The sequence below is a fragment of the Acinetobacter sp. ANC_7503 genome (assembly GCF_056780035.1).
Genome location: NZ_JBWYJA010000001.1, coordinates 173,015 through 230,685 on the forward strand (window position 1 = coordinate 173,015; position 57,671 = coordinate 230,685).

Annotated in this window: 52 protein-coding genes and 1 riboswitch (2 of these 53 running past the window's edge); of the genes, 25 read left to right on the forward strand and 27 right to left on the reverse strand. The window is 37.9% G+C overall.

The genetic code is table 11. The annotated features are described in order from the left end of the window. The 8 genes from AC1M9M_RS00920 to rpiA all read right to left on the reverse strand — a co-directional run. On the reverse strand, positions 1–490 hold the beginning of the coding sequence (locus tag AC1M9M_RS00920) for an MFS transporter (RefSeq protein WP_092766357.1). The gene continues 803 nt to the left of window position 1, outside the view; 490 of the gene's 1,293 nt are visible here — the first part of the coding sequence; its start codon is at positions 488–490; its stop codon lies off the left edge, out of view. A gap of 215 nt (positions 491–705) precedes the next feature. Continuing rightward, entirely contained in the window at positions 706–1,059 is a 354-nt protein-coding gene (locus tag AC1M9M_RS00925; RefSeq protein WP_481591047.1) for a YnfA family protein, read from the reverse strand. A gap of 61 nt (positions 1,060–1,120) precedes the next feature. Beyond that, positions 1,121–3,397, reverse strand: a complete 2,277-nt coding sequence (gene clpA, locus AC1M9M_RS00930; protein WP_481588198.1) for an ATP-dependent Clp protease ATP-binding subunit ClpA — start codon at positions 3,395–3,397, stop codon at positions 1,121–1,123. A 9-nt stretch (positions 3,398–3,406) separates the two neighbouring features. Beyond that, positions 3,407–3,820: an ATP-dependent Clp protease adapter ClpS gene (gene clpS / locus AC1M9M_RS00935; RefSeq protein WP_035263688.1), complete on the reverse strand. Its 414-nt coding sequence runs from the start codon at positions 3,818–3,820 to the stop codon at positions 3,407–3,409. 16 nt (positions 3,821–3,836) lie between these two features. Beyond that, a complete protein-coding gene (locus AC1M9M_RS00940; protein WP_481595346.1) occupies positions 3,837–4,586 on the reverse strand; it encodes a DUF6776 family protein in 750 nt (249 codons plus the stop codon). 76 nt (positions 4,587–4,662) lie between these two features. Next, entirely contained in the window at positions 4,663–5,712 is a 1,050-nt protein-coding gene (argC, locus tag AC1M9M_RS00945) for an N-acetyl-gamma-glutamyl-phosphate reductase (RefSeq protein WP_481595347.1), read from the reverse strand. A gap of 646 nt (positions 5,713–6,358) precedes the next feature. Beyond that, on the reverse strand, positions 6,359–7,042 hold the full coding sequence (locus AC1M9M_RS00950) for a M48 family metallopeptidase (RefSeq protein WP_481595348.1): 684 nt from the start codon (positions 7,040–7,042) through the stop codon (positions 6,359–6,361). Positions 7,043–7,155: 113 nt separating this feature from the next. Beyond that, positions 7,156–7,827, reverse strand: coding sequence for a ribose-5-phosphate isomerase RpiA (rpiA, locus tag AC1M9M_RS00955; RefSeq protein ID WP_035263693.1), 672 nt, complete (start codon positions 7,825–7,827; stop codon positions 7,156–7,158). A gap of 104 nt (positions 7,828–7,931) precedes the next feature. On the opposite strand from rpiA, the gene ilvA reads away from it, so the two are divergent. The 4 genes from ilvA to AC1M9M_RS00975 all read left to right on the forward strand — a co-directional run bounded on the left by ilvA (position 7,932) and on the right by AC1M9M_RS00975 (position 12,045). Beyond that, entirely contained in the window at positions 7,932–9,470 is a 1,539-nt protein-coding gene (gene ilvA, locus AC1M9M_RS00960) for a threonine ammonia-lyase, biosynthetic (protein WP_481595349.1), read from the forward strand. Between the two features lie 114 nt (positions 9,471–9,584). After that, entirely contained in the window at positions 9,585–9,932 is a 348-nt protein-coding gene (locus AC1M9M_RS00965) for a hypothetical protein (protein WP_481587510.1), read from the forward strand. Positions 9,933–10,039: 107 nt separating this feature from the next. Beyond that, on the forward strand, positions 10,040–10,696 hold the full coding sequence (locus AC1M9M_RS00970; RefSeq protein ID WP_092766365.1) for a potassium channel family protein: 657 nt from the start codon (positions 10,040–10,042) through the stop codon (positions 10,694–10,696). Continuing rightward, positions 10,696–12,045 (forward strand): TrkH family potassium uptake protein, encoded by a 1,350-nt coding sequence (locus AC1M9M_RS00975; protein WP_035263851.1) that lies wholly within the window; start codon positions 10,696–10,698, stop codon positions 12,043–12,045. The genes AC1M9M_RS00970 and AC1M9M_RS00975 overlap by 1 nt, the downstream gene beginning before the upstream one ends. 241 nt (positions 12,046–12,286) lie before the next feature. On the opposite strand, the gene AC1M9M_RS00980 is transcribed toward AC1M9M_RS00975, so the two are convergent. Continuing rightward, entirely contained in the window at positions 12,287–12,610 is a 324-nt protein-coding gene (locus tag AC1M9M_RS00980) for a hypothetical protein (protein ID WP_481592687.1), read from the reverse strand. 186 nt (positions 12,611–12,796) lie between these two features. On the opposite strand from AC1M9M_RS00980, the gene AC1M9M_RS00985 reads away from it, so the two are divergent. The 5 genes from AC1M9M_RS00985 (at position 12,797) to AC1M9M_RS01005 (ending at position 16,429) form a co-directional block, all read left to right on the forward strand. Further along, entirely contained in the window at positions 12,797–13,696 is a 900-nt protein-coding gene (locus AC1M9M_RS00985) for a LysR substrate-binding domain-containing protein (RefSeq protein ID WP_035263702.1), read from the forward strand. An 85-nt stretch (positions 13,697–13,781) separates the two neighbouring features. Next, a complete protein-coding gene (gene trmA, locus AC1M9M_RS00990; protein WP_481595350.1) occupies positions 13,782–14,867 on the forward strand; it encodes a tRNA (uridine(54)-C5)-methyltransferase TrmA in 1,086 nt (361 codons plus the stop codon). 242 nt (positions 14,868–15,109) lie between these two features. Continuing rightward, the gene (locus AC1M9M_RS00995; RefSeq protein ID WP_035263705.1) at positions 15,110–15,343 is read left to right on the forward strand and encodes a hypothetical protein; all 234 of its coding nucleotides are present in this window, start codon (positions 15,110–15,112) and stop codon (positions 15,341–15,343) included. A 114-nt stretch (positions 15,344–15,457) separates the two neighbouring features. Next, the gene (locus tag AC1M9M_RS01000; RefSeq protein ID WP_092766368.1) at positions 15,458–15,694 is read left to right on the forward strand and encodes a hypothetical protein; all 237 of its coding nucleotides are present in this window, start codon (positions 15,458–15,460) and stop codon (positions 15,692–15,694) included. Positions 15,695–15,841: 147 nt separating this feature from the next. Then, a complete protein-coding gene (locus AC1M9M_RS01005) occupies positions 15,842–16,429 on the forward strand; it encodes a lecithin retinol acyltransferase family protein (protein WP_481595351.1) in 588 nt (195 codons plus the stop codon). Between the two features lie 218 nt (positions 16,430–16,647). Here the strand turns inward: AC1M9M_RS01005 and AC1M9M_RS01010 are convergent, their stop codons facing one another. After that, the gene (locus tag AC1M9M_RS01010; RefSeq protein ID WP_481595352.1) at positions 16,648–18,369 is read right to left on the reverse strand and encodes a glutamine--tRNA ligase/YqeY domain fusion protein; all 1,722 of its coding nucleotides are present in this window, start codon (positions 18,367–18,369) and stop codon (positions 16,648–16,650) included. 165 nt (positions 18,370–18,534) lie between these two features. Here AC1M9M_RS01010 and AC1M9M_RS01015 point away from each other — a divergent pair, with 165 nt between their 5' ends. The 4 genes from AC1M9M_RS01015 to nfsB all read left to right on the forward strand — a co-directional run bounded on the left by AC1M9M_RS01015 (position 18,535) and on the right by nfsB (position 21,215). Further along, entirely contained in the window at positions 18,535–19,044 is a 510-nt protein-coding gene (locus tag AC1M9M_RS01015; protein WP_481591059.1) for a peptidylprolyl isomerase, read from the forward strand. Between the two features lie 117 nt (positions 19,045–19,161). Further along, positions 19,162–19,893 (forward strand): UDP-2,3-diacylglucosamine diphosphatase, encoded by a 732-nt coding sequence (locus AC1M9M_RS01020; RefSeq protein WP_481592692.1) that lies wholly within the window; start codon positions 19,162–19,164, stop codon positions 19,891–19,893. Between the two features lie 135 nt (positions 19,894–20,028). After that, entirely contained in the window at positions 20,029–20,448 is a 420-nt protein-coding gene (locus tag AC1M9M_RS01025; protein WP_481595353.1) for a hypothetical protein, read from the forward strand. 113 nt (positions 20,449–20,561) lie between these two features. Further along, complete coding sequence (gene nfsB, locus AC1M9M_RS01030; protein WP_035263717.1) at positions 20,562–21,215, forward strand: oxygen-insensitive NAD(P)H nitroreductase; 654 nt, start codon at positions 20,562–20,564, stop codon at positions 21,213–21,215. 42 nt (positions 21,216–21,257) lie between these two features. On the opposite strand, the gene AC1M9M_RS01035 is transcribed toward nfsB, so the two are convergent. The 7 genes from AC1M9M_RS01035 to AC1M9M_RS01065 all read right to left on the reverse strand — a co-directional run bounded on the left by AC1M9M_RS01035 (position 21,258) and on the right by AC1M9M_RS01065 (position 29,559). Beyond that, entirely contained in the window at positions 21,258–22,502 is a 1,245-nt protein-coding gene (locus tag AC1M9M_RS01035) for a D-amino acid dehydrogenase (protein WP_481595354.1), read from the reverse strand. A 139-nt stretch (positions 22,503–22,641) separates the two neighbouring features. Beyond that, positions 22,642–22,730: riboswitch (glycine riboswitch) on the reverse strand. A 396-nt stretch (positions 22,731–23,126) separates the two neighbouring features. Beyond that, a complete protein-coding gene (gene rodA / locus AC1M9M_RS01040) occupies positions 23,127–24,263 on the reverse strand; it encodes a rod shape-determining protein RodA (protein ID WP_092766373.1) in 1,137 nt (378 codons plus the stop codon). 82 nt (positions 24,264–24,345) lie between these two features. Next, positions 24,346–25,071, reverse strand: a complete 726-nt coding sequence (gene ispD, locus AC1M9M_RS01045) for a 2-C-methyl-D-erythritol 4-phosphate cytidylyltransferase (protein ID WP_035263723.1) — start codon at positions 25,069–25,071, stop codon at positions 24,346–24,348. Continuing rightward, a complete protein-coding gene (gene ftsB / locus AC1M9M_RS01050) occupies positions 25,037–25,426 on the reverse strand; it encodes a cell division protein FtsB (protein ID WP_035263725.1) in 390 nt (129 codons plus the stop codon). The genes ispD and ftsB overlap by 35 nt, the downstream gene beginning before the upstream one ends. Before the next feature lie 266 nt (positions 25,427–25,692). Beyond that, complete coding sequence (gene eno, locus AC1M9M_RS01055; protein ID WP_180027787.1) at positions 25,693–26,982, reverse strand: phosphopyruvate hydratase; 1,290 nt, start codon at positions 26,980–26,982, stop codon at positions 25,693–25,695. 46 nt (positions 26,983–27,028) lie between these two features. Continuing rightward, a complete protein-coding gene (gene kdsA, locus AC1M9M_RS01060; protein WP_035263729.1) occupies positions 27,029–27,886 on the reverse strand; it encodes a 3-deoxy-8-phosphooctulonate synthase in 858 nt (285 codons plus the stop codon). Between the two features lie 32 nt (positions 27,887–27,918). Further along, on the reverse strand, positions 27,919–29,559 hold the full coding sequence (locus AC1M9M_RS01065; protein WP_035263731.1) for a CTP synthase: 1,641 nt from the start codon (positions 29,557–29,559) through the stop codon (positions 27,919–27,921). Positions 29,560–29,786: 227 nt separating this feature from the next. Between AC1M9M_RS01065 and AC1M9M_RS01070 the strand changes: the two genes are divergently transcribed. Continuing rightward, entirely contained in the window at positions 29,787–30,185 is a 399-nt protein-coding gene (locus tag AC1M9M_RS01070; protein WP_481587524.1) for an internalin, read from the forward strand. Positions 30,186–30,282: 97 nt separating this feature from the next. Here AC1M9M_RS01070 and AC1M9M_RS01075 read toward each other — a convergent pair whose 3' ends face one another. From AC1M9M_RS01075 to AC1M9M_RS01085, 3 genes are all read right to left on the reverse strand, one after another. After that, positions 30,283–31,383, reverse strand: coding sequence for a YheT family hydrolase (locus AC1M9M_RS01075; RefSeq protein WP_481595355.1), 1,101 nt, complete (start codon positions 31,381–31,383; stop codon positions 30,283–30,285). A gap of 51 nt (positions 31,384–31,434) precedes the next feature. Then, positions 31,435–31,842, reverse strand: coding sequence for a nuclear transport factor 2 family protein (locus AC1M9M_RS01080; RefSeq protein WP_035263736.1), 408 nt, complete (start codon positions 31,840–31,842; stop codon positions 31,435–31,437). Between the two features lie 146 nt (positions 31,843–31,988). Further along, on the reverse strand, positions 31,989–34,013 hold the full coding sequence (locus tag AC1M9M_RS01085) for a 2,4-dienoyl-CoA reductase FMN-binding domain-containing protein (RefSeq protein WP_481595356.1): 2,025 nt from the start codon (positions 34,011–34,013) through the stop codon (positions 31,989–31,991). A gap of 138 nt (positions 34,014–34,151) precedes the next feature. On the opposite strand from AC1M9M_RS01085, the gene AC1M9M_RS01090 reads away from it, so the two are divergent. From AC1M9M_RS01090 to AC1M9M_RS01100, 3 genes are all read left to right on the forward strand, one after another. Further along, positions 34,152–34,694, forward strand: a complete 543-nt coding sequence (locus AC1M9M_RS01090) for a PadR family transcriptional regulator (RefSeq protein ID WP_481595357.1) — start codon at positions 34,152–34,154, stop codon at positions 34,692–34,694. Between the two features lie 11 nt (positions 34,695–34,705). Then, positions 34,706–35,614, forward strand: a complete 909-nt coding sequence (locus AC1M9M_RS01095) for an alpha/beta fold hydrolase (RefSeq protein ID WP_481595358.1) — start codon at positions 34,706–34,708, stop codon at positions 35,612–35,614. 75 nt (positions 35,615–35,689) lie between these two features. Further along, a complete protein-coding gene (locus AC1M9M_RS01100; RefSeq protein ID WP_481591066.1) occupies positions 35,690–36,412 on the forward strand; it encodes an SIR2 family NAD-dependent protein deacylase in 723 nt (240 codons plus the stop codon). Between the two features lie 9 nt (positions 36,413–36,421). Here AC1M9M_RS01100 and AC1M9M_RS01105 read toward each other — a convergent pair whose 3' ends face one another. Together AC1M9M_RS01105 and AC1M9M_RS01110 are read right to left on the reverse strand one after the other, a co-directional pair. Next, a complete protein-coding gene (locus AC1M9M_RS01105; RefSeq protein WP_481595359.1) occupies positions 36,422–37,309 on the reverse strand; it encodes a DUF4349 domain-containing protein in 888 nt (295 codons plus the stop codon). Between the two features lie 168 nt (positions 37,310–37,477). Further along, the gene (locus AC1M9M_RS01110) at positions 37,478–38,935 is read right to left on the reverse strand and encodes an aspartate ammonia-lyase (protein WP_481595360.1); all 1,458 of its coding nucleotides are present in this window, start codon (positions 38,933–38,935) and stop codon (positions 37,478–37,480) included. 368 nt (positions 38,936–39,303) lie between these two features. Between AC1M9M_RS01110 and putP the strand changes: the two genes are divergently transcribed. Further along, the gene (gene putP, locus AC1M9M_RS01115) at positions 39,304–40,818 is read left to right on the forward strand and encodes a sodium/proline symporter PutP (protein ID WP_180027777.1); all 1,515 of its coding nucleotides are present in this window, start codon (positions 39,304–39,306) and stop codon (positions 40,816–40,818) included. Positions 40,819–40,863: 45 nt separating this feature from the next. On the opposite strand, the gene AC1M9M_RS01120 is transcribed toward putP, so the two are convergent. Further along, positions 40,864–41,355 carry an Lrp/AsnC ligand binding domain-containing protein gene (locus AC1M9M_RS01120; RefSeq protein WP_035263751.1) on the reverse strand — a complete coding sequence of 164 codons (492 nt, stop codon included), beginning with the start codon at positions 41,353–41,355 and terminating at the stop codon, positions 40,864–40,866. A 125-nt stretch (positions 41,356–41,480) separates the two neighbouring features. On the opposite strand from AC1M9M_RS01120, the gene putA reads away from it, so the two are divergent. Continuing rightward, positions 41,481–45,230 (forward strand): trifunctional transcriptional regulator/proline dehydrogenase/L-glutamate gamma-semialdehyde dehydrogenase, encoded by a 3,750-nt coding sequence (gene putA, locus AC1M9M_RS01125; RefSeq protein ID WP_481595361.1) that lies wholly within the window; start codon positions 41,481–41,483, stop codon positions 45,228–45,230. 51 nt (positions 45,231–45,281) lie between these two features. Here the strand turns inward: putA and pepN are convergent, their stop codons facing one another. Then, positions 45,282–47,891 (reverse strand): aminopeptidase N, encoded by a 2,610-nt coding sequence (gene pepN, locus AC1M9M_RS01130; RefSeq protein WP_481595362.1) that lies wholly within the window; start codon positions 47,889–47,891, stop codon positions 45,282–45,284. Positions 47,892–48,195: 304 nt separating this feature from the next. Here pepN and AC1M9M_RS01135 point away from each other — a divergent pair, with 304 nt between their 5' ends. The 3 genes from AC1M9M_RS01135 (at position 48,196) to thiM (ending at position 50,701) form a co-directional block, all read left to right on the forward strand. Further along, on the forward strand, positions 48,196–48,459 hold the full coding sequence (locus AC1M9M_RS01135; RefSeq protein ID WP_481595363.1) for a hypothetical protein: 264 nt from the start codon (positions 48,196–48,198) through the stop codon (positions 48,457–48,459). Positions 48,460–48,658: 199 nt separating this feature from the next. Next, positions 48,659–49,819: a hypothetical protein gene (locus AC1M9M_RS01140; protein ID WP_481595364.1), complete on the forward strand. Its 1,161-nt coding sequence runs from the start codon at positions 48,659–48,661 to the stop codon at positions 49,817–49,819. A gap of 9 nt (positions 49,820–49,828) precedes the next feature. Next, a complete protein-coding gene (thiM, locus tag AC1M9M_RS01145) occupies positions 49,829–50,701 on the forward strand; it encodes a hydroxyethylthiazole kinase (protein WP_481595365.1) in 873 nt (290 codons plus the stop codon). Positions 50,702–50,735: 34 nt separating this feature from the next. On the opposite strand, the gene AC1M9M_RS01150 is transcribed toward thiM, so the two are convergent. The 3 genes from AC1M9M_RS01150 to AC1M9M_RS01160 all read right to left on the reverse strand — a co-directional run bounded on the left by AC1M9M_RS01150 (position 50,736) and on the right by AC1M9M_RS01160 (position 55,010). Next, positions 50,736–51,104: a 5-carboxymethyl-2-hydroxymuconate Delta-isomerase gene (locus AC1M9M_RS01150; RefSeq protein WP_180027772.1), complete on the reverse strand. Its 369-nt coding sequence runs from the start codon at positions 51,102–51,104 to the stop codon at positions 50,736–50,738. 52 nt (positions 51,105–51,156) lie between these two features. Then, a complete protein-coding gene (locus tag AC1M9M_RS01155; protein WP_481595366.1) occupies positions 51,157–52,872 on the reverse strand; it encodes an AAA family ATPase in 1,716 nt (571 codons plus the stop codon). Between the two features lie 113 nt (positions 52,873–52,985). After that, positions 52,986–55,010, reverse strand: a complete 2,025-nt coding sequence (locus AC1M9M_RS01160; RefSeq protein WP_481595367.1) for a hypothetical protein — start codon at positions 55,008–55,010, stop codon at positions 52,986–52,988. 229 nt (positions 55,011–55,239) lie between these two features. Between AC1M9M_RS01160 and AC1M9M_RS01165 the strand changes: the two genes are divergently transcribed. The 3 genes from AC1M9M_RS01165 to mdh form a co-directional block, all read left to right on the forward strand. Beyond that, positions 55,240–56,070: an SDR family oxidoreductase gene (locus AC1M9M_RS01165; protein WP_481595368.1), complete on the forward strand. Its 831-nt coding sequence runs from the start codon at positions 55,240–55,242 to the stop codon at positions 56,068–56,070. A gap of 51 nt (positions 56,071–56,121) precedes the next feature. After that, positions 56,122–57,087, forward strand: coding sequence for an alpha/beta hydrolase (locus AC1M9M_RS01170; RefSeq protein ID WP_481595664.1), 966 nt, complete (start codon positions 56,122–56,124; stop codon positions 57,085–57,087). A gap of 305 nt (positions 57,088–57,392) precedes the next feature. Beyond that, positions 57,393–57,671 carry the 5' end (the start) of an iron-dependent methanol dehydrogenase gene (gene mdh, locus AC1M9M_RS01175; protein ID WP_481595369.1) on the forward strand. Its footprint extends 894 nt past the window's final position, so 279 of the gene's 1,173 nt are visible here — the first part of the coding sequence; the start codon lies at positions 57,393–57,395; its stop codon lies beyond the right edge, outside the window.

Below are 57,671 nucleotides of genomic sequence, written 5' to 3' on the forward strand. Positions count from 1 at the left end.
TGAGCGTTACGTATTGAAATGATGAAAAAAAGCCACGTTGACCTTTTAAACCCAATTCACTCATATAAGTCGCCACAGCACCATATTCACCACCAACGGATAAGCCTTGAAGCAATCGAACCATTAATAATAAAAACGGTGCAGCCATACCCACTTGCTCATACGTTGGTAACGCTGCAAACATGAAAGAACTTATAGCCATCAATATAATTGAGATGACCATTGATTTTTTTCGACCGTGTTTATCTGCAATTCGACCAAAAAGCCAACTACCGATAGGTCGCATAAAAAAGCTTGCTGCAAATACACCCCACACATAGATGGCTTGGGTAGAACTATCCATATCTGGCGCAGTTAAAGCTTGGGTAAAATATACAGCAAATACTGCATATATATAAAAATCAAACCATTCAACTAAATTACCAGAAGCTGCACCAATAATTCCTTTGATACGGCTGGTTTTTTCTTGCTTGGAATATGTTGTAGACAAATGAAAAATCCTTATTCTAATTACATTGTTTATTGTCGAATAATGATGAAACTCTGAAGTATTTCAAAATTATAGGCGGAAAATATATGCCTATTTCATGCCAATTTAAAAAGCCTTTATGTAAATTTTATTAAATAGGCTTCTAAATTTTTCTCAAAAATATTCAAGGTCGATTTATTATTAATTTAATTAAACAGACTTTCTCCTATAACAACTCACCGAATTAAGCCTTGTGGCTGTAAAATGATAATCAGCGCCCCGAAAATAACCACTCCGCCACCAATGATATCCCATTTAGTAAGATCCATTTGATCCACAAACTTTAACCACAACAATGCCGAACAAATATAAATACCTCCATATGCAGCATATATTCGACCTGATGCTGCTGGATGCAAAGTCAATAACCACACAAAAGCAGCGAGTGCGACAAAAGTGGGTAGCCACAACCAATGCGCACGCCCTTGATTTAGGATCAAATATGGAAAGTAACACCCTAATATTTCCATCAGTGCAGTCAGAAAAAATAAAGCTGTCGTAGATATTACTTTTGTAACTTGTATGTCCATACTTTCACCCAAAAATTAAAGCCCGTTTAAATAAACGGGCTTTAATACAATTAATAACTCACTATGCTGGTTCAGCTGCAGAATCTTCAAATACTTCCAACTTTAATCCAACAGCTTTGCCATCTTCTTTTTTAACTGTTACTGCTACATTACCGCCGTTTTCAGCCAGCTCACCAAATAAAATCATTTCAGCAAGCGGCTTTTTCAAATGCTCTTGAATCAAACGCTGCATTGGACGAGCACCCATCAGACGATCATAACCATTTTCACTTAACCAATCTCGTGCAGACTGATCTACTTCTAAAACAACTTTTTTGTCATCAAGTTGAGCTTGAAGTTCTGTAAGGAATTTATCTACTACAGAATCGATTACTGTCGTAGGTAGAGCTTTAAATTGAATAACCCCATCTAAGCGGTTTCTAAACTCTGGTGTAAATGCCTTCTTCATTGCTTCCTGATTATCACGACTATTATCTTGCTCTGTAAAACCAATACTTGTACGGGAAATACTTTCAGCGCCAATATTCGTTGTTAACACTATAATGACATTTCTGAAGTCTGACTTACGACCATTATTATCAGTTAATGAACCATGATCCATGACTTGCAGCAATAAATTAAACACATCAGGATGTGCCTTTTCAATCTCATCCAATAACAATACACAATGTGGATTTTTATGTATTGCGTCAGTCAGTAAGCCACCTTGATCAAAACCAACATAACCTGGAGGTGCACCAATTAAACGTGAAACCGCATGGCGTTCCATATATTCAGACATATCAAATCTGACTAGTTCAACACCGAGTAGTTTTGCAAGTTGTTTTGTTACCTCAGTTTTACCTACACCAGTAGGTCCTGCAAATACAAAACTACCAACTGGCTTATCTGGTGCTTTAAGCCCAGCTCGTGACAATTTAATTGCGGAGGATAATGCGGTAATCGCCTCATCTTGACCAAATACAACTCGTTTAAGATCACGCTCTAAGTGCTCAAGTACAGATTTATCATCTTTAGACACAGTTTTAGGTGGAATTCGTGCAATTTTCGAAACAATATCTTCAATATTTTCAACTGTAATCAAAGTGTTATCTTGATCAGCTCTCAAACGTCGTTGTGCCCCTGCTTCATCTATTACGTCAATCGCTTTATCTGGGAGGAAGCGATCATTGATAAATTTAGCCGATAACTCAACTGCAGAAACAAGAGCTGCATCATCATATTGAACTTTATGAAATTCTTCAAATTTAGACTTGAGTCCACGAAGAATATCAATTGTTTCATTAATTGATGGCTCATTAACATCAATTTTTTGGAAACGGCGTGATAATGCATGATCTTTTTCAAAAACTTGACGATATTCTTGAAACGTTGTTGAGCCAATGCAACGTAAAGTACCATTTGCCAATGCAGGTTTGATTAAATTCGATGCATCCATAGTGCTACCCATACTTGAGCCTGCACCAATGATCATATGAATTTCATCAATAAATAAAATTGCTTCGGGCTTCTTCTTTAGGGCATTTAACAATTGCTTTAATCGTTTCTCAAAGTCACCACGGTATTTTGTACCTGCAACAAGTGCACCGATATCTAAACTATAGATTTCCGCATTCAGCAGTGGCTTTGGTGCTTTATTGTTAACAATCAGCCAAGCCAAACCTTCTGCTATGGATGTTTTACCCACACCTGGATCACCCACCAAAAGCGGATTGTTTTTACGACGTCGACATAGAATTTGAGCTGCACGCTCAATTTCTTTTTCACGACCAATCAAAGGATCGGTTTTACCCTTTAAAGCTTCTGCATTGAGATTTAGGGTATAAAGTTCTAATGGACCTGCATTTGCTGAGGCTGAGTTTTCACCATCTAAGTCATCCGTTTCTTCTTCAGCTGGAACATCTTCCTTACGCGCACCGTGTGAAAGATATTGAGTTAAAGTAAGACGATTGATTTGGTGGCGTTTTAGCAAATAAACCGCAAATGAATCTCTTTCTGAGTACATTGCAACCAGTACATCTGCACCTTCAACTGTCCGATCTCCACCACTAGACTGAACATGGAAAATTGCACGTTGCAATATACGATCAAAGCTTTCTGTAGGATGAGGCGCTTGCTCAGCATTATCGCCTAATTTAGGCGTATGTTGCTCTACATACTCTTCAAGTTCTTTACGCAAACTGACAATTTCTGCACCGCAGGCTTTTAGTGCATTCACGGCAGAATCATTATCTAAAAGTGCGAGTAACAAATGTTCAACTGTAAGAAACTCATGTCTCTTTTGACGAGCCATGCTAACAGCCAAACGCAGTGATACTTCTAATTGACGACTGAGCATGTGATCCCCTTATTCTTGTGGCTCGATCTGGCAAAGCAATGGATGACTTTGAGAGCGCGCATAATTGTTGACTTGATTCGCCTTGGTTTCAGCAATGTCTCTAGGATAGACACCTGCGATACCTTTCCCTTGATAATGTACTGTTAGCATTACTTCGGTAGCTTGGTCAAGATTCAATGCAAAGTATTGTTGTAAAATTTCAATTACAAAATCCATTGGCGTGTAATCATCATTCAACAATACCACATTGTATAAGGGAGGTCGCTTAAATTGCGGTGGTGCTGTTGCTACAGCTAAATCGCCATCGGCTTCATCATTTTGTGCATCACTCAATCGTGGATTGAAGTGCCAATCCACCAATCCAGATTGTTGAAATGATAATTTAATGTCATTGAGACATTTATGACGTTTATTACTTCGCATAGCACTCTATAATCTATTATTGAGAATTTGCCGCAGCTTGCGGTACTTCAGCTGCAAATGCAGCAGTTGATTCGATTGCTTCACCACGTTGCCAACTAAAGCGCTTGGTTTGAGCACTTGAGCCTTTTACACGGATTTCAATAAATTGGGGCGTAAAGCCTTTTGGCATCGTCCAACGACCAGTTAATCGCTGATAATGGTCGAAATTGAATGATTTTTCTGAAATTGGAACAACCAAGACTTCCGTACCTTGAATTAATCTGATTTCAATTTCACCAGATGCTTTACGTTTATTCGGACTGACTTGAACTAAATCAACCTGATACTCATATACATTTTCTGGAAGCGACTTAACAGCTAAATTTTGCACTGTTAAACTCAATCCACCACGTTGTCTCAGCACTTCTCGGAAAATCGCACTCTGACCTTCAATTTGAAGTTTTTCAGCGTTGGCTTGATTTAATGCAGCATACATATCGTTTGAGTTAGTTACAGCAACATCACGTTCTTGAACTGAGGTATTTAATTTCTTATTCAGCTCAGATAATTCTTTTTTTTGTTTTTCGACAACTTCAACCAATTGTTCCGCGTCAGCATCATAACCAACTACAGTTAGACCTTGACGATGACCAATCGTATAGCCCAGAAGTAAACTGCCTGCACATAAGATGATCCCACCCGCCATAAGGGGTTTATTCGATTGAAAAAAACCGATATTTTTTTCATCTTTATGCTGTGACGTATTATTTGATTCTGAGTTTTGCATCGTCATCTCTAATTTATAAAATCAAAACACACATTTAACTGCAAAGTTAAATGTGTGTGAAGTCAAAAAAGGTTTTTTATGGTAATAAACCAATCACGTTAAGGCCTGCATTTTCCGCAAATCCAAACATTAAATTCATGTTTTGAACAGCTTGTCCTGCTGCACCTTTCACCAGGTTATCTTGGGCAACTAAAATGACTAACTTTGTTGGTTGTGGTTTATACAACGCAATACGTAAATCATTTGATCCACGAACAGAACGAGTTTCTGGTGAACTTCCTGCCGGCATAACATCAACAAACTGCTCGTTTTGGTAGAACTGTTCGTAAATTGCTTGAAAATCGGCTTGCTGACCTGCTTCTGTTAAATCGACATAAATTGTAGATAACATGCCGCGGATCATCGGCACCAAATGTGGAACAAAAAGGATATTGTCAAATACACCTTTCTGTCCTGATATATTTTCAAGCGCTTCAACAATTTCAGGATGATGACGATGCCCTGCAACACCGTAGGCTTTGAAGTTATCAGCATTTTCAGTATAGATCATGCCTAAACTTGCTTTGCGTCCAGCTCCAGATACACCAGATTTTGCATCAATAATAATACTTTCAGGTTTTACCAATACTTCTGAAGATCTCAGTACAGGCGCCAAACCAATTTGAACTGTCGTTGGATAACAACCAGGATTACCAATCACTTGAGCTTGTTTAATTTTTTCACGATTGAGCTCAGAAAGCCCATACACTGAATTTTTAAGTAGATCTGGACAAGCATGCTCCATACCGTACCATTTTTCAAATTGCGCTAAATTCTGCAAACGAAAGTCAGCGGCTAAATCGATTACTTTTGTATTCGCTGCTACTAATTCTTCAGCGTGTTTCATCGCTACACCATGTGGTGTCGCAAAAAAAACAACATCGCATGACTTTAATAAATCTAAGCTTAAATCTGAAAACTCTAGATCGGTATGACCACGTAAACTTGGAAACATATCATCGACACGACGACCAGCCTCAGTACGAGAAGTCAATGCTTTCACTTGAACATTTGGGTGTCGCAGCAAAAGACGCAAAAGTTCAACGCCTGTATATCCTGTACCACCAACAATACCAACTGAAATCACGATATCTACCTCTAAATGACTGTATTCGTTACAGGCAGTAGTATGACAGGAACTTATGACTTTCTGAACCCTTTCATATGGGAATGCTGTTATTTTGTAAGTTTAATAATTTAGATGGCTCTGTTAAGCATCTAATAAAGTCTATCATGTGACTTCATTGATTTTCTTGCCAACTCAAATAGCATAAATACAGTGCAAATATAAACCCTGGGAGAGCAACAAATACGATCGGATCCTGTTTCACAACAAAAGGAGTTACTCCCCATACCGAACATAACCCTCCACTCACGGAAAGCAATTTAGAAATCCTTTTTTGATTTATCCATAAAGTTGCCATGATCAATAATATCAACCACGCTATAGCCCCGCCAAAAAGCGATAAATAATTCGTCCAATGATAGTGAATAGGATTACTCGGGTTAAGTAGAATATATATGAGGATGCTATAAAGCATTAAAGCAGGTACAGACAAAATTAGAATCAAAAAACACACACCAATTCGTCTTATGAGCATACTAGAGACAAACTAACCAAACAGAGCAGTCATGATAGCCAAAATTTAGAATACCAGTCGCCAGATCAGACTAATTGACTAGCGCTAAACAATTGATTTTTTAATATCGATAAAGCAATCCCAGCATAATAATTAATTATGCATCCACCAATATGGCAACGGCGTTATTTTTAATTTTTTTCGGTTAAGTTTAAAATCTGGATCATACTTCGCCACTTCCGCCCAAAACTGAGCACTGTGATCAAAATGCTTTGTATGTGCTAATTCATGCACACAAACATAGCGTGTTATTTCCTGAGAAAAAAGCACCAAAGCACTATTCAACATAATGTCATGACGTGCAGTACAACTTCCCCACCGCGTTTTTGGCTGACGAATCTTACAGCCATGATAAGCTAAACCACACTGATCAGATACTTGAGCCAGATATACAGGCAGATGCTGTTTAGCATAATCAATAACAAAGGCTTTTAAATATTGTTCAGGCTGACGATCACTCACACACAGCTCATTCATCACTGAATCAAACTTATAGTTGAATTTCTGCTGAATATATTGAATTTGAATAGGATTTTCTAAATTAAATAACTGTAAAGATAAAGGTAAAACGCGATCAATTTGTTGAATTTTACTTTGTTGTGCCCGCCAAGTTTGAACAATCCAAGCTTCTGAATCTTGAACAAACTGTTGTATTTGTTTATGGGTACAAAACCATGGCGCAGTCACACGAATTGACGTTCCATCTATACGTAGACGTAGTCTTTTCGATCGAATACTTTTGGTGATTTCAATATCAGGAAGATCGGATAAAGTCATTGTTATTCTTTAATTATTAAATCCCCCTCAATCCCCCTTTAAGAAAGGGGGAAGAAAAGCCCTTCTATTTAAAAGAGGGATTTGGGGGACATTAGCTCGTCAAGGAGTTAAAATTAAACCGCTGTACGCTCTTCAATACCATTGTTGGTCGCAACGATCGCAATGTCTGCTTTATTCAAAGCAAAGATACCGTTGCATACCACACCAGGAATATCATTCAATGTTTTTTCAAGCTCAAGGGCATTTAAGATATTTAAGTTATGCACGTCTAAAATCACGTTACCATTGTCGGTCACTACACCTTCACGGTACGCTGGGTCGCCACCTAAAGAAACAATTTTACGAGCAACAGCAGAACGTGCCATTGGAATCACTTCAACAGGAAGTGGAAAATCACGCCCCAACTGATCTACCCATTTAGAATCATCTACGATACAGACGAATTTTTTTGCAATCGATGCCACGATTTTTTCACGTGTCAATGCGGCACCACCACCTTTGATCATGTGCATATGACGATCAATCTCATCTGCACCATCTACATATGCATCAAGACCACCCACTGAGTTCATATCTACCACTTCAATACCCAGCTTCTTCAAACGCTGCGCAGTCGCTTCCGAACTTGCAACTGCAGCTTCTAATTGAAGTTCAGGAAGTAAATCAATCAAAAAGTTAACAGTACTGCCTGTGCCTACGCCTAAAATGCCCCCTTTCGGTAAGTGTTTTAAAGCTGCTTGTGCTGCTGCTTGTTTTTTCTCATCTTGGGTTGCATATAGACTCATGACTTCACTCAACTAATTTGGACTTTTGCAGTTATTTTAAACCGCTAAGCCTTATGGTTTGTTACAATAAGCGCCTATTTTAAACTGTTAGATGGAAAATTAACATGCTGTCTCGTTTGGTTCGACAAATTTTACAAGCAACGGTATACGACGTTGCTATCGAAACCCCACTCGAAGCGGCACCACGAATTAGTGAACGTCTTAACAATAATATTCGTTTTAAACGTGAAGACCTACAACCCGTATTCTCCTTCAAACTCCGCGGTGCCTATAACAGAATCAGCCAACTTCCTAAAGCTCAACTAGAACGAGGTGTCATTACCGCTTCTGCTGGTAACCATGCTCAAGGTGTAGCACTCTCAGGAAAAAAATTAGGAATTCGCGCGATTATTGTGATGCCTAAGACAACACCAGACATTAAAGTCCAAGCTGTAAAGCGTTTGGGTGGTGAAGTCGTACTTCATGGTGATTCTTTTGACATCGCAAATAAATACGCAATTCAACGTGCGCAAGAAGAAGGAATGACTTTTATTCCGCCTTATGATGATGAACTCGTTATGGCTGGTCAAGGTACAATTGCCAATGAAATTTTACGTCAATGGCGAGATGTGGATTATGTATTTGTTGCCGTTGGTGGTGGAGGCTTGATTGCAGGTGTTGCTGCTTACCTTGGTGATGTAGCACCGCATGTCAAAGTTATTCCTGTGGAATATGACGAGTCAGCTTGTTTAAAAGCTGCTTTAGAAGCAAATGAACGTGTGATTCTGCCTTCAGTTGGTTTATTCGCCGATGGTACAGCCGTGGCGCAAATCGGTGAAAAACCTTTTGAAGTGATTCGTCTGCAAAAATCTGACAATTCAGGTCCAATCGTAGAACCAGAAGTTGTTCTTGTGAATACTGATGAAATATGCGCAGCAATTAAAGACACCTATGATGAATGCCGTAGTATTGTTGAGCCGTCAGGTGCGATGGCACTTGCAGGGATTAAAAAATATGTGGCTGAGCACGGCTTAGAAGGTAAAAACATCGTTTCAATTGTCTGCGGTGCAAATATGAACTTTGACCGTTTACGTTATATTGCAGAACGAACTGAATTAGGTGAACGTAAAGAAGCTATTTTTGCTGTCACGATTCCTGAACAAAAAGGTGCATTCCTCAATTTCTGTCGTGCCCTTCAAGGTCGAAATATTACTGAATTCAACTACCGTGCAAGTAGTGCGACTGCAGCGCAAGTATTTGTTGGAATTAGTTTAAAAAGCGGCGAAAAAGAACGTCAAGAAATATTCGAGACATTAAAGTTTCAGTATGATGTGGATGACTTATCTGACGATGAAGTTGCCAAATTACATATTCGCTACCTGATCGGTGGTCATGCTGATATTGAAAATGAACGTTTATTCCGCGTTGAATTTCCTGAACGTCCAGGTGCATTATTAACATTCTTGGAACGTCTTGGTCCAACGCATAACATTACCCTGTTCCATTATCGTAATCATGGTGCGGCTGAAGGTCGTGTATTGGTTGGACTCGAAGCTGAAGATGCACAACAAAACCCTGATGGTTTAGTTGAAACGTTAGAAAGTATCAATTATCCATACGAAGAAATTACCAATAATCTTGGTTATCAACGTTTCCTCAAATAAAATCAATACAGCCTGTCATTTTGACAGGCTTTTTTAATTCAATAATTGATATACAATTAAAATCGAAAGATAGAAAAAACGATCACTTTAAAATTTTAGATATTAAGATAAATCATGCAAATATGGTTCAGTTTTGTAGTAATTCCTTTTCTCATGTGGATCATCTTTTCCGCACTTCTGTTTATTTCGAAATATCTATATCCTGAAGTTACCACCTTAAGCAAATCCCTCGAAGTTTTTATTTTTTTAGGTTATGCAGCACTCCCCTATATCATGTTGGGATTAGCACCTATTTATCGTTATCGTATGACGTTGATATATATGATGGCAATTGTGCTCATGACAAGTTTCGTTCATGCTAACTTTATGATCGATCATATTCATTTAACTTATATTTACTTAGCACTTTCATGGACATTGATTTCAATTACGATTTACTATTTTTATAGTGATCATAAATAATCCTCAACAAATGAATTGAATCAACTCAGATCAACAAGATAAACTCACTCAAAGCGAAATTAAAATCAAATCATTACTTTCTGATCTTTAAAATTTTAGGATATTCAATGGCGCTATTTGCAGTAATTGGCTTAGGCAGCTTTGGTGGTACAGTTGCATTAGAACTCACTCAATTAAAACATGATGTGATTGGAATCGATACTGAAAAAAAATACGTTGAAAATATCTCTGATAACATCAGTCATGCTGTCATCGCCGATGCCACAGATGAACATGTACTTCGAGAACTGAATGTACAGAATTGCGATGCCGTCGTTGTCGCAATTGGAGAAGATATTGAGGCCAGTATTCTATGTGTCCTCAACCTTAAAAATTTAGGCGTAGAAAAAATCCTAGTAAAAGCAAAATCGAAAGCCCATCATATGATTTTGACGCATCTCGGTATTGGTCAAATTATTCATCCAGAAGAAGACATGGGTATTCGCGTTGCACAATCATTAAGCTACCCAATGGTTAGACGCTATATGGCGTTGAATGATGACCGTTATATTGTCAAAGTGGAAGTGAGTGAAAAACTACAAGGTGTAGAATTTAAAGATATCATGGAGCACAGCGACGGCGTACAAACATTACTATTACAACGTGGCACACATGTAATTTATGACATCGCACCTGGTACATTGCTGCAAAAAAATGACATTTTAATTGTTGAAGGTCCTGTCAATCTTCTACGTAAACTCTCATCGAGATTTATTTCGAAATGATGAAATTTTATGATCAATTGATCAATAAAAAAACGCAAAGTATTAATTTGAGTCCACCAAGTTTGCTTGCTTTGGGCTTTCTCAGTTTTATTATCATTGGAACATTACTGCTAAAACTTCCCTTTGCACACGAAGGAAATGTCTCTTGGCTAGAAGCCTTATTTACCGCCACGTCTGCTGTGACAATTACGGGACTTTCTGTGGTCAATATTGGCGAGGCATATACGACTTTTGGTCAATTCATCATTATGCTACTCATCCAATGTGGTGGCTTAGGATTCATGACTTTCGCAATTTTGGCTGCTTTGAGCCTTTCCACTAAACTTGGTTTAAAGCAACAAGTGATGGCTCAAGAAACAATTGGTCAAACCAGTTTAGCAAGGGCCTCGTTCACTGTTAAAGCCGTCTTATTGTATTCTCTATTTTTCGAAGGGATTGGAACATTCATCCTGACATTTACGTGGCTTCAATACTACGATTTTAGTGATGCCCTGTTTTATGCAGCCTTTTACAGTATCTCAGCATTTAATAATGGTGGTTTCTCTCTTTTTCCAGACAGTTTAATGAGTTTTTCAGGCCAATATGCTGTAACTCTGACCATCAGCATGTTGTATATCATTGGTGGAATAGGTTTTGTGGTACTTATGGATATCAAACGCGCTCATAAGTGGAAAAAACTCTCAACCAACAGCAAACTGATTCTTTCTACTATCGCGGGACTCAATCTATTTGCCTTTATTATGATTTGGTGTTTAGAAGCAAATAATCCATTGACCCTCGCCCCAATGTCAATTGGAGACCAAGCATTAAATGCTTGGTTTCATGCCACAGTACCACGATCCTCTGGATTTAATAGTATTGATATGGCCAGTATGAGTGATCCAGCAACCTTGGTGACTATGCTATTAATGTTTATTGGAGGCGGATCTTTAAGTACTGCTGGTGGTATTAAAGTAGGTACATTTATTATTGTTGTATTGAGTGTGATCACGTTTTTGAGACGAGCTGACGAAGTCACTGTTTTTAAACACTCGATTCCCGCAACGGTCACCTATAAAGCTCTTGCGGTCATTAGCATAACTGCTATGCTCATTTTCATTGGTTTCTTTACGCTATTAATTTTAGAGCCTAATAAACGTTTTCTAGATTTACTATTTGAAGCTGTTTCCGCGGCTTGTACAGTCGGATTATCTAGAGGTATTACTTCAGAATTACAACCTGCAAGTTTATATATGCTCATGATACTGATGTTTGCGGGTCGTCTCGGTCCTTTGACATTAGCATATTTAATTGCAACCCCTAAAAAAAGCAGGTTGAGTCATCCTAATGCTGAAATCCAAGTGGGTTAGATAGAATTCACTTGGATCTAAGGTGAAGTTGATCGATAAAACACGAACCAATCCAAAAGTAGATCAGATGTTTATAGCCATAAGTGCATTTTATAATAGCCGTGATTTCTTTATGCAAAGCATTGAACTTATCATGAATTAACACAAACTTAGAACTTTGCAATCAATATCAAAATACAATGAAATTAAAAGACTCAAGGTAACTCCAAGTCTTTTCACCATATGCGTGTGATTAAAAAAATTATGATTGGAAACCAATATAACGATTGAGGTTTTCGACACCCAATGCAACTTTATAAATTTTAAACTGAGCTAAATCAGAACGTGTAATCTCAGTAAACACATCCGAGTTTTCATCATCTGCATGAATTTCATCTACTGTGCGAGGCATAGTTGCTTCAAATTCATCTGAAATAAATTCAAATCCCAAGTCCATAGCAATAAACAATGTATGATCACAAGGTTGAATATATTGCTCTTCATTCCAGTCGATAACAGCGTGTTGACAATGCGGGCACTGTACATTTTCTTGAGGATCTTGAAGTTCAATTGTTGTATAAGCCATGTCAACCTTAAGTATTACGTGCTATAAAACATAAGTTTAACCATTGCTTTTAGATTTTTAAATAGCCCTCTTTATTCATTACTACATATAACAACCTTAGATTTTAGAGAAAACACAGCAACTCAATTGACTATTCAGAACAATAATGTATTTTTTAACAAAACGTCGCATATATGGAATGACTACATGCTTTCAGATTTAGATGATTTTTATTGCTTTGCCCTTGTTGTCGAACATGGTGGTTTTAGCGCTGCCGAGCGAGCAACTGACATTCCCAAATCAAAATTGAGTCGACGTGTTTATAATTTAGAAGAAAATCTCGGTGTAAGGCTTATTCAACGTAGTTCACGTCATTTTGCTGTCACTGATATTGGGATGAACATTTATCGCCATGCGCAAGTAATGATGAATGCTGCCCAATCTGCTCATGATTTGGTAGATCATTTAAGTGAACAACCAAGAGGCTTAATTCGTGTCAGTTTACCCGTATCAATTGCTCAGCATGAAATGACCAAAATACTGCCAAATTTCCTTAAGCAGTATCCTGAAATCAAAGTTCAATTGATGGTTACTAATCGACGTGTCGATATCATCAATGAAGGAATTGATTTAGCGCTTCGTGTTCGCTCAAGTTTGGATGATGACCCAAGTTTGGTCATTCGAAAATTTGAAAATATTGAACAACATCTTTTCGCCAGCCAGGCTTATCTCAATGAATTTGGATCTATCAAAAAACCTGAAGAACTCTCAAATCATCGAATATTAAGTATGGTTGATGAACATACTGATCAACAACTCGTACTACATGATTCAAACAACAAATCGATTAAAGTCAAAGTGAGTCCAGTCGTGATGGGCTCTGACTTACTTATGCTTGCACAACTTGCAAGTGACAATTGTGGGGTAGCATTACTCCCAGACAGTATTGTTGAAGATTATATTAAAGATGGGCGTCTTGTTAAGGTTCTGCCTAACTGGAATGCACCACACGGTATTTTTCATGTGGTTTACCCTTCTCGCCGTGGTTTATTACCAGCTGTACGTGTGTTCATCGACTACTTAGTTGAGCACCTCACCAAAAGATAGTCACAACAGCACAAAGATTTAGAAGAATGTTGGCTTATTATTTGCTACCATTCACTCTGCTTTGTGCTAGTTTTTTTAGATTTTTATGACTTCTATTTATCAACAACAACTTGATGCAAAAATTGAACGTATCCGCAATCAATTTGCTGAATATCAACCACCTGAACTAGAAGTTTTTTCATCTCCTGAAAAACATTTCCGTATGCGAGCTGAGTTCCGTATTTGGCATACAGAAGATGATATGTTTTATGCCATGTTTGAACGCGCGGAAGATGGTATTCAAAAGAAAGTTGTACGTGTTGATGAGTTTCCAATCGCGGATAAATCTATTAATGATTTAATGCCAGTTCTCCTGTCTGAACTAAAATCAAATGCAGTGCTCTCTAAGCGTCTGTTTGAAGTACATTTTCTTTCTACGTTGAACGGTGAAATGCTGGTTTCATTGATTTATCGTTGTCCGCTTGATCAAGACTGGGAACAACTAGCAAAAAATTTATCTTCAAAACTCAATATTAAGATTATTGGTCGCAGCCGTGGTCAAAAAATTGTATTGACGGATGAATATGTAGTTGAAGAATTAAAAGTATTTGACCGTAAATTCAAATATAAGCAAATTGAAAGTAGCTTCACGCAACCTAATGCGCAAGTTTGTCAAAAAATGCTGGAGTGGGCATGTAATGCAGCTCAAACCAGTGATAAAGATCTTTTAGAGCTTTATTGCGGTAATGGTAATTTTACCCTTCCATTATCGCTAAAGTTTAATCGCGTTCTAGCAACGGAACTGGCTAAATCATCAGTTTATGCAGCGCAATGGAATATTGAGCAAAATCAAATTAATAATATTCAAGTTGCTCGCCTTTCAGCTGAAGATTTTACCTTAGCATTCAATGCAGAACGTGAGTTTAGACGTTTACAAGAAGCCAATATTGATATTCAAAGTTATGACTTCGATACTGTATTTGTAGATCCACCTCGTGCAGGCATTGATGATGATACCTTGAAGCTGCTTCAACGCTTTAACCGTATTATTTATATTTCATGCAATCCAGATACTTTGCACGACAATTTAAAGATGTTATCGGAAACTCATAAAATCACTAAATTTGCGCTGTTCGATCAATTTCCTTATACCCACCATGTCGAGTCAGGCGTTCTTTTAGAGAAAATTTAAACAATTTATTTCTTACTAAATGGACAGTTCTTACACTGTCCATTTTTTATGCTTTTTGAATTTCACTTAAAAATCATATAAATAAAGTATAATTTAATTTTTCAATGTCATAATTTCGTTAAACTTTAGGTTTATCATCGAAATATTTATTTTAAAATGTGCCTTAAATCACGATTACAAACTTGCATTAAATTTTAAATCGACTATATTTCGACCTATCTTTGGTTGCAAATGAAGGCTCTATGAGTTTTTGGCAAAAGCTGTTTTCATCAGATTCGCAGCAGAACGAGCATAAAAATCAAATTGCTTGTGTTGAAAATGATTGTTCATGTAAGACTAACGATCAGTTGATCGAGGCTTTACAAAAGGCATCAGATGAAGATGTAATCCGCGGAATCAAAAAAGTTCTTATTTCGCGTGGCTATTCAAAAAAAGATCTTACTGATTTATTGAGTAACAAAATCACCCTTCAGTAAAGAAAAAAAGCACTGCATAGACAGTGCTTTTTTTATGATAAATTTTCTGTTCAATTTAAAAATGTTCAATTAAGATAAGCTCATAGGATAATTAAAAATACATTTGGGGATTCAATGAAAAATATTCTATTCATTATTTTAGGGGCGACTTTCATATCGCTTAGTGGTTGTAATAAGCTACCTTCAGCATGTGAGGAAGTTTGGGGCAACATTGAAAAATTAGCGAAAGAGAGCGGTATTCCTCAAACTGCCATAGATCGTCAAAAAATCGAGTTTGAAGAGCAAATTAAACAGCTTCCTAAAGAAGATGCAATTAAAAATTGTGAAGCACAAAATGCTTTCTTCTCATAACTTCATTTGAGTTGAATAAAAAATTTAGGCACCTTTTTTAGGGTGCTTATATTGTATTTATACCTCATTATTTATTTCCAATTCGGTTATACTGTGGACTCTCTTTCAATAAATGTACATCTGTAAAGTTATTGGAATATTTTATAAATGCGGCATAAACACGTCAAAACATTCCCTCTTGGTGCTCACTTAATTGTTAAGCATTTTGGTTATTCACATCATGGTATTTATGTGGGTAAGGGTCGTGTTATTCATTATTCAGGTTTTGCTCATCTCTTTAAAAAACATCCGATCGAAATTACATCTCTGCAAAAATTTGCACATGGCAAAAAAATTACGATTCGGCATTATAGCACCCCCAAATATTCAGGTCGTACTGTCGTAAGACGAATGCGCTCTCGAATGCATGAAAATAACTATCATCTCATTATTAATAATTGTGAACACTTATGTTCTTGGGCGATCACGGGCATCGAAAGTAGTCCACAAGTCATCAAAATGATGAATAGACTCACCACTATTGGTTATATCAGCTCACTCATGAGCTACTTAAATAGTCTTCTTTTAACTTTAGCAACCACCTGTTTTGCTTTGGTATTTTATATTAAGAAAAAGTTAAATGATCAGCGCAAACTGAAAGGCCCTGTGTATATCGCTTTACAGCAACATCAGAAACTAAATCAAAAAAAAGCCCCGCTTAAGCAGGGTTTCGAGGAAAACAAAGTTTCAAATTAACCTTTCGGTTGAATTAAATATGCGCTTGAAAATCCAAATAGTCAAATATATATTTGAAATATAATGTTATTTTAGTTTTTATTTATAACTTATTAAATTATTCTTAAATACTCACCTTTATCTAATCATGTGAATTTAATCACAAAAATTATTTATTAACCTAAATTTGAATAAAAAAAAGCCTGAATCAATCAGGCTTTTTTTGATATTACCAAACTTTATTTTGCAGGCTTAAAACTATCTTTTAAATCCAAAATACGGTTAAAGACAGGTTTTTCAACAGTATGATCAAATTGATCAGCGACAAAATAACCTTCACGCTCGAATTGGAATCGATCTTCAGGTTTCGCTTGAGCTAAAGCAGGCTCAATTACCGCTTGAACAATTTTTAGAGAATCTGGATTTAAATTCGCTAAGAAATCATCGTCCGCATCAGGTGCGGCTTCAGTAAATAGACGATCATAAATACGAACTTCAGCAGGAATCCCTTTATTTGCAGATACCCAATGAATAACACCTTTGACTTTACGACCTTCTGGATTCTTACCTAAAGTATGCGGATCGATAGAGCATTTAAGTTCAACAACTTCGCCATTTTCATCCTTAATCACTTCATCACATTTAATCACATAAGCATGACGTAAACGGACTTCACCACCAGGAATTAAGCGTTTAAACCCTTTAGGCGGCTCTTCCTCAAAATCTTTACGATCAATATACAATTCAGAAGTCAGTGGAATTACACGATCACCCATATCAACATTTGGATGGCGTGCGTGTGTTAAATCCATATCCTCTGGAAGGTTGGTCAATGTCACTTTAAGAGGATTCAATACCGCCATACCACGTGCAGCAGTATTTTCTAATGATTGTCGAATGCAGAATTCAAGCATTGCAACATCGACAATACCATCAGTTTTAGATACGCCCACACGCTTACAGAAATCACGTAAGCCTTCTGGAGTAAAGCCACGACGACGCATTCCCACGACTGTAGGCATACGTGGATCATTCCAACCATTGACGTAACCACCTTCGACCAGCTTACGTAATTTACGTTTTGAGGTGATGGTGTAATCAACATTCAAACGGCTTGATTCGTACTGGCGTGGAACTGCTGGAGAATTTACCTTAGCGATAACCCAATCATAGAACGGGCGATGGTCTTGGAATTCAAGCGTACATAACGAGTGCGTAATGCCTTCAATCGCATCAGACAAAGGATGAGCATAGTCATACATTGGATAGATTTTCCACGTATCGCCTGTTTGATGATGCTCAGAATGTAAAACACGGTAAAGAATTGGATCACGCATATGTACGTTCGGTGATGCCATATCAATCTTGGCACGAAGTACTGCTTGGCCTTCTCCAAGCTCACCATTACGCATTTGTTCAAAACGTGCTAAGTTTTCTTCAACCGTTGCATCACGTTGCGGAGAATTTTTACCTGGTTCTACAAAATTTCCACGATTCAGCTTAATTTCTTCAGGAGATTGCAAATCGACATATGCATCACCTTGTTTAATTAATTGAATCGCCCATTGATACAATTGATCAAAGTAACTTGATGCGTAGCGTGGTTCACCATTCCAGTCGAAACCGAGCCATTTAACATCGTTCGCAATACCATCTACATATTCTTGTTCTTCTGCATCTGGATTTGTATCGTCAAAACGAAGATTACATAAACCAGAAAATTCTTCTGCAATACCAAAATTCAGGCAAATCGCTTTAACATGTCCAATGTGTAAATAACCATTAGGCTCTGGTGGAAAGCGCGTCACGACTTTATCTGTACGCCCTGCTGCAAGATCTTCTGTAATTACTTGACGTACAAAGTCTAAGCCCGGTTGTTGTTCTTGCTGCGCAGCATCGACTGATGGATTGTTAGTCGTCGGGGTATTTGGCAGGGATGAAACAACATCATTCGGCTTCATAGTTGATAAATCACTTCTATAAGATAAAATAGGATAATTAAAACGCTATCTTCATATTATTAACAAAGAAAATAACGTTTTTGCTTGCCTTGTAGTTTACAGTTTGCTTATGCTTCTCTCAACCACAAACCCATGGCTTTTTGTCCATGATCAGGAGATTATAGAATGAGTTTTCCTCAAGTCGAATTAAACACCAATAAAGGACGTATTGTTCTAGAGCTTAACTCTGAAAAAGCACCTAAAACTGTTGCTAACTTTTTAGAGTACGTTCGTGATGGTTTTTATGATGGCGTAATTTTCCACCGTGTAATTGACGGTTTCATGATCCAAGGCGGTGGCATGGATGAAAACTTCAAAGAAAAAGCAACTCGCGATTCTATTGAAAATGAAGCTGACAACGGTTTAAGCAATGACGAAGGTACGATTGCTATGGCACGTACTCAAGCTCCTCACTCAGCATCTGCACAATTCTTCATTAACGTGAAAAACAATGCTTTCCTTAACCATACGGGTAAAACAGCTCAAGGTTGGGGTTATGCAGTATTTGGTAAAGTTGTAGAAGGTATGGACGTTGTTAATGAAATCAAAAGTGTTCGCACTGGCAACCGTGGCTACCACGCTGACGTTCCACTAGAAAACGTTGTGATCGAATCTGCTAAAATTCTCTCTGAATAAGAAACCTACTCCCTAACTTATTAAGTTTTCAAGCACTGCTTTAAAACGAATATCATGTTCAAGGGATCGTTTCCCCATCTAAAGTTGATGGGGATGTAGGCAAATAAGGAATATTAAGTGACCTATCTGTTTATTTCAGATTTACACCTGTCACCTGAACACCCTCGACTCGTTCGAGGGTTTTTAGATTTATTAGATCATTATCAAGACCAGCAAACCCAACTCTATATTTTAGGTGATTGGTTTAATGCATGGATTGGTGATGACTATACAGCTCCTTGGCTCGATGAAATCGTTGAACGCTTAAAAAGATTTACTGCACAGGGAAATCAAGTTCTATTTTCTGTCGGCAATCGTGATTTTGCGCTGAATCAATTTTTTTTAAATAAATTTGATGGCATCTTATTGTCCGAAGTCTCTAACTTAAAAATAAATGACGTCCAAATTCGTATAGAACATGGTGATTCGCTATGTACAGACGATGTCGCCTATCAACGTTTTAAAAAAATAATCAGAAATCCACTCCTCATTTGGATACTGCGGAAAACCCCACTTTCTTTTCGTACTCAACTTGCAAATGGATTTAGAAAAAAAAGCCACGAATCAAAAGAATTTAAATCTTATGATGTCATGGATGTAAATCAAGATGCTGTCCACGATGCATTGAAAGAAGTTGATTTACTAATTCATGGTCATACGCATCGCCCTCAAATCCATATCTCTCAAGATAAAAGAAGAATTGTCTTAGGCGACTGGCGTTTGGATCAAGCTCAAATTTTGGAAATTAATCAATCGAAATTCTCTAAGCAGTCAATCAATGATCTGACACTGAAAACATGGTCTTATTAGTTCCTCTATTTTTATAATGATCTCATCAACCTTTAAATTGAAATTTCACTCAATGTTTAAATATTAATCAGTATGTTTTGCTTTAAGTTTTTCTGCATATGATAATAACGACTCAATTCAATTCGTGAGTTTGTCATGTCTAATTTCAGCAATATTACTGTTCAACACCATGAAGATGATAAAGTGTCATTATTAATCGATGGTAAAGCAATCTCTGAACGTTATGATGTACGCCTAGATGCCACAATTATTGATGAACTCAAAAATCTTGATGATGGCGCCGCATTGACAATCTTTGAACAATTTATATTTTCCCATCAAGATCTCAACTTTGAGCATTCATATCAATATGTGACTAACATCGTAAACCATAATAACGATTACGAATTGATCACCCACCTTGTCTACAAAATTAAGGCCGCAGACCAAGCACCGATCGAACATAATATCAGCAAGAATGGTCAACCTATGACTGAAGAAGATGTGCGCGCATTTATCAACCAACAAATTGCAATGTCATTAGAAAAATATACTGATTTAAAATATGCCTATTGATTTAAAGAAAAGTCAGATTTTTCATATCATTTAGCATCAACTATAGAAAATATTTAAGTTCAGAGTCATTTAAAATTTTTAGATGAATATATTGTGAATAATCGGAGGATAATATGGATTTGTTAAACATCTCCCAATCTCGCTACACCACCAAAGCATACGATTCTTCAAAAAAGATCCCTCAAGAAAAGTTTGAAAAATTATTGGAATCTTTAAGGCTCGCACCTTCGTCTATCAATATTCAACCGTGGCATTTCTTTGTCATCGAAACTGATGAAGCCAAACAGCGCATTGCTAAAGCACTGGTTGGTAAGTATGTTTATAATGCACCCAAAGTCCTTGAATCTTCACACACAATTCTGTTTTGTACGCATAAAGACATTACAGACTCTCATCTAGATCGATTATTAAATCAAGATGAAATCAGTGGTCGTTTTAAAGATGACCAAGCAAAACAAGCTCAAAAAGATACGCGGTTAGGCTATGTTGATTATTATCGCAACGAAAAAGGCGATATCCAGCGCTGGTCTGAAAATCAAACTTTTATTGCACTTGGGCAAACCTTATTTGCTGCAGGTTTAGAAGGTATCGATGCCACTCCAATTGGAGGATTCGATGAAAAAATTATCGCTGAAGAGTTAAATCTTGACGCAAAAGGCCTGATTCCGTCAGTACTATTGGCACTTGGTTATCGAAGTGAAAAAGATTTTAATGCCAAATTACCTAAATCTCGTTTGAATGCAGATCAAGTTTTCACTCGACTATAAATGTATTTGCCACAATAGTTTTCATACTATTGTGGCTTTTCATTAAGCCGCTATTTTCTGTGAAATTTCTAAACTGATCATTGCAGCAGTTGCAGCTGACAGCGTCCAACCCAGATGCCCATGACCGGTATTATAAAAGACTCTCGGATGCTTCCCTTGTCTTACCACTGGCATCATATTCGGCATCATCGGTCTTAATCCAGCCCAAGGGACACAATGCTCAGTTGAAATATCAAAATTACGATTCACCCAATGAACTAAAGGTTGTATGCGATCAATACGGATGTCTCGGTTATAGCCATTAAATTCCGCAGTACCAGCAATTCTTAAACGATCTCGACCTAATCTCGACGTCACAATTTTTGCACTTTCATCCAATAAACTTACCCATGGTGCATGTTGTTGGCTATGTTCATCATTCAGCTGAACTGTAATCGAGTACCCTTTCACTGGATAAACATTGACACGATCCCCAGCCTGTTTTGCTAAATGATAGCTTCCAACTCCACCACAAATGACCATTGCATCAGCTTGAATAAATCCATCGGGTATATCTTTATTTTTAGGATCACAAGCGCGATATTTAGCTGAAACTTGCTCTGTAGAATGATCCAGATTTAAATCTTCAACTTCTACACCGTATAAAAATTTCCCGCCTTTATGCGCTACTACTTGGGCTAAATGCGTGGTGTATTTGTGTATATCTCCTGTGGCATCATCAGGACAATAAAAACCACCGTAATATTCTCCCGTCAAACTTGGTTCAATACTGTGAATTTCTTCATTTGTAACAGCGTGACGCTCTAATCCACCTTTGCATAACAAATCATTCACTCGTATAGCAACGTCATAATCCTGCTGATTATGATAAAAGTGCAAAATTCCACGCTTTTCCAAATCGAATTGAATATTTTCTTTCTGTGCAATTTCAAACAGCCGTTTTCTTGCAAATAATGCCAGTCTTACCGTTTTTTGTGTGTTGGCTTCGTAATGCTTGATATTACCCATAAATTCAATCAGCCAAGCGTATTTATGCAAATCAAAAGATGGGTTGAGTAATAATGGTGCATCTTTTTGGGTCATCCACTTGATACCCTTCAGTACCGTTGCTTTCTGATTCCACACCTCTGCATTACATGCTGACAGTTGACCTCCATTCGCAAATGAAGTCTCCATTGCTGGGTATAAGTTTTTATCAAGAATCGTGACTTGATAACCAAGTTCTAACAATTCGTAGGCAGTGGTTATTCCTGTAATGCCAGCACCAATCACCATAATATGTGACATAAAAGCTCCTTGAAAATTTTATATTTTCAATGCCCCATCTGTCACGGTACCTGAGAGCTTCGGAAATCTTCATAACATATGATTATTTCCATCCCCTTCGGTGAGTCTAAACATCATTAGACTTCTCTCCAGATGATTGAGAATAATTACAGTCCTTTTGCCTGAGAGATTCCGGGGTCGTTGCTCCTTCGGCGGATCTACAGAAGACCTCTCTCCTGCAATATTCGTTTAATTCTTATTTAGCAATTAATATGCCATAGTTAATTTTTTTATACATCTACGAAAATCATTTTTAAAAAATATTTTTATACAAATGGATCACCAAGTTTAAGACAACAGCTAAGACAGGAATTTTTAGCTTGGGAAACGTTACAAAGATCATTGTTTAGCTCAAATTTTCTCTACCATCGATAAAAATTTAGTTATTACAAAAAAATGAGGAAATAAGTTAATTTTTTTAGAGTTACTCTCTCAAATAGCATAGATCAACTTCCATCTACACTTTCATCTTCTTCAGCATAAAAGTGTAATGACTGATTAGAGCAATCATTGAAACTCAAAGTTTCAATAGATGTGAGAGTAAGCAGAATGTGAGTTGAAAATTTGCTGTCAACCCCAGATGTTTTAGCGATGAGTATGTATAGACATTACAATGCCCATACCTGCTAGCGTTGCAATGACTGCCGTACCACCATAACTCATGAGTGGCAATGGATCACCCGTTACTGGAAGTATTCCACTCACCATCCCACTGTTCAAAAACACAAAGAAAAAGAAAGTTAAACCTGCCGCACCGGCATAAAGACGTCCAAAATTATGGAAGCTGTTCATGGAAATAATCAAACAACGAATAATGATCGCAGCAAAAATAACAAATAATACGAACACACCAAAAAAGCCAAATTCCTCTGCATAAGCAGACATAATAAAGTCTGTATGATGTTCGGGGAGATAACCTAAATGAGACTGTGTTCCTTCATTAAAACCTTTACCAAATAGTCCACCAGAACCAATCGCAATTTTAGACTGAATGATATTCCACCCTGCACCTAGCGGATCTGATTCAGGATCAAATAAAGTTAAAATTCGCTTTTTTTGGTATTCCTGTAGAAAGAAATTCCATAATAATGGTGCAACCACTGCAAACCCAGCGACCACAGCCCCAATCAAACGCCAAGAAATACCACTTAAAAAAATGACAAAAATTCCGGGAATAATTAATCCAATGTTTAAGTCAGGCTGTAATGCGACTAAAACAAAAGGAATCATCATCAGAAATAATGCAAAGAGAATATGCATAAATTTGGGTGGTAAAGTCCGCAGACTGAAAAACCAAGCCATCATGAGTGGCATCGTAAATTTCATAAATTCACTGGGCTGCACACTCCCTAATCCAGGAATAGAAATCCAGCGTTTTGCGCCTAAGCGGACATCACCAATTAGCAATACCAAAAGCAGAAGCACAATCGAAAATGCATACAGATAAGGACTGACAATTTGATAAACTTTTGGAGGAATTTGTGCACAAATAAACAGCAAAATAAAACCGATACCAAAACTGGTCGCCTGACGAATCACCATGCTTGAATCATGATTGGTTGCACTATAAACAACCATGAGTCCAAAAGCTGCGTTTAATATCAAAAAACCAAGTAACCATGGATCTAAATGTAATTTAGTCCAACGTGACGAATCATGTTTGATTGTTCGTCCATCTCTCAAGGCATGACGCAAAAAACGGTACTGTTGTGAAGGTATCATTGGCTGAATTGCATATTCTAAGTGGCGTTATTATAAGACAATGTTTTGGCTATTTAAGCAAAGTCCCAAACATAAAACTAAATTATTTCGAGTCAGACTGTGACTGAAGAATCAGACGAGCAAGTTCTAAATCTTCAGGATAAGTAATTTTAATATTATCAGATCGTCCAATCACCACATCTACTGGATGATGAGCATATTCAAGCGCACTCGCTTCATCCGTGATTGTGATCTTGTGAGTTAATGCATGTTCAATCGAGGTTTTTAGCAATTTAATGGTCGACAATTGTGGAGTTTGTGCTTGCCACAATGCACTTCGATCAACAGTTTTTTCAATGGCACTCGACTGATCTACTCTTTTTAAAGTATCACGTACAGGCGTTGCTAAAATTGCGCTATGCTTAGATTCGATAACATGGCGAATCAAAGATTCTAAATTACTCAAGCTCACACAAGGTCGAGCAGCATCATGCACAAACACCAGATCATTTTCATCTGCAATATTGGTTAAATACTTTAAACCATTAAGTACAGAATCAACCCTCTCCTGACCACCTAAGCAGAAATGAAGGATTTCTGATTTAGCAAATTGAAGTGTCTGAGCAAATTTATCATGCTCTGAGATGGCCAATACATAGCCAGCAATAGGCAATTGAGCAATACGTTCTACAGTATGCTCAAGTACAGTTTTATTCTGGATAATTTGATATTGCTTTAACGCTGATTTGGAAAATCGACTACCAGAACCTGCTGCCGGAATAATAGCCCATAATTTACGGTTGTTCAGATTCAGGTTGTCTAGACTCATTGGTTCTTAAATCTACGTTAGCATTTGGGTCGATGTAAATCGGCTTGTAATTCGTACTGATTGTACTCATTTGAATAAACGTTTCATGAGGCTTAATTAAGCCAAGATCTAAACGTGCATGTTCTTCAATCGCCTCTACACCATTTTTTAGATCATATACTTCAGCAGCCAGAATACGATTACGCTCTTTTAACTCTTCATTTGTTTCAGCTTGTTGATTCATTTGCTGAAGTAGCGCCTGATGAGGGAAATATCCTCCTTCACCGAGCCAAAAGCGATATTGAAAGATGGCAATTAAAATTATTGCCACCAGCAAAATCACTTTACTTGAAGTAGTTTTAAAGACGTCTAACATTATATTTGAGGCTTAGTTAACATCATGAAATTAGAGCACTAATATACCCTAAAACAAAGAAAGGTAGTATGTGTAACTGTGTTAAATATGCAAATGTTAAACAAATTCACATTGATTGATTTCTTTTAAAAATATGTACTGTTAAATATCAAAAGTTATTGAATATTCTAGAGTCATTATATTTACACTTTTTATTTCATAGCTTAATAACAAAAAAAACCACTCTTTACAGAGTGGTTTTTTGAAATTCAAAATAATCTAAACGATTAATTTAAACCTTTAAACTCAGCTTTACCGCGGTAAATAGCATTCGTTAATTCTTCAATACGAAGTAATTGGTTGTATTTCGCTACACGGTCAGAACGGCAAAGTGAGCCAGTTTTGATTTGACCAGCACCAGTACCTACTGCAAGATCCGCAATTGTAGAATCTTCAGTTTCGCCAGAACGGTGAGAAATCACTGTAGAGTAACCATTTGCTTTAGCAAGATAGATCGCATCTAAAGTCTCAGTCAACGTACCGATTTGGTTATACTTAATCAGGATAGAGTTACCAACTTTTTCGTTGATACCACGTTGAAGGATTTTAGGATTTGTAACAAACAAATCATCACCAACCAATTGAATCTTGTCGCCAAGAATCGAAGTTAGGTAAGACCAACCTTCCCAATCAGATTCATCTAAACCATCTTCAATAGAGATAATTGGATATTGGTTTACAAGACCTGCAAGGTAGTCAGAGAATTGGTTGTTTGTGAATGCTTTATTCCCTTCACCAGCAAGGATGTACTGACCATCTTTGTAGAATTCTGAAGATGCACAGTCAAGCGCAAGCATAATGTCAGAACCTGCTTTGTAGCCAGTTTTTTCAATTGCTTCAAGAATAACTGTAATTGCTTCTTCGTTTGAACGTAAGTTCGGTGCGAAACCACCTTCATCACCAACAGCAGTATTTAAACCTTGTTTCTTTAAAACTGATTTTAAAGAATGGAAGATTTCTGCGCCTGCACGAAGTGCTTCAGAGAATGAAGTGAAGCCAACTGGCTCAATCATGAACTCTTGGATATCAACGTTGTTGTCCGCATGTGAACCACCGTTTAAGATGTTCATCATTGGAACAGGCATTGTTAAAATGCTGTTGTTACGAAGGTCTGCGATGTATTGGAAAAGAGGAATTTTCTTTTCGTCAGCAGCAGCACGCGCAGCAGCCAAAGACACTGCCAAAGTTGCGTTCGCACCTAATTTTTCTTTGTTTTCAGTTCCGTCTAAAGCGATCATCGTATTATCGATGTCTTTTTGTTCGAATACTGATTTACCCACTAACGCGTCACGGATTAACGTGTTTACGTTGTTCACAGCAGTTTTAACACCTTTACCTAAGTAACGTGCTTTATCGCCATCACGAAGTTCTAAAGCTTCACGAGAACCAGTTGAAGCACCAGATGGTGCACATGCACGGCCAACTACGCCAGATGCTAAGATAACGTCTGCTTCGATGGTTGGGTTACCACGAGAGTCCAAAATTTCACGTGCACGAATGTCAACGATTTGGCTCATGAACAATTCCTCAGTTGATTAATAAAACGATGCGTCTAACGCTGCATCAGTGTGTATCTAATTTTTTGAAACCTTTAACCAAGGTATCCAATTCTTTAAGCTGAGCTAAGAATGGCTCAAGTTGAGACATTCGAAGAGCGCAAGGTCCATCACATTTTGCTTTTTCTGGATCAGGATGTCCTTCCAGAAAAAGACCTGCTAGACCTGTCGCCATACCCGCACGCGCTAATGTCGTAATTTGTGCGCGACGACCACCTGCTGAATCTGCACGACCACCCGGGGTTTGAAGTGCATGTGTCACATCAAAGAAGACCGGCACATTCATTTCTTTCATGATGTCGAAACCAAGCATATCGACAACTAAGTTGTTGTAACCAAATGCTGAGCCACGCTCACATAAAATCAGCTTGTCATTCCCTGCTTCCAAACACTTATGCAAGATATGACGCATTTCATGCGGTGCTAAGAATTGCGCTTTTTTGATATTGATAATGGCTTGAGTTTTTGCCATTGCCTCAACAAGATCTGTTTGACGGCTGAGGAAAGCAGGTAATTGAATGATGTCAGCCACTTCAGCCACAGGTGCTGCTTGATATGGTTCATGAACATCTGTAATGATGGGTACATTAAAATGTTTTTTAATGTCAGCTAACCACTCAATTCCTTTTTCAAGACCAGGTCCGCGGAAAGAATTTAAGCTCGAACGATTTGCTTTATCAAAGCTTGCTTTGAAAACATATGGAATATCCAAACGTTTGCAAATATCAACATAAGTTTCTGCAATTTCAAAAGCTAAATCTTTTGATTCAAGTACATTCATTCCGCCGAATAATACAAATGGCAAATGATTTGCCATTTGTATATCGCCTAAACGTACAATTTCTTGTGCTTTTAATTGTGACATTTAAACTTCCTAGTTATGTCCTAAGACATTCATTATTTCGATTTTTGATACTGTTTTTTAGCAGCATCAATAAAACCAGCAAATAATGGATGACCATCACGTGGAGAACTTGTAAATTCCGGGTGGAATTGTACAGCAATAAACCAAGGATGTTGAGGAATTTCAACAGTTTCAACTAAACGTTGGATTGGTGAATAACCAGAAATTTTCATACCTTTTTCTTCTAAAGTAGGAATATAACGATTATTCATTTCGTAACGATGGCGATGACGTTCAATAATTTCTACTGAACCATACACTTCTGCAGTTTTAGTGCCTTCAACCAATTCTGATTTTTGAGCGCCAAGACGCATTGTTCCACCAAGATCAGAATCTACAGAACGTTGTTGTACTTCACCACGTTCGTCTAACCATTCCGTAATCAAACCAATTAAAGGCGATTTAGTTGAACGGTTAAATTCAGTTGAAGTTGCATCTACGATACCAGCAACATTACGTGCGTATTCAATGACCGCAAGTTGCATACCCAAGCAAATACCAAGGAATGGAATTCCATTCTCACGTGCGAATTTAATCGCTTGCATCTTACCTTCAGTACCGCGCTCGCCAAAACCACCAGGAACTAAGATTGCGTCAGCATCTTTCAACACCTCCGCTACATCTTGGCTTTCTAGTTCTTCGGCATTGACATAATCAATTTGAACTTTAACGCGGTTTTGGATACCTGCATGTAAGAGTGCTTCGTTTACAGATTTATAAGCATCTGGAAGTTCAACATATTTACCCACCATCGCAACACGAACAGTGTACTCAGGATTTAATAGTGCTTCTACGACATTATCCCAATCTGAAAGATCGGCTTCTGGTAAATCGTTATAACCAAAACGCTCGCAAATTAAATCATCAACGTCTTGTTCATAGAACGTACGTGGAATTTCGTAAATTGTGCGTGCATCTTTACACACCACAACTGCACGAGCTTCTACGTTCGTGAACAACGCAATTTTACGCTTTGTATCAGCATCAACATCGTGTTCAGTACGACAGATCAAAATATCTGGTTGAATACCGATTGAGAGTAATTCTTTCACTGAGTGCTGAGTTGGTTTTGTTTTCAACTCTGCAGCTGACTTGATATATGGCAACAACGTTAAATGCATCAGCATTGTGCGTTTGTGACCAAGTTCAACCATTAACTGACGAACAGATTCCATGAATGGGAGAGATTCAATGTCACCTACTGTACCGCCAATCTCAACAATAGCAACGTCATAGCCTTCACCAGCGCGAAGAACACGTTCTTTAATATTGTCTGTAATGTGTGGAATAACTTGAACTGTTCCACCAAGGTAATCACCGCGACGCTCTTTATTTAAAACGTCTTGGTACACGCGACCAGATGTAAAGTTATTAAGCTTGGTCATTTTCGCACGACGCAAGAAACGTTCGTAATAACCCAAGTCTAAGTCAGTTTCCGCACCATCCTCTGTGACAAAAACTTCACCATGTTGGAACGGGCTCATCGTCCCTGGATCGACATTAATATATGGATCCATTTTCACCATGGTTACTTTTAATCCACGGGCTTCTAAAAGTGCAGCAACTGAAGCAGCTGAAATACCTTTACCTAGTGATGAAACAACACCACCAGTAACGAAAATAAAATGGGTCATTGGGTTTCTCGTACAATCGAGCCTAAATCGGCCTGCAATGTTGCGCAATTTTACTTTACTCTGTACCTATAAAGCAAAGTCAATCCGCATCAATTCAAAGAACAATAAACAATTGGTTATTCTATCATCATTTCCAATAAAGATTCACGCACACTTTCAGTGATTTTCATCTGTTAATTTGCTGTTATACTACGTCAGTCGATCTAGCTAGTTTGTTTTGAGCAACTATGAATAAAAAATTTTTAATCGGTGGTGCAATCTTATCTGCACTCCTCGTTACTGCATGTGTAAAAAAAGAAGCGCCTAAGGAAGAAGAACAGGAACAAACTGTTGAAACAACTGAACAGGCAGAACAAATTGAGAACATTGAGATTTCTGAACCAGAAATCGAACCTGAGCCACCAACTCAAGTTGAAATTGAGCATCAGGAGACAAACAATACGTCAGCGACTATTCGTCGTGAATACCGCGATGCTCCTGCACAAACGAATCCTGCCCCAGCACCAGCTGTTGAAAATGTAGAACGCCCTACACCTTCTCCAAGTGCATCAACAGGTGGTTCTCAATCTGAAGATGATGCTGTTGCCGCTGCTATTGCTGCTGCTACCCCTGCTTTAGAAAACTAATTTTCGAATTTAAAAAAACCGAGTGACAAGACTCGGTTTTTTTATGTCAACATAAATGAAAGTCAAATTGTTATTCATTTATAAACAACAAAAATTGTCAGGCTTTCTCTAATTCTAAAAAAAATTCTGCAATTAATTTGTGTGCCCAAGATTCTGGATTTTTATTACCTTCATAGAAACAGCAATGGCTTCCTTTTTTTGTGGTCACTACTGCCATGTTCGGCATATGTTGAATCACTTCTTTATAAGGCTCTAAATTGCGGATATGGCATACTGGATCGTCTTCCGAATTTAAAATCATCAACGGCACTCTAATCTTCTCAAAGACATAGATGGGATTTGTCGCTTTACAATATGCGTCATAATTTTCAAATCCAGCGAACTGATAATATGTATTTTCAAAATCAAATAAATCTTTAGCAACACTCAGTTGCTTTAAACTTTCTAAATTTCGCCAATGTTGCTCATAAGGTTTTAAAAAATGTGCATTTAACTTTTTTGCCATCAAACGGCTATAAAAAGGATGAACATTTGAAAAACCAGTTTCCGTATTGTATCCAGGACAAAGTGCGAAAGCCGCTTGAATTGGTGTGGAGCTTTCTTCCTCACCTAAATATCGAACCAATAATCCAGTTCCTGCTGAAGACCCAACTGCATACAATTTAGAATATGGTAAGCGCTGTTGAATATGTTCAATCTGCTCTCTTAGATCTTGCGTGTTTCCAAAAAGATTAATTTTAGGAACTGAAAGTGGTAGACCTGCATGCCCTCGTCTTAAACACAATGCAATACGCCAACCAGTTACTTGATGTAAGTCTCTGACCAATTCTCTCATACTGGCTGGGCTTCCAGTAATGGTATGCAGCACTAAAATAGTAGGTGTTTCCGCAGGCAGATGCATGCCATACCAAGCAATACCCGTTGTTCCCCCATCAGACATTGTTAACTGTTCAATGAAGTCATATTCTAATTTTACGGTTTTCTTTCGAATTTTATCAAAATACACCAAGTGAGCATGCGTATTCGAGAGCCACGGCGTTGGTCTATATTTATAATGCAGACGTTTCAAGTTTGAAATCACATGCGCTAACTCACCTTGCGGATTAAAATAGATTGAAGGTATAGCTGCACCAGTAAAATGATCAAGTTGGGTTTGAGTGAATTCTTGCATCCACTTGAAACGCTGATTAAGATTCATACAGACTCCGAATTTACTTACTCCAATTCATAAGCCAAAAACATGCCTAATTTATTTTGGTAGAAATTGAGCCATACGTTGGCCCATTTGCAACGCCAAAGCCTCTAAACCACTTTTAGGCCGAATCATCACCTCAAAGTCAATAATTTGACCTTGCTCATTAAACTGGATCATATCAATCCCTTTTAATGTTTTTTCACCGACATTTGCGGAAAATTCGAGCACAACACTGAGCCCATCTGCTGTATAGAACTCACGGTGATAACGAAAATTTTCAAAGATCTCAATCACATTGGTCAAAATAAAAGTAACAACTTGTTTGCCTGGATAAGGCTTAAATGCGACGGGTGATTTAAATACGACTTCTTCAGACAAAAGCTCATTCAATAGACTTAAATCACGTGTTTCAAGCATGTGGTGCCAACGTTGAATAGATTTTTGTGTGGTTTCGAGTGTCATTTTTATGTCCTTTTTGTTGTATCAGTCCAACCTTTTAGAAGAAAAGGGAGAATACTGCGTCAAGGAGAGGTCTCATTTAATTAAGTACCCTCTCCAAATCCTCTTCTTGCACTTTCATCTATAATATAAGAGAGAAATTTTATGGCTTAAATCTTGACAGCCAATTCAGCACCTTGACGAATCGCACGTTTTGCATCTAGCTCACCCGCTTCTTTCGCCCCACCAATTAAATGAACTTTTTTACCTGCCTGTTCAAGTTGATCAAACATAGCCGTATATGACTCTTGACCTGCACAAATCACCACATGATCCACGTTTAAGACGGTAGTTTGATCATTGATTGTGATATGTAAACCTTGGTCATCAATCTTGTTATACGTTGCACCTGGAATCATTTTTACATCGCGATTTTTTAATCCAGTACGATGAATCCAACCCGTCGTTTTACCCAAGCCTGCACCAACTGAAGTGGCTTTACGTTGTAATAAGTAGATTTCACGTGATGGCTGTTCTACTTGAGCAGGTTTTAAACCTCCTACATTAGAATATGATGTATCAATTCCCCATTCATCATAAAATTTTTGAGGATTCAAGCTTCCACTTTCCCCCTCATGGGTTAGATACTCAGCAGTATCAAAACCAATACCACCAGCACCAATAATCGCAACACGCTGTCCGACTGGTTTTTTCTCTCTTAAAACTTCGATATAAGACAACACTTTTGGATGATCAATTCCTTCAATATCTAAATGTCGAGGTGTCACACCTGTAGCGACTACAATTTCATCAAACTGATCTGTATTGAGCTCTTCAAAAGTTGCAGTATGGTTAAGTTTTAATTGCATTAAAGGCTGCAACTCAATTTTTCGCTTAAAGTAACGCAATGTCTCATAAAACTCCTCCTTTCCTGGAATCGTTTTTGCAATATTAAATTGCCCCCCAATTTGATCGGCTGCTTCAAAAATGGTGACCTGATGACCACGGTCAGCTGCATAAGTACCAAAACTCAATCCTGCAGGACCTGCACCAATGACAGCAATTTTTTTAGGCGTATGGGTTTCTTTAAAAATGAGTTCAGTTTCATGGCATGCACGTGGATTAACCAAGCATGACGCAATTCTGAGTGAAAAAATATGATCCAAACACGCTTGGTTACAGCCAATACACGTGTTGATTTCGTCACTTCTACCCTGTTCAGCTTTTAGTACAAATTCTGCATCTGCAAGCATTGGGCGAGCAATAGAAATCATATCTGCATGACCTGAAGCTAACACGTGTTCAGCCATTTCAGGGGTATTGATACGATTTGAGGTAATCAATGGAATATTAACTTCACCTTTTAGCTTTTCTGTCACCCATGTAAATGCTGCTCGAGGTACTTTCGTTGCAATCGTGGGTATACGCGCTTCATGCCAACCAATCCCTGTATTAATGATAGTCGCTCCGGCTTTCTCAATTTCTTTTGCAAGATGGATGACCTCCTCAAGCGTTGAACCGCCCTCAACCAAGTCGAGCATCGAAAGTCTATAAATGATAATAAAGTTTTCACCCACCTCTGCACGGGTACGTTTTACAATTTCAATCGGCAAACGAATGCGGTTTTCATAACTCCCACCCCATTCGTCATCACGGTGATTGGTACGTGCTGCGATAAACTCATTGATGAGGTAACCTTCAGACCCCATAATCTCAACACCATCATAACCTGCATATTGAGCCAGCTTTGCACAGTTGGCAAAATCATCAATGGTTTGATGAACTTCAGCCGAGCTTAAAGCATGAGGTTTAACTGGATTAATTGGTGCCTGAATTGCTGATGGTGCAACATTTTCAGGCTGATATGAATATCGACCAGTATGCAAAATCTGCATTGCAATCTTACCGCCAGCATCATGTACTGCTTGTGTAATGATTTTATGTTTCTCAGCTTCAGCAATCGAGTCTAATTTTGACCCTCCAGCAAAAGTCACACCAGCATCGTTGGGTGAAATCCCCCCCGTCACGATAAGACCGACCTGTCCTTGAGCACGCTCAGCATAAAATGCGGCCATACGTTCATAGCCACCTTCAACCTCTTCTAAACCTACGTGCATTGAACCCATCAATACACGATTTTTTAAAGTGGTAAAACCTAAATCTAGTGGTGCAAGTAAGTTTGGATAATTTGACATTCTGACCTCATGGCTCGCGTTTGCTTGCTATTATTGTGTGCTTCATGCAACTTGTTGCATAAATATATATTCTAATTTTGCATTTTATGCAACATGTTGCATAATAAAGTTGATTCAACATTTTACGATATATGATTTATGTCTTTAGCACATGTTTTGTTGACCAGTCTCATTGAAAAACCAAGTACAGGTATTGAACTTGCGCGTCGCTTTGACCGTTCTATGGGATTCTTTTGGAATGCAACTCACCAACAAATCTATCGTGAACTCAATGCTATGCAAAAAAAAGGTTGGGTTTCGACTATTGATGAAGGTGATCCCAACTCGAGAAAGAAAAAATATAAAGTTGATGCTCTAGGTCGAACTGAACTTGCCAATTGGATGGTACAGCATAGTGAGCCTGCCCAACTCAGAGAAGAATTGATGGTGCGTTTAAGAGCTGAAGCACAACTAGGTGGTAATAATGTGCTGACAGAATTGGAGTCTCATTTAGAAATTCATAAAAATAAGTTAAAAATATACCAAGCGATTTACGACAAAGATTTTGCCAATAAAAATAATGATGATCGTACACTCTATATTCATAAAATGATTCTTCAATTAGGCATTGAATTAGAGCAAGGTTGGATCAGTTGGTTAGAACGTGTAATTCCACAATTGAAAATAATGAATACAAAATAAAGGATATATCTATGCCATTTTATACCATGCAAGATGACGAAAAATTATATGTTCGTGAAATAGGTCAAGGTGAACCTGTTTTGGTGCTATCTGGTTTAGGAATGCAAAGTTGGCAATGGATTCCTTTTTTTGCATTTAATTTAAAGAAATATAAATTTATTATTCCTGACTGGCGTGGTTTTGGTGGGTCTAAGCATTGTAAAATTCCAGATGCTGATGCTATTTCAAGTCACTGGAACGATATTCAGGCATTGATCAGTCAACGCCCTAGACAACAATATAAAGTGATTGCTTATTCTATGGGGGCAACTACTGCCATGCATGGTATGCAATATGGTCAATTTGCTGATCAAATCCAAGCATACTTGCATATTGATCAAACCCCTAAAATACCTTCTGATGAAACTTGGAGTTTCGGGCTATTGGGCGATCGCTATCCAGAGTTCAAAAAGCTACTCATCGAACTTTCTTCTTTTTTACATCAACATGAAAATTATCAAAACCTGAGTGAATTACCTACTCACTTAAGCCGCGAATTAGTCGAGCTTTGGGTTAAATTTTTATCTTTACAAGATAATCATCAATTGAGCGCTAAAATTTTTAAAACAACACTCAATCAACCGAAAATTCAAAAGTTAATCCTCCCTATGCAACGTCTCGACTATATGCGTTGGTACATTGACAACTATCTAAACCATAAAGAAGATTACAGAGCCGCGATCTCAAAGTTAGAATGTCCAGCAACTTTTTTTATCGGCGCTAAATCCGCACTCTATCCAGCGCAAGGGCAAAAGCTCATTGCTGAATCGGTTAAAAATCATCGTATCGTACTGTTTGAGCGCTCAGGGCATACGCCTTTGATCAATGAACCCATTAAATTCGCACAAGAAATTTCTAAATTTCTGAATCAAACTATATAAGCTCTAATGAATATTTGAATATTAAGTTGATCCAGACGTCATACGTGGGCATAAAATCAATAGGATGGAGATTGGATGAATCAGTCTAAAAAAAAGCTTGTGATTTTTTCGGGTGCTGGTATGAGTGCTGAAAGTGGTATCAATACATTTCGAGATAGCGATGGACTTTGGGAAAACCATCGCATAGAGGATGTCGCAACGCCCGAAGCTTGGCGTAACAATCCTGTTTTAGTACAGCGCTTTTACAATGAACGGCGAAAAAAAATTTTAGCATCTGAACCTAATGCAGCACATTTGGCGATTGCAGCACTTGAACAACATTATGATGTACATGTGATCACGCAGAATATTGATGACTTACATGAACGCGCTGGAAGCAAAAAAGTACTACATCTTCATGGAAATATAAGACTGGCCAAAACCTCAGGGCCAGATGCTCAATTCGCAGACAAATTTTACACAATTGAAGGTACTGAACTGGATATTTCTCGTGACTTCTGTGACGCTGGATATCCGCTTCGTCCACATGTCGTATGGTTTGGTGAATCCGTTCCCGCTTTTGAAGAAGCAGAAGTGATTTGCCAGCAAGCTGAAATCTTTGTTGTGATTGGAACAAGCTTAGCTGTTTATCCTGTTGCAAGCTTAGTACACAGTATTTCACCAAGCTGTGATGCGTATTATATCGACCCTAAAGCCGATCTCGGCCGTGTGCCACAACACTATACATGTATCTCAAAATCAGCAACCGAAGGAATGCAAGATTTGGCTAAACTTCTTTCTTCAGTTCAGCCAAATTGAGGCATGGGCTTATTTGAGTTTATCAAAATAAGGTTTTAACCATCGATATAACCAGAAGCCAATTAAGACAATCAAATAAAAAGGCCAAATCATTAATAAAAACACCAAAAGATCGAGCACAAATTGCCAGCCATATTTGATGCTATTCCAAGCACGCTGAATAAAGTGATCACCATTTAATCGCGCCACTGCATCAATATCAATATCAACCCTTTCTCGGACCAGTGTTGGTTGATTCAGTTGTAAACTGATCGTACTGAATTTAACACGGTCTTGAACTTCGAGTTGAGTGAGCCGTGTGATTTCATTCAAATGAGCTGGTCGTGCTTGACTTGAAATAGTCTGTGCTTGATTCATTTTTTCTTGAAGAAGCTTCAATTCAAAACGTTGTGCACTATAGCGTTGCTGATTCAGAAAAAACATTAAAGGTAAAAGTTGATTAACAACATGTGGGGCACGCTCACTCGGTACACGTAGCACCATAAAAGATATAGGTTCAACTTTTTCAAATACTTTTACTTTACCTTCTGAAATATTCTGACGTTTAAGATCAACCACATTGAAATCAATATCTTTTCTTTCAATAAATCCGCCTGCTTCAAGGGTTATTTTTTCAATCTCTAAACTGCTTTTCACCACATCTTTAACGGTAAAGTTAACTTGCGCCTCTCGAACCATACGACGAGTCAGTTCAACCGGATTAACCTCTTGATTTAATATGACCTCAGGTTTTTGCTCCTGGACGGGCAAAGTATTTGGTTCAGCCGCTTCTTGCATATCGACTTGAGTATCAGCAGTATTTTCTTGAACTGCTTCAGCAGAATGTTCCTCTATTTTTTTTGAACAGGATGCCAGCAACATCGAACACAGCAGCGTGCTTATTGCTATTCTTTTCATTCATTCTCTCTAAATTATAATGTTTGTATTGATAGCTCATAATTTTAATTATTATAAACATTCAATTAAGAAATTATACTTAAAAGTTTCAATGAAAATGGCATACCTCATTGAACGAAATATGCCATCAATTCATATTCAATTGATTTTCAGATTCTATCTACTCTATTAGCTTACTTTGTCCATGTTCATATCATCGACAACATGACCAGCGATCTCAGACACTAAATTTTCAAAAGAGAAAATTTGATTTAACTGCTCTTGCGTCAAAAGATTCTGCTCAATGACAACTTGCTGAATGGTTTTATTTTCTGCAAGACAAACCTTCCCAATTTCATCACATTTGGCATGACCTAGAATCGGATCTAATAATGTGACGATACCAACACTTCGCATCACTGCATCGTAACAAGTCTGTTCATTTGCAGTAATACCTTGAATACATTTGTTTTCTAGTGTTTGCATTGCTTGAATTAATAAATTGGTTGATTCATTCATGGTCAGTGCAATTACAGGTTCCATGACATTTAATTGTAATTGCCCCGCTTCAGCTGCCATGGTCACTGTCAAATCATTACCTATGACTTTAAAAGCAATTTGGTTCACTACTTCAGGAATAACTGGATTGATTTTCGCAGGCATAATGGATGAGCCGGCTTGTAATTCAGGTAATCTAATTTCAGCTAATCCCGTACGAGGCCCTGAACTTAATAAGCGCAGGTCATTACAAATTTTTGAGAGCTTGACGGCTAAACGCTTTAAAGTACTTGATAGAATAATAAATACGCCACAATCACTGGTGGCTTCAACATAGTCTTCAGCACCTTGTAATTTCAATCCAGTAATTTGAGAAAGCGTTTGAACCACTTCTAGTGCATATCCATGAGGTGTGTTCACACCCGTTCCAATCGCAGTCGCACCCAAATTTATTTCTAGCAGTAAATGACGCATCTTTTGGATGAGGCGATAGTCTTCTTTTAATAGCGTCGCAAATGCACGAAACTCTTGTCCGAGTGTCATGGGTACAGCATCTTGGAGTTGAGTTCGCCCCATTTTAATTACGTGTTGAAATTCAGATGCTTTGATCTCAATAGCAGCGATTAATGAGCGAACTTGAGACAATAAATCTTCTAAACTGTAATATGTTGCTAATCTCAATGCAGTGGGATAAACATCATTGGTCGATTGCGATTTATTCACATGGTCGTTTGGATGAATTACATCATATTGACCTTTAGGCAAGCCGAGATGCTCGAGTGCAAGGTTAGCCACCACTTCATTACTATTCATATTAATAGAAGTTCCAGCCCCACCCTGATAAATATCAATTGGAAATGATGATTTCCAACTTTCAGGCTGCTCAATCAGTTGATCACAAGCCCATTGAATCGCTTGACTGACGTCTTGACTCAATTTGGAAAATTTTAAATTTGTCTGTGCTGATGCTTTTTTTACCTGCGCCAATGCACGAATAAAATGTATGTTTTCACCTACCTGTTGATGCGAAATCTGAAAATTCTCCATCGCTCGCAGGGTATGAATCCCATAGTAACGATCGAAAGGAACTGCTTTTTCACCGAGCAGATCATGCTCTATTCTTGTTTTATCAAATTGAACCGTAGACACTTTTAATACTCAACAATAATGCACCATTATCGTGCAATATCGATGATAGGCTTCATGCTTATTTTCACTATTGATTTAATACTTCTTTATGCAATAAAAAATTACAACTTCGCTGTTTAAGTGACAAATGTAACTTTATGTTAAAAATAATCATTTATAGAATTGTTTTGAACCTCAAAGTAAACTTTTTTGAAAAAATAGTCTTTGTAACCAAAATTACATTCAGTTTCACTAAACGACTATAAATCTCACTCAAATGTAACAGAGCGTAATTTTCAAAACGTGCTTGAATCAGCTCCTCGAATAATTCGATTAAAAATTCATCTCGGAAAGATGGTCATTTAGGACAGACAAAGGATGGCATAGCAATGAGCCAATTAAATCCTACGCTAATCACATTTATTTTTTATATTGTGGCGATGCTTGGCATTGGGCTTTATGCCTACAAAGCCACGAATAATTTTGATGATTATATTTTAGGTGGTCGGAGTTTAGGCAGTGTCGTCACTGCATTATCCGCAGGTGCATCAGATATGAGTGGCTGGTTACTCATGGGCCTACCTGGTGCAATTTATCTCTCAGGTTTATCCGAAGCTTGGATTGCCATTGGTTTAATTATCGGTGCTTGGTTGAACTGGCTGTTGGTCGCGGGTCGTCTACGTGTTCATACCGAAATACAACATAACGCATTGACTCTCCCCGACTATTTCACCAGCCGCTTTGGTGATCGGAAAAAAGTTCTTCGTATCATCTCAGCTTTTGTAATTTTGATTTTCTTTGCAATTTATTGTGCCTCTGGCATGGTCGCAGGTGCACGTTTATTTGAAAGCCTATTTGGTTGGGATTACAACACAGCCCTATGGATTGGAGCAGTGGCAACGATTAGTTATGTCTGTATTGGCGGTTTCTTAGCCATCAGTTGGACAGATACATTCCAAGCAGGCTTGATGATCTTTGCGCTTTTACTTGCTCCAGTAATGACCTATTTAGCCATTGGTGAAAATGCTCAGCAAGTTAGTGTCATTGTGGAATCCGCACGCCCATTAGCGAATAATTTACTTTCAGATCTCAGCACTGTAGCAATTTTATCTTCAATGGCATGGGGACTTGGCTACTTTGGTCAACCACATATTCTTGTGCGCTTTATGGCAGCAGATTCCGTGAAGTCTATTCCAGCAGCACGTCGAATTGGAATGACATGGATGATTCTATGTCTTGGTGGTGCAGTCGCTGTCGGTTATTTCGGAATCGCTTACTTTGATACGTTTCCTCAACTCGGTGCTGCAGTCAATGCAAATCCTGAAACAGTCTTCATGGAATTAACTAAAATCTTATTTAATCCATGGGTTGCAGGAGTGATTCTTGCCGCGATTCTTGCTGCAGTGATGAGTACCCTAAGCTGCCAACTATTGGTATGCTCTACCACGCTTACAGAAGACTTATACAAAGCATTTATTCGTAAATCTGCCTCACAAACCGAGCTGGTTTGGGTAGGTCGTTTGATGGTATTAATCGTTGCGATTATGGCAATCTTCCTTGCAATGAATCCGAACAGCAAGGTACTCGGTTTAGTTGCTTATGCGTGGGCTGGCTTTGGTGCAGCATTTGGACCACTGATTATCCTTTCTCTCTTCTGGAAGCGAATGACCATCAATGGTGCATTGGCAGGTATGATTGTTGGTGCTGTTACCGTCATTGTATGGAAAAACACCATGGCTGATACTGGCGTCTATGAAATCATTCCTGGCTTTATTTTATCTTGGGTGAGTATTATGGTGGTGAGTTTATTAGGCCGCCCGCCAGCGCAAGATGTGACTGACCGTTTTGATGAAGCTCAACAGAAATATGAAATTGAAATGCAAGAAATCAAAAATGGAAGGTAATGAGAAATAAAAAATTAAGGGGCTTATAGCCCCTTTCTTATACATTTACTTTTTAAATGTTTGCTTAAGTTGCACTTGCGAAGATTCCTTAATAACTTCCATCACTGGATAGCTACGGGTTTCTTTGATGCCAGGCAGTTGCCATAAAACCTGTCCAGAGATCTTACGAAACTCTTCCATGTTGGCGCAACGAATTTTAACTACAAAATCAAACCCACCGCTGATCATGTGACATTCAACAATTTCAGGGTAACTTCTCACTGCATCAGAAAATTCTTCTAATACATTTGGAGTTGTTTTATCTAATAAAATTTCGACAAATACCACAAAACTTCGATTCAGCAGATCTGGATTTAACTTGGCTTCATAACCTGTAATATATCCATCTTTGGTTAGTTTTTGTACTCGAGCAAGCGCTGCTGTGGGAGAAAGATTGACCATTTCAGCAAGTTTTATATTTGATAGACGCCCATCTTTTTGCAAGATATCTAAAATTTTTAAATCTGTACGATCCAAGGTCATCATTTGAGTCTGCATGCGAATTATTCTCTAAATTTAACTCTAATTATAGTGAGTTATGCACCATATTTTCTGTAATTATAAATTAAATAAACCTTAAAGATAAATCTATTTCATTGTCACAGGACGCTGGCGTATATCTCATGGAACAACTTAGCTCACCCCTTTCTCGCCCATTAGACATTCAAGACATTACTGAATTTAAAGATAAATCAGATCTAGAATTAGAAATAAATCGTGCATGGCGCCGTGATGAATCTGAATGTGTCGAAACACTTCTCGAACAGACCGAGATTGATCAAGAAATTTCAGACAAAATTTATCAATTAGCCTTCAATTTAGCGCATTCATTACGTGAACGTAAAGGGTCAGCGGGCAAAGCAGGCATTGTACAGGGTTTATTACAAGAATTTTCATTATCTTCACAAGAAGGTATTGCGCTCATGTGTTTAGCTGAAGCGCTGTTACGTATCCCTGATAAAGCAACACGTGACTTATTGATCAAAGACAAAATCAACCAAGGCAATTGGAAAGATCATTTAGGTCAAAGCAGCCTAATGTTTGTAAACGCGGCAGCATGGGGCTTAATGTTGACCGGTAAATTAATGGAAACACCTAAAGCAAATAGTTTATCTGGTCTACTCACAGGCATCTTGGCACGAAGTGGCCGTGGCATTATTCGCAAAGCCGTTGATGTTGCTATGCGTATGATGGGTGAACAGTTTGTTACAGGTGAAACCATTGATGAGGCGTTAAATAATGCCGAACGATTAGAAGAACAAGGCTTCCGTTACTCATATGATATGTTAGGTGAAGCAGCACTTACAGATCATGATGCGGAGCGCTATTATCAAGATTATACAAATGCGATTCATGCGATTGGTAAGGCATCGTCTGACAAAGATGTTTACGAAGGCCCCGGTATCTCAATCAAACTTTCGGCGCTTCATTCACGTTATCAACGCTCGCAAATTGACCGTGTACACGATGAGCTTTATCACAAAGTCTTTAATTTAGCGGTTCTAGCGAAACAATATGATATTGGTCTAAATATCGATGCTGAAGAAACTGATCGGCTGGAAATTTCATTGGAACTTCTTGAACGCTTATGTTTCGAACCAAAATTGAATGGCTGGAAAGGCATTGGATTTGTGATTCAAGCTTATCAAAAAAGATGTTTTTGCGTGGTCGATTACATCATTGATTTAGCTAAGCGTAGTCAAAAACGTTTAATGATTCGTTTAGTCAAAGGCGCCTATTGGGACAGTGAAATTAAGAAAGCACAAGTTGAAGGCATGACCGATTATCCTGTCTTTACTCGAAAAGTGCACACAGATTTATCTTATATTGCATGTGCTCGCAAACTTTTAGCCGAACCAGACTTTATTTATCCACAATTCGCAACACATAATGCACAAACCTTAGCCACTATTTATCATTTGGCAAATCCTGAACAATATTATAAGGGACAATACGAATTCCAATGTTTACATGGCATGGGTGAACCACTTTATGAACAAGTCGTCGGTTCTAAAGCAGATGATAAACTTGGCGTACCTTGCCGAATTTATGCACCTGTCGGAAATCATGAAACCCTTTTGGCTTATTTGGTTAGACGATTGCTTGAAAATGGGGCAAACACGTCTTTTGTAAATCGTATTGCTGATAAAACACTCAAAATTGATGACTTGATTGAAAATCCACATCAAACCATTGATGTCACAAGTCGAATCGAAGGCAAAGTTGGATTAAAGCACCCTGCTATTCCATATCCGAAACATTTATATGCTGATCATCGCCCTAACTCTCTTGGAATTGATCTTGCAAATGACCAAGACCTTGAACATTTGAATCATACTTATCAACAATGGTCTAAAGTTCAAATTAAAGCCACCCCAATGGGTCTGAGATTAGATGAATCCGTACACGATACAGAGTCAATGGCAATTCTCAATCCTGCGAACCATCAAGATATTGTCGGTGAAGTGACGGAGACTCATGCCATGCAAGTGGAAATGGCGTTAGTTAATGCGACTGAAGCACAGCAGGATTGGCAAAATTTAGAAAAAGATCAACGTGCAGAATATTTAATTACAGCATCCAATGTGATGGAGTCTCGACTTGAAGAGCTAATGGTTCTGCTCAGTCGCGAAAGCGGTAAAACATTTGCCAATGCGATTGCTGAAGTACGCGAAGCAGTAGATTTCTTACGCTACTACGCAGCACAAGTGAAAGATCTAGAACACAAAGCCGTTATTCAACCCTTAGGTACAGTACTGTGTATTAGTCCTTGGAACTTCCCATTGGCAATTTTTACAGGTCAAATCGCGGCGGCACTTGTAACAGGGAATACTGTAATCGCCAAACCAGCGGAGCAAACTCCTTTAATTGCCTCAATTGCAGTTCAGATCCTTTGGGAATCTGGCGTACCACAATCTGTCTTACAGCTCTTGCCAGGACGTGGTGAAACAGTGGGTGCACAACTCAGTAGTGATCATCGTATTCAAGGTATTATGTTTACAGGGTCAACTGAGGTTGCGAAAATTTTGCAGAAAACCGTTGCAAAACGACTGAATCAATTTGGTCAATCAATACCTCTCATTGCAGAAACTGGCGGTCAAAATGCCATGATCGTAGATTCTTCTGCCCTGACTGAACAGGTGGTATTAGATGTTGTCAGCTCAGCATTTGATAGTGCAGGTCAGCGTTGTTCAGCACTGCGAATTTTATGTGTTCAAGAAGATAATGCACATACCGTGATCAAAATGCTCAAAGGTGCAATGAAGCAATTGCGTGTCGGCATTCCAAGTTTATTGAAAACTGATATTGGACCTGTAATTGATCGAGAAGCAAAACAAACCATTGATCAACATATTAATAAAATGAAATCTCTGGGTTATCCCGTTCAACAACTCATGTGGGATGAAGATGACTCTCATCTCAAGCAAGGGACATTTGTTAAACCGACTTTAGTTGAGTTACCACATTTAGATGATCTTGAACGTGAAGTTTTTGGTCCAGTACTGCATGTCATTACTTATAAATATGGCGAACTTGATCGACTTATTGATCAAATCAATGCCAAAGGCTATGGTTTGACTATGGGCTTACACACGCGTATCGATGAAACCATACAAACCGTAATTTCAAAAGCAGAAGTTGGAAATCTCTATATTAACCGCAACATTGTAGGTGCTGTTGTCGGTGTACAACCCTTCGGTGGAGAAGGTTTATCTGGTACAGGTCCCAAAGCTGGTGGACCGATGTATATTTATCGGTTAATGCATGAATGTACACATAAAAAAATTGAACAACCTTATGCAACGAGCAAAGGCGTTGAATTGACTGAACATCAAAACTTATTGAATCAATATAAAGATTGGGTCAATAAGTCATTTCCTCATTATCAAATGAAGGTGTTGCAACCAAGTTGTGTCGGACATAGCTATGAATTACAAGGACCAACAGGTGAAAGCAATCAATATGTTGTGTTACCGAGACATCGTGTTTTAAGCTTGGCAGATCAAGAAATAGATCAGATTCATCAACTTCATGCCATTCTCGCGGTTGGCTCTCAGCCAACTGTTCTAGGTGAGAATACGTTTGTTTTAAAATACTTACAGTCTATGCCTAAAGAGGTCGCTCAACGTATCGCCATTATTGCTGATATTGAGACAGGTAGTTTTGATGCAATTCTACATCATGGCACCAAAAATCAACTGTTAAAATTGCAAGATAAAGTGGCTCAGCGACAAGGTCCGATCATCGGAATAACACATCTAGAGCCTGGTAATTATGACATTCCTTTAGAACGCTTCTTTATTGAACGTGCAATTAGTATTAATACCGCAGCTGCAGGTGGTAATGCGAGTCTAATGACCATGCAAGCTTGATTCTGTTGAGTCAAAAAAACCAGTGCATTGCACTGGTTTTTTATTTGTGATTTAAACAGCAAGCATACTATTTAAAGTTTCAGATACATTTTTAGATTTCACGATAGGTTTCAATGCTTCGAGTTTCGCTTTGACTTCGGCTTGTTGAGGATGGGCTAACGTGTACCAACGTGATAAAAGTTGTAACAAACGTGAGCCTACAATCGGATTCTTTTCATCCAAATATTGAGCCAACTGAATAATATGATCTACCCCAAAACTCCAAGTATTGACAGGGTTTGAATTTAAACCACCAGTTACAGCACGGATTCGATTAGGTACTTTAAGATCGTAATCAGCATGTGATGTCAGTTTTTGAATCGTTTCTGCTGTCGCTTTCGGATGAGCTGCTTGGATCATAAACCACTGATCCATTGATAGAGCCTCATCTTTAAAACGCGTATAGAAATCTTCTAAAATCTCAACAGCTTGCGGTGCATCATTCCACACCAACACTTTTAAAGCACCTAAACGTTCAGACATATTACGTGTTTGACGATACTGTTGCTCAGCTAAATCAAATGCAGCCTCATCTCCTTGACGCGCAATAAATGAAAGCATGATGTTCTTTAAAGCACGTGTACCCATAGCTTGGGAAAAATCTGACTGTATTGCTGGATCTAATGATAAATAAGTCTCTTTAGCAAAATCACCTAAACGGCGAGACAAAGTATCTAATAGAGCATTACGCTTTTCATAGATCGCTGTCGGTTGATAATCGTGGTCAATACGACTACCCAAATAACCTTCACTCGGAACATCAAATAAACGTGAAGCTAACAGCGGATCTTGCTGAATTACTCTAGGTAGCGTTTTTAACATCGCTTCAATATATATGTCAGCAGGTTGGTCATTTAATAAGATGCGCTCAAGCAATGTTTGCGTCGCTTGCCACTGATTAAAGCCATTGGTTTCGTACTGTAATAAGAACGCAAGCTGTTCATCAGTATAATTAAACTCTAAATTCACAGGTGCAGAGAAATTTCGTAATAGTGAAATTACAGGCACCTTCGCCACGTTTTTAAACTCGATCGTTGCTTCATCAGTCGTGAATAAGTAAACACCATCTTTGACTTGATCTTCAACTAAAGCTGAGCATTCAAGTTGAAGTTGCTCACCAGTGTGTTCATCAAACAAAGCCAAAGCGACAGGAATTGGAACCGCTTTTAAGTTTGGATATTTTGGATGTGGTTTTAAACTTTGCTTAAAGTTTAAACGATAAGTTTTCTGCTCAGCATCATACTCACCTTTGGCTTCAAGCTTAGGTGTACCCGGTTGGTTATACCAAGTTAAAAATCCTGATAAATCCACACCAGAACCTGCTGATAATGCAGCAACCCAATCTTCCACAGTCACAGCTTGACCATCATGGCGACGGAAATACTCATCCGTTCCTTTACGGAATTTTTCTTTACCTAATAAAGTTGCCATCATTCGGTTAATTTCTGCACCTTTTTCATACACAGTCGCTGTATAGAAGTTATTAATTTCTACGAAATGATCTGGACGTGGAGGATGAGACAATGGGCCTGAATCCTCAGGGAATTGATGCGCTTTAAGCACTGCCACATCATCAATTCGTTGAACAGCAGCAGACTGCAAATCCTCAGAAAAAGATTGATCACGGAAAACGGTTAAACCTTCTTTCAGACAAAGTTGGAACCAGTCTCGGCAAGTAATACGATTACCCGTCCAGTTATGGAAATATTCATGAGCGATAACAGATTGAACACGCATAATCGCAGCATCAGTCGTGTATTCTTCATCAGCTAAAACACATGATGTGTTAAAAATATTAAGCCCTTTGTTTTCCATTGCACCCATATTGAATGCACTGGTCGCGACAATCATATAATTGTCTAAATCATAAGGTAATCCATAGTGCTCTTCATCCCAACGCATAGAATGTTTAAGTGCTTCCATGGCAATATGGCACTTAGGAATATCTTTTTCTTCAGCATAAATTTCTAGAGCTACATCACGACCTTCAGAAGTGACGTAACGATCTTTTAATACCGCTAAGTCTCCAATGACACATGCAAAGAGATAAGCTGGTTTCTTGGTTGGATCTTGCCAAATGGTATAATGACGTCCTTCGCCCACTTCACCCGCTTCAATTAAATTACCATTCGCCAGTAGGACTGGAAATTTCTTATCCGCTTCGACACGTGTTGTGAAAACAGACAGCACATCTGGACGGTCTGGATAGAACGTAATTTTACGAAAGCCTTCTGGCTCGTTTTGAGTTACAAACAGATCAGATGCTGCTTGGTATAAACCTTCAAGTTGTGTGTTTGATTCAGGATGAATTTCAACGACTGTAACGATGCATGCATCATCAGGTGCATCTTTAATCACTAACTGTTCATCATCTAGATGATATTGCGAAGAATCTAACTCTTGACCATTCAGTGTAATTGACTTCAACTCAAGCTCACGACCAAGCAATACCAAATCACCTTCAGTCTGACGTTGCATTTTTAGTGTGCCTGTCACCATCGTATGATCGTCATAGACTTGGATATTTAAATCAATCGAATCCACGACAAATGCTGGCTTCTGATAATCTTTCAAAAAAATCGTTTGATCTGCTTCGATCACTGGATTTGCCGCGATATTCATAACTCGTCCTATAAGCTGTTCTTTACAGCGATTATGCTTTTATGTGAAATCAATTGATCATAGGTCAAAATTGACGAATTGTCTGTGTTTGACGCTCTATTTAATATGGGTCTATTCATGTTTTTTTCAATTTAATTTATTTGTAGTAACAACAGTTTGCTTCTTTATTACCCGTTTCAAATATCTTGTCTAAGTACGATAGAAATGTAACAAAAATTCACTTCTTTATTTTCAAGCATAATTATTGCTTCAGTTTAAGAGCGGTAATCATCAAAAAACTTATAAATCATAAATGAGGTGAATCATGCTCATCAGGGACCATATAGTCAGAGTAGAAAACATCAGAACCATGCAGATGATGGATGCTGCTAAAATTGATCATCGCGTGATTGCAGCGTTTTTAACCAGTGAGGGAATGCCTATTGAAACATCAGAAGTCACAGCTGTATTGAAAAACTATGATGTACTCGGAATCAAGAGATTATCTCAAAAGAAATCTCAGGTACTGATCCAAGCTAAAATGCAACATTTTTCCGATTCAGAGCTCCCTTGCCCTTTAACCTATTAAATCCTCTATCTAGGTCGATCTAACACTTGAGGAAATGATTTTCCGGTTCGATCTATTCATATATTTCACATAAGCAGGCATTCACCTGCTTATTTTATTGATCGCAACACCAGTCAGATTTGTTTTCAATACTGACTCAATCAAGCGATGTTGAACAATCGTGTGTATAATTCTTTCATCTTGAAATTAAAGTGCTGCCATGTTGCAAATTCTCCAAAAAAATGCTGATGAAAGTAGTTTCTGTCCACTTTGTCAGGCCAGTATGTACTTTATTGAAGCAGAAGAATTTGATAAAGAAATCCTATTCCATCAATGTTCCCATTGCCACCATCAAGTCTTTCAAGATGAAAACCGCAACTGCCATTGTGAGCGCTGCACAGCAAAACGAAAGAAAATGATGCAGGAAACTCGCATTCAAGAACAACGTAAGATTGCATCGAAGAATAAAGGCATACAAGAACTCGATTTGCATCAACTGAGCTTTATGCACAAGTTGTTTTTACTCTCAATATTAGATCAACAAGTCCATGAGCATACCCAACATCAAGAATTCATCGATTGGGAAAATATTAAATATCATACCATTACCCCAAGTTATTTATTTCAAAATCATTTGATGAAACAACTTTTGAAAGACAATATTCTTGTCCCACGTGACTTTTCGAGTGAACTCAGTCAATACTATATTAATGTCCGTCTTGACGGCTATTCTGAGCCGAGCTTGTTTAGTATTACTCAAGCGTTACGTCAGCTCTTTTATGAAAATCTGAGCCAAGGTGTACCATTTAAAAATAGTGATGAAGTCAAAAGTGCACTCTATACTCTGTTGTACCAAGAAATTATTCAATTTGCGCAATACTACTGTCGAACTTGGGGCGTTCAAATTGCTGGAAATCAGAGTTTTCAAACCTTTTGTTTTAGATTATTAGACTCTCTTGCTGTGGGTCAAATCTATTATTTAGTTCAAACTGCGCTTGAGTATTTGCACCATCAGAAAGCACTCCAAGCCCGTAATGAAAATTTTATCAATACCAACCTTTTAAAAAAGACTTTACAGCAATATCGTGAACGTTCTTTAGCTGAAAAATGGGAAACCTCAACACTGCCAAGGCTACCTAACTTGCCTTTAAGTAAAATGAGCGAAATCTTATTTTTTCATTTTCTAGGCTATGATGAATCAATCTTTTTTCAACCTGTTTGGCGATCGTGGAGTAAAATCGAGCCACGTTTAAATTTCTACTCACAAAAACGTTGTATGAATTGTGGCTCGAATGAACTTTCTGTGGATTATGACGCAGATGACTATGTCAGTTTAATTTGTCGTAATTGTAATCACCAAGACCACTATTTTACACGCTAGCGAACGACTATGAATCATCCAGAAAACTTGATAGCAAATGCTCCAAAAGATATTGAGGTTCAAACCCAAGAGATTCTTAAACAGGTCATTGAAGCATGGAATCTGTTAAAAACCACTCAACCTTTAGTGCATTGTATGACCAATCTGGTTGCTGCCAACTATGTCGCAAATGTACTGTTAGCTGCTGGTGCCTCACCTGCCATGATTGATAATCCTTTTGAAGCTGAAAGTTTCGTGAGTATTAGTCAAGCTTTAAGTATCAATTTAGGGACTCCTCATACAGAACAAGTTGCCGCAATGAAAATTGCCACAGAAACTGCTCACAAAAAAAATATACCTTGGGTATTAGATCCTGTTGGCTATAGTGCTGTTTTGCCATGGCGTACTGAAATTACAAATGATTTATTGCGGTTTAAACCCACCATTATCCGAGGTAATGCTTCAGAAATTGGGAGCTTAGCAGGACAACAAAACCAATCTAAGGGTGTAGACAGTACCCTCGATAGCGCTGCCGTAGTAGAACAGGCAAAAACTTTATTAGATTACTCTGAATGTATCGCAATTTCTGGCGAATCTGATTTTATTCTTTCTAAGTCTTATGGATGTATGGTTAAGATTAATGGAGGTTCACATTTACAGCCAAAAGTTACCGCTACAGGATGCGCCTTAGGTGCATTAATTGCTGCTTATGCTGGCGTAACAAACCCAACCATTGCCTGTATTGCTGCCCATGTACACTTTGCCATCGCAGGTAAGCTCGCTTATACGCAGGCTCAAACTGTCGGAAGTTTTAATGTCGCTTTTATCGATGAACTCTATAGCTATTCGGCTAAAAAAATTCAAAATAGTGCAGATATCGAAATACTGACTTTTGCTGCATAACAAAAGGCTGAAGATCACTTCAGCCTTTTTTGTCTTACTTCTGAACTCTACCTTTACGATAATGCTCTTTTGGCATTTCCGCCAACTCAATGATCAATTGAACCGTTAAGCCTTGAGCATGATAACCATTAAAGCTATGAAGATACTCATTTAAGCGATCTGAAATAAGATTCTTTTGCTCTTCATTACGCCCCGTCATGATCCCTAAACGAACATGAATATAGGCTTGAGGCTCTTCGCCAAAACCAATCAGGAAATCACTATTAGCACGAATACGTGATTTGATATCAGAAGGATGCCCCACTAGACCTGTATCAAATAAAGCGTGGTTTAAGCCTAAAAGCAACGCTTTCGCATCTAAATTTTGAATGTTATCCGAATACTCAACGATCATCTGTGGCATCTTAATTCCCTTTGCTTGTGTGTTAAAAAATCAATTTCAAATGCGTAACTCATTATTCAATGAATAATAAGGCTAATCTCACTTGGTCATAGCCCATACGCGGATTGGTATTTTCCACGATCGGACGCAACTTGATCGCACCATCTTCACCAAAATGTTCAGGACTCTGTCTTTTAAGTAATTTTTTATAGATTTTACGTACTTGTTCAACGACTTCATCCCCAGGATGAGCAACCGAGATATCTAAGCCCTGCTCTCGATGAAGTTTGCCTAAGTGGTTAATAATGGTTGCTGGCGTTAAACCACGCTCAACCGCAATATCCTGAATTTCATAACCATTTTCAAAGAGCTCGCGAGTTTCATCGAGAGTCGCGGTGGCATAATTGGCTTTACCTGCATTTTTGGCAATTTTTTTCTCATTACGACTAATCTCAAGCTCATTGAGTGTGCCACCACAGTGCCGAATAAATGCCTTATGTTGCGCTTCTAAATCAGCATCACCAAAATGCGCTTCTGCTTCATCAGAGAGTTCTTGAAATCTTCGGTCGGCTTTAATCGCTAAACTGTCCAATTCTAATGCTTGCTCATTGAAACCGAGTAACCTTAGACCATCAATAGATTTCAAACGAGATAACGCGACATAGCCCTGACCCTTTTCAAAGGTATTCGCCAAATTGATTTCTGCCGCCGATAAAGTCATCCCTTGAGACTTATGAATAGTAATCGCCCAAGCTAACCGCAAAGGAACTTGGGAAAAACTCGCGATTGTCTTTCCTGCATCATTATCAACAGACCAGGTTTCAGGTTCGACCACCAGAATAGTGCCGTCTGTTAATCTAACTTTAGGTAATACCCCGTGATCATCTACTTCTTCAAAGCCAATGACTTCACCAAGGCTGCCATTGATATAACCCACATCAAAATTGTTTTTTACAAACATGACTTTGGCATGTTTCTTTAAGGTCAATTCTTCTGGTGCACGTACGGAAGATTTTAATGTCTCTATTAATTTTTCATTACCATCCATTTGTGCACAAAATTGATGACCATCCCCATCAATCTCATTTAAATGACGGTAATTAATGGCATCAACATCCATATTATGGGTATACAAACGTGTAAATGTTTCACCAATATCTTGCTCACGCGTTTGTTGTAAAGCTTTAATATGCTCGGCTTGAATATTTTGCGCACGGATTGCATTCAAAATATCATTCAAGGCTGAGTCATCTTGTCGATGTTGTTCAGTTAAATAACAAACACGAAATTTCGCTTCTACCCAAGCCTGGGACATAAAACAGAATTTATCTCGATTTTTTTCGTCATTGCGTCCGACTGGTGGTAACTGGAAGAAATCTCCAGCGGCAATCACCTGTATGCCACCAAATGCTTCATCAGACTCTTTAAAAAACTTAAGCACTTGATTAACTAAATTAAGCTGCTTCGCATGTAGCATCGAAATCTCATCGATGATCAATACCTGCGCATTTTCTAAATGCTCTTTGAGATATTTACGCTCTTTCATGCGCTTTAGATCATCATCTGATAAAAAATCTTTGATCCCGATCCCCGCCCACGTATGAATGGTCATCCCATTCATGTGTGTGGCTGCAATGCCTGTAGATGCGGTAATGGCGACTGAAACTTTTCGTGCCTTAAGATAATTAATATATTGATTAAGCGTATACGTTTTTCCTGCACCTGCAGAACCTGTCAAAAAGACATTTTCTCCTGCTTTCATTAACTTCAGTGCAGTTTCTTGTTTCATATGTGCTTAACCTAATTTGAACGCTCATAGCCTAACGACATTTCATAAAAAAGTTAAGCCAAAAATCAGCCTTGTGATCATGTCAACGCGTTAATACGTCAATTTAAGGCGCATCAGTTGTTGATTTGTTCCGGATCTCCAAAATTCCAAATCAACATTTCATTGACTTGATGTACAAACGCTTTGGCCTCCCTCACAACCTTTAGATCAGCAACTTCATTATTGGGCAAACGCAGTTGGTCAAAATGAAGCTGATCGAATTTAAAAAAACAACCGAGTGTCAAATGCTGTGAGGGATCATGTAAATTTGACATATGGAACGCCACATATTCACCATCAATAATTCTTTGGGTATAAGATAAAGCCAGGCAATGTTTATAATTAACAGACTCTTGAATAATTTGCTCTAATTCATTCAACTCCACAAATTTCCAATTCTCTGTATACATGACTGCTTGAGGTGATACTCGTTTCCAATGACTTTCAGCATGTCTCAATTTCAAAGTCGTCAATGTATCCACATAATGTAAATGCTGATGCCAACGTATTGCTTGCTGATACCATGCGGGCCATGTCATGTTTTTCGAAATAGTTCTATCTTGTTGAAAAAAATCAATGAGATAATCTGCGACATAAGAGTCAAAAATACTATTGCTGCGGTTATATTGAGAGTTTGGATGTTTAAAGCGCTGCCTAAACTCATCTAGATTGATATGATACTGCAGCATCAAGAAATGAAAATGCGTTTGGTGTTGTGTTGAGGGCTCAATAAATTTGATGATTTCATCAGGTAGATCTTTAACTAAGTCATTTAAAAACAACATATAAGACTGCATCACTTGAGAAATACGTTTAAAGACATATTTCACTGAACTCAATCCTTGCTGATCCAATGACCATAACAAGTCCAACCATTCATTAAGATATAAAATAGAAGCCGTGAGAGGTTGTGATTTTTTAGAATATTGAACATTTAGCGGCTCATGCTCAGCAGATAGTTCAAACCATGATTGTTGCTGTGAAATACGTAAACACTCAGAAATAAATAAACGACCGATAACCTGTTCAAAATATTGAATCGAGAGTTGTATGACATGCGGATGTACTTTAGAGCAATCCACAAAACTTAAAGCGGTAACGGCCAATCGAATATTGGGATCTTTTAAATTTTCACTTACCCAGTCGATGACAAGATAATCTTGTTTAAATAACCAATTCACTGCTCTTTTGTGTATAAACAGTGGCGACTGTTGCGCTATATCTTCTACCCAATACTGCACATCTTTATTTAAAAAATTTTGTTTATTGAAAATATCTTGATACTGCCAATACCCTCGTTTGATCCAACGTGTAAAACCTAATAAATGCGGTGTTTGCTCGTTATGCTGTTTGAGTAAATTGAAATCAGGCTCTAAGTCTACCAATTGAGATAAGCTAAATTGTTCTTCGAAAGAAATTTGTGCCATACGATATAACCGTTTTGGCAACATTAATTCTGCTGAAGTGCTTAACCGATCGTATACTGGAATCAATTTTTGCACTGCAAGAAAATTATCTCCCATGACTGAATTGACCAAACACAGATGTTTAAAATTTAGTTCAACTTCCAGAGGTATTTCAGCACCAAATCGACTGAAATTCAGCAAATGAGGTTCATCATAATACTCACTTTGCATCATGATTCGATCTAACTGCATCGCTTGCTGATCGGTCAAATTATAGAGGCACTGTTCAACACGATTTTCTCCATCGACCCATTTAAAGACTTCTTCAACCAGCATTTGACGAAATAACTGCACTTTCGTTTTTAAATATAAAGAATGATGTGAGGCCTTATGATTAAAGATAAAACTAAAATCATTGAACATAAAATCCGCAATTTTTTGAATCTCGACATTTGAGTGGGATGTATAAAATTGAATTTTATAATCATCGATACACTCAACTGTGAGCAGTCCATCTGCGATCACTAAGCTATTATTTTCCTGATCAATTACGAATAAATTTTCAGGCGTAATCGTCCATAGATATAACCACTGATCCTGAAATACGGCTTTGAGTGTATCGCAATGATCAATTAATGCCTGTGCAGTATATTGATGACGTTGCTTTGAATTTTGCGGAGGACACGCCAGCATACAGTTTGCCTAAATAAGAAAGACTGGAAGAATTTTAAAAATAACAACGATATAACTATATTATTCTATCTTAAAATGAGTTGTGCTATTCAGATTCTGTAACTTTTGTATGAGTCAGATAAGCAGTTCGTATCATGCAACAATTATATGAAAATTTCTTGAAAGTACGTTTGACTCACTGCTCTGACTGTATTAAAACAATCTCATACTAAGAACTTTAGAGACAATAATGAAAACAGTGGTGATTACAGGTTCAAATACAGGAATTGGATTAGCGACAGCAAAAAAATTTGTTGAAGATGGTCATCATGTCGTACTTGCCTGTCGTAATTTGGATAAAGCTCAGAAAGCTAAAGCAGAAATCAGCACCAAAGGTCATGGTCAAATTGATATTGTAGAATTAGATTTAAATGATTTAAATCAAGTCAAATCTGCAGCACAAACTTTAAAAGAAAAATATTCACAGATTGATATTTTGGTCAACAATGCAGGTCTAATGACGCCTAAATTAGAAGAAACGGCTAATGGTTTTGAAAAACAAATAGGTGTCAATTATCTAGGACATTTTGTGTGGACAATACAATTGTTACCTTTACTTCAAAACGCGCCTTCAGGCCGTATCATTCATCTTGCATCAATGATGCATGTTCTGGGTAAAATTGACACACATCAATTTAAATTTCATTCTGTTAAAAAATATAACGGTGTACTCAGCTATGGAAATAGTAAATTAGCAAATTTACTATTTAGTCATGCCTTAGCTGAAAAGCTCAAAGGCACATCTATCACCAGTAATGCAATTCATCCAGGTGGTGTGGATTCCGAAATTTATCGCGAGCTTCCTAACTATCAATATCGCGCTTTAAAATTGTTCTTAATCTCACCCAACAAACCAGCAAATCTTATTCATCAAATTGCGTTATCACCTGAATGGTCTAAGAAAACAGGTCAATACAAAAGTTTGCAAACACCAGCTTTTCAATCTGCACATGCGAAAAATCGTAGTTTAGCTCAGCGATTGTTTGACGAGACAGAACAACTTTTAAAAGAATATTTATAGTCAATATAAACAATTTTGAATCAGGGAATGAATCAATAGATGATCGAAAAAATGAGTGCTGAGACCACGCTACAATACCAACCCGACATTTTAGGTGAAAAATTTGAGCAACATATTTTCAAATTTTCGCCTGATTATGATGGTGAGGTTATTGCAACATTAGTACGTCGTCCATCAGATATTCCATCAACTAAAGCTGTGCTGTATATCCATGGCTTTATTGATTATTTCTTTCAACAAGAAATGGCGAAAAAATTTAATGCCCAAGGTTTTCATTTTTACGCCATTGACCTTAGAAAATACGGTAGATCACTACTTCCACATCAAAAACCTTATTTTGTGAAAGACCTAACCGAATATGATGAAGATATTCATGCCGCATTGAGTGCAATTCAGAGTGAGGGAAATGAATCGGTATTATTATGCGGTCATTCTACAGGCGGTTTAACTGCCACTTATTTTTCAATTCGACACCCTGATCATCCATTGATTAAAGCAATCTGGGCCAACAGTCCATTTTATGATTTCAATATGAATGTCTTGAAAAAGAAATATGCGCTTCCAATGATTGCAAAATTAGCTCAGCAATTTCCGTTGATGCAATTACCAAGTGAATTAAATAAGTTTTACGTGAAGAGTTTGCACGAAAATTTGAACGGTGAATGGAGTTTTGATCTCAAGCTTAAACCTAAAACCTACACCAAAGTGTATTTGAGTTTTATTGGTGCTGTTGTGAAAGCACAACAGAAAATTCAATCTGGTCCTAAAATTTCAGTTCCACTCCTTGTTATGCACTCAAGTCGCACGACCAATCCGAAGAAATACAACATTGATGTTCAGACCTCTGATGTGATTTTAGATGTAAAAGCTATCGAAAAATCTGCAAAAGCATTACAAGGTGATGTCACTGTAATGACAATTAAAGATGGCCTGCATGATTTGGTTCTTTCAAAAAAACTGGTTCGTCAGCAAGTATATGACCAACTCTTTGCTTGGCTTTCTTCAAAAAATCTATAAATTCTGTTCATCAAAGACCTCATTTTACTGGTCTTGATTGTTAATGTGTAATGATCAAGCTTAAGAGGCCTTCACTTGGTCATACAATATTTCTATTCTTACCTCCCCATCTCTTCACAGACCTTTGCTACCAATCTCCTTTTTCACCCATTTGAAATATTATTTCTTATTTGCTGTATCTTGTTTTAAGCCATGGAGAAATTGGGTTGGTGTTTGGTAGGTACACATCTTCTCAAGCGTGTCCAATACTGCAAACACGGTAAATATCACCGAACACAACAATAAATGGTAAAAGGAATCTCACCATGGCTTTTAAAAATATTGCAGACCAAACAAACGGTTTTTATATCCCTTGTGTTTCACTTTTCGGACCAGGTAGTGCTAAAGAAGTTGGAAGCAAAGCTCAAAATTTGGGCGCTAAAAAAGCACTGATTGTGACTGATGCAGGTTTATACAAATTTGGTGTCGCAGATATCATCGCTGGCTATTTAAAAGAAGCGCAAGTGGAGAGCTACATATTTGCTGGTGCCGAGCCTAATCCGACTGATATTAATGTCCACGATGGTGTGGAAGCCTACAATAAT

Bases quoted from the DNA above. Each gene is read 5' to 3' on its own strand.
- AC1M9M_RS00925 (WP_481591047.1), bottom strand. From the start codon at position 1,059: ATGGACATACAAGTTACAAAAGTAATATCTACGACAGCTTTATTTTTT.
- clpA (WP_481588198.1), bottom strand. From the start codon at position 3,397: ATGCTCAGTCGTCAATTAGAAGTATCACTGCGTTTGGCTGTTAGCATG.
- clpS (WP_035263688.1), bottom strand. From the start codon at position 3,820: ATGCGAAGTAATAAACGTCATAAATGTCTCAATGACATTAAATTATCA.
- AC1M9M_RS00940 (WP_481595346.1), bottom strand. From the start codon at position 4,586: ATGCAAAACTCAGAATCAAATAATACGTCACAGCATAAAGATGAAAAA.
- AC1M9M_RS00950 (WP_481595348.1), bottom strand. From the start codon at position 7,042: ATGACTTTATCCGATCTTCCTGATATTGAAATCACCAAAAGTATTCGA.
- rpiA (WP_035263693.1), bottom strand. From the start codon at position 7,827: ATGAGTCTATATGCAACCCAAGATGAGAAAAAACAAGCAGCAGCACAA.
- ilvA (WP_481595349.1), top strand. From the start codon at position 7,932: ATGCTGTCTCGTTTGGTTCGACAAATTTTACAAGCAACGGTATACGAC.
- AC1M9M_RS00965 (WP_481587510.1), top strand. From the start codon at position 9,585: ATGCAAATATGGTTCAGTTTTGTAGTAATTCCTTTTCTCATGTGGATC.
- AC1M9M_RS00970 (WP_092766365.1), top strand. From the start codon at position 10,040: ATGGCGCTATTTGCAGTAATTGGCTTAGGCAGCTTTGGTGGTACAGTT.
- AC1M9M_RS00975 (WP_035263851.1), top strand. From the start codon at position 10,696: ATGAAATTTTATGATCAATTGATCAATAAAAAAACGCAAAGTATTAAT.
- AC1M9M_RS00980 (WP_481592687.1), bottom strand. From the start codon at position 12,610: ATGGCTTATACAACAATTGAACTTCAAGATCCTCAAGAAAATGTACAG.
- AC1M9M_RS00985 (WP_035263702.1), top strand. From the start codon at position 12,797: ATGCTTTCAGATTTAGATGATTTTTATTGCTTTGCCCTTGTTGTCGAA.
- trmA (WP_481595350.1), top strand. From the start codon at position 13,782: ATGACTTCTATTTATCAACAACAACTTGATGCAAAAATTGAACGTATC.
- AC1M9M_RS00995 (WP_035263705.1), top strand. From the start codon at position 15,110: ATGAGTTTTTGGCAAAAGCTGTTTTCATCAGATTCGCAGCAGAACGAG.
- AC1M9M_RS01000 (WP_092766368.1), top strand. From the start codon at position 15,458: ATGAAAAATATTCTATTCATTATTTTAGGGGCGACTTTCATATCGCTT.
- AC1M9M_RS01005 (WP_481595351.1), top strand. From the start codon at position 15,842: ATGCGGCATAAACACGTCAAAACATTCCCTCTTGGTGCTCACTTAATT.
- AC1M9M_RS01010 (WP_481595352.1), bottom strand. From the start codon at position 18,369: ATGAAGCCGAATGATGTTGTTTCATCCCTGCCAAATACCCCGACGACT.
- AC1M9M_RS01015 (WP_481591059.1), top strand. From the start codon at position 18,535: ATGAGTTTTCCTCAAGTCGAATTAAACACCAATAAAGGACGTATTGTT.
- AC1M9M_RS01025 (WP_481595353.1), top strand. From the start codon at position 20,029: ATGTCTAATTTCAGCAATATTACTGTTCAACACCATGAAGATGATAAA.
- nfsB (WP_035263717.1), top strand. From the start codon at position 20,562: ATGGATTTGTTAAACATCTCCCAATCTCGCTACACCACCAAAGCATAC.
- AC1M9M_RS01035 (WP_481595354.1), bottom strand. From the start codon at position 22,502: ATGTCACATATTATGGTGATTGGTGCTGGCATTACAGGAATAACCACT.
- rodA (WP_092766373.1), bottom strand. From the start codon at position 24,263: ATGATACCTTCACAACAGTACCGTTTTTTGCGTCATGCCTTGAGAGAT.
- ispD (WP_035263723.1), bottom strand. From the start codon at position 25,071: ATGAGTCTAGACAACCTGAATCTGAACAACCGTAAATTATGGGCTATT.
- ftsB (WP_035263725.1), bottom strand. From the start codon at position 25,426: ATGTTAGACGTCTTTAAAACTACTTCAAGTAAAGTGATTTTGCTGGTG.
- eno (WP_180027787.1), bottom strand. From the start codon at position 26,982: ATGAGCCAAATCGTTGACATTCGTGCACGTGAAATTTTGGACTCTCGT.
- kdsA (WP_035263729.1), bottom strand. From the start codon at position 27,886: ATGTCACAATTAAAAGCACAAGAAATTGTACGTTTAGGCGATATACAA.
- AC1M9M_RS01065 (WP_035263731.1), bottom strand. From the start codon at position 29,559: ATGACCCATTTTATTTTCGTTACTGGTGGTGTTGTTTCATCACTAGGT.
- AC1M9M_RS01070 (WP_481587524.1), top strand. From the start codon at position 29,787: ATGAATAAAAAATTTTTAATCGGTGGTGCAATCTTATCTGCACTCCTC.
- AC1M9M_RS01075 (WP_481595355.1), bottom strand. From the start codon at position 31,383: ATGAATCTTAATCAGCGTTTCAAGTGGATGCAAGAATTCACTCAAACC.
- AC1M9M_RS01080 (WP_035263736.1), bottom strand. From the start codon at position 31,842: ATGACACTCGAAACCACACAAAAATCTATTCAACGTTGGCACCACATG.
- AC1M9M_RS01085 (WP_481595356.1), bottom strand. From the start codon at position 34,013: ATGTCAAATTATCCAAACTTACTTGCACCACTAGATTTAGGTTTTACC.
- AC1M9M_RS01090 (WP_481595357.1), top strand. From the start codon at position 34,152: ATGTCTTTAGCACATGTTTTGTTGACCAGTCTCATTGAAAAACCAAGT.
- AC1M9M_RS01095 (WP_481595358.1), top strand. From the start codon at position 34,706: ATGCCATTTTATACCATGCAAGATGACGAAAAATTATATGTTCGTGAA.
- AC1M9M_RS01100 (WP_481591066.1), top strand. From the start codon at position 35,690: ATGAATCAGTCTAAAAAAAAGCTTGTGATTTTTTCGGGTGCTGGTATG.
- AC1M9M_RS01105 (WP_481595359.1), bottom strand. From the start codon at position 37,309: ATGAAAAGAATAGCAATAAGCACGCTGCTGTGTTCGATGTTGCTGGCA.
- putP (WP_180027777.1), top strand. From the start codon at position 39,304: ATGAGCCAATTAAATCCTACGCTAATCACATTTATTTTTTATATTGTG.
- AC1M9M_RS01120 (WP_035263751.1), bottom strand. From the start codon at position 41,355: ATGCAGACTCAAATGATGACCTTGGATCGTACAGATTTAAAAATTTTA.
- putA (WP_481595361.1), top strand. From the start codon at position 41,481: ATGGAACAACTTAGCTCACCCCTTTCTCGCCCATTAGACATTCAAGAC.
- pepN (WP_481595362.1), bottom strand. From the start codon at position 47,891: ATGAATATCGCGGCAAATCCAGTGATCGAAGCAGATCAAACGATTTTT.
- AC1M9M_RS01135 (WP_481595363.1), top strand. From the start codon at position 48,196: ATGCTCATCAGGGACCATATAGTCAGAGTAGAAAACATCAGAACCATG.
- AC1M9M_RS01140 (WP_481595364.1), top strand. From the start codon at position 48,659: ATGTTGCAAATTCTCCAAAAAAATGCTGATGAAAGTAGTTTCTGTCCA.
- thiM (WP_481595365.1), top strand. From the start codon at position 49,829: ATGAATCATCCAGAAAACTTGATAGCAAATGCTCCAAAAGATATTGAG.
- AC1M9M_RS01150 (WP_180027772.1), bottom strand. From the start codon at position 51,104: ATGCCACAGATGATCGTTGAGTATTCGGATAACATTCAAAATTTAGAT.
- AC1M9M_RS01155 (WP_481595366.1), bottom strand. From the start codon at position 52,872: ATGAAACAAGAAACTGCACTGAAGTTAATGAAAGCAGGAGAAAATGTC.
- AC1M9M_RS01160 (WP_481595367.1), bottom strand. From the start codon at position 55,010: ATGCTGGCGTGTCCTCCGCAAAATTCAAAGCAACGTCATCAATATACT.
- AC1M9M_RS01165 (WP_481595368.1), top strand. From the start codon at position 55,240: ATGAAAACAGTGGTGATTACAGGTTCAAATACAGGAATTGGATTAGCG.
- AC1M9M_RS01170 (WP_481595664.1), top strand. From the start codon at position 56,122: ATGAGTGCTGAGACCACGCTACAATACCAACCCGACATTTTAGGTGAA.